This window comes from Aeromonas sp. FDAARGOS 1418 (assembly GCF_019048585.1).
Classification (GTDB): domain Bacteria; phylum Pseudomonadota; class Gammaproteobacteria; order Enterobacterales; family Aeromonadaceae; genus Aeromonas; species Aeromonas caviae.
On record NZ_CP077387.1, the window covers coordinates 1189141 to 1243716 of the forward strand.

Consider the following 54576-nt stretch of genomic DNA (forward strand, 5'->3'; position numbering starts at 1 on the left):
CGCAGGTGCTCCCTATCCAGCCGCCAGGCCGGCAACTGTGAGCCCCATCGGCGGCCGGTTACCCTTTGTTACCCGAGGTGTGGGCAAGGTTACCGCCGCCGAGAGACAGATCCCGTTTTGTCGTCGGTAAATGCGCTAGAGCAGGGCCACCAGCACGGTGACCAGGGCGCCCAGCAGCAGCAGGGCGATGCCGCGAGCGGCCGGGCCGTGCAGCTTGTTCCACATCAGCAGGCTGGTGAGGGCCAGCAGCAGCATGGCCAGCGCCGCCAGATCCCCCACCAGCTGCCACGGCAGGCCGGTGCCCATGCCACGGTGCAGCCGGTTGAGGCTGGCGGCGAAGTTGGCTTGCTGCAGTTCGGTGCGCACCAGCAATGTGCCTTCCACATAGCTGGCGGCCACGCTTTCGCTCAGGGTGACGCCGCGCATCTCCCAGCGGGCCGGCAGAGTGAGCGGGCCGTCGGGGGTGGGCAGGGTCTGGGGCGGGGTGAGCTGGACGCGCCCCTCCTCGAACCCTGCTGCATAGCGTTGTTGCAGCAGGCTTTTCAGCTCATCCGGGCTGGTCAGCGGCGCGCTCAGTACTATCTCTTCGCTGGATTTATCGGTATGGGGGCCGGGCAGCGGCAGCACGGCCCTGTGTTGCAGCCAGAGGCCGGTGAGGCCGTAGAGCAGCATCAGGGTGAGGGTGGCAAAGCCGGCCCAGGCGTGGATGCGGCGCACCCACTTGTTGTTGTGCAGGGGGAGTTTTCTGCGTCTCATTGCTCGGTGCTTCATAAAAATCTGGCCAGCAGGAGCTGGCCAGAGGGATCGGGAAAAGGGAGGGATCAGAAGCGGTAGGCGGCGCTCAGATGCAGCTGACGGGGTGTGCCCGGCATGATCTGGGAGGCGCTGGTGGCGCTGACGAAGTAGTCGTGATCGGTCAGGTTCTCCACGCTCAGCTGGGTTTCCCACTGCTGCCAGCGGTAGCCGGCACGGGCGTCGAAGCGGGCGTAACCGGGCAGGGTGGTGGTGTTGGCGTTGTCGGCGAAGCGATCGCCCACCGCGGTCACCCCGGTCTCGCCGAACCAGCCCTGCTTGCCGCTCTGATAGCCGGCGAACAGCTCGCCGTTCTGGCGAGAGACGTTCATCGGCCGCTTGCCCTGCAGATCGGCGTCCGCCTTGACCTGCTCGGCATCCTGGATGGCGATGCCGCCGCGCAGGTAGAGCTCGTCGGTCAGCTGGGCACGGGCACTCAGCTCGATCCCCTCGGTGCGCTGCAGGCCGGTGAGGATCACCTTGGTGGGATCCAGCGGATCCTTGTTGCGCTTGTTGTACATCTCCAGCCGGTAGAGGGAGAGGGTGGTGGCGAGGCGGCCATCCAGCCAGTCGCTCTTCACGCCGCCCTCGTACAGCCGGGTGTGCTGGGGATCCAGGTTGTTGTTCTTGTCGCCCGGGGTGATGCCAATAAGCTCGCCACCCACCGGGGTGAAGGTCTTGCTGTAGGAGGCGTAGAAGGCGTGCTCCTCGATCGGGTTCCACACCAGGCCCAGGCGCGGGCTCAGGCTGGTGACCGAGACGGTCTCCTCCTTGTTGAGGTCGTTGCGGCGGCTGGTGACGGTGAAGTCGTCGCGGCGCAGACCCGCCAGCAGGTGCCAGTCGCCCAGGCTGAGCTGATCCTGCACATAGAGGCCATAGCCGCGCACCTTGTGGTTGGCGTCGCTGGAGAGCTTCATGGCGCCGTCGTAGGTGGGCAGGGAGTCCGGATCATAGAGGTTGCCGGCCGGGATCGCGGTGGCGTTCTGGTAGAGCTTGGGGGTGCGCTCCTGCCAGTTCTGCTCGAAGCCCACCAGCAGACGGTGCTCGACGGGGCCGGTCTGCAGCTGGCCTTCGACCTCGGTGTTGCTGGTGAGGCTGCTGGCCTTGAGATCCTGCTGCCAGCGGGCGCGGGTCACCTTGTCACCCTTGACGCTGGTGACATAGGTGTTGTCGAACTGGCTGTCGAGGCTGGTGTAGCCCAGCTGCTGGCGCAGTTGCCACTGATCGTTGATGTCCCAGCTGAGGCGCGAACGGGTGGACTGGGCCACATCGTCGATGAAGTCGCGGCGGGTATCGCTGTAGACATATTCCTTCGGCACGTCGGCCGGCCGGCCGTTGACGCCGGGGATGCCGCGATCCGGGGTACGGTCGTGCTCGTTGCGCTCGTACTGCAGCAGCCAGTTCAGCTTGTCGTTGATCTCCCAGTTGACGGAGGGGGCCAGCAGGGTGCGTTTGCTGGTCACGCCGTTGCGAAAGCTCTCCTTGTCTTCCTGAGCCAGGTTGAGGCGCACCTGCACCTGCTCACCCGCTTCGCCGTTGAGATCGGCAGCCAGTCGGCGGCTGTCGAAGCTGCCGACCTGGGCGCTGACGCTGGACTCCAGCCCTTTCTGCGGCTTCTTGCTGACCCGGTTGACGATGCCGCCTGTGCTGCCACGGCCGTAGAGCACCGCCGCCGGCCCCTTGAGCACTTCGACCCGCTCGGTGTTGCCAAGGTCGCGGGTGTACTGCATGTCGTCGCGAAAACCGTCCAGATAGAAGTCGTTGCTGGCGCTGAAGCCGCGGATGTTGACCCCGTCGAAGCGGGTGTCACCGCTGGCGTTGACGCCGGGGATGCCGGTCAGGGCCTCGCTCAGGGTGGGCTGGCCGAAGGCGGTCAGCTCGCTCGCCTTGACGCTGTCGATGGCCTGCGGCACCAACTTGGCCGGGGTGTTAGTACGGGTCGCAGTGGCGACCTCTTCATGTTGGCTGCGTTTGCCGACCACGGTCAGGGTTTCGTCTTCGGCACGGGGGCTGGTGCAAACCGCCAGCAAGGCGACGCCCAGCAAGGCGCGCGGGGGGTTGGAATGGTTCATCTGGGTGTGACTCTTTGTCGACCAATTGGCCTGAACTTGTTGATTTATTTGTAATTATTGATTTCTCTCATCGCGAGAGGTTGCTAATGATATTGATTTTCATTTGCCTTGCAAGGAGAAGATGCAAGAAAAAGAGATCATTGGCGGCAGGCACTGAGGGGGCTGGAACCTCGGGGAAAAGGCCGGGGGAACCTTGGTTCGGTTCGGAGGGGACGCTACCATGGTGGCCTCGCGCCTTGGCGCACCATCCGGCACACACAGGGAGAGAAACATGGTTGAGATCATCAGGGCGGATCTGCACAACCCTCGCCACGGCGAGGCGCTGATCGCGATGCTGGACGAATACGCCAGGGATGAGATGGGGGGCGGCAGTGCACTGGCGGACGAGGTGAAGGCGAATCTGGCCGAAGCCCTGGCCGCGCGACCCGGTGCCCATGTGCTGCTGGCCTGGGTCGATGGGGAGCCCGCTGGCGTTGCCACCTGCTTCGAGGGTTTTTCGACCTTCGCCTGTCAGCCGCTGCTCAATATCCACGACGTGGCGGTGCACCCTGCCCATCGCGGCCAGGGCATCGGCAAGCAGCTGTTGGCGGAGGCGGAGCGGCTCGCCCGGGAGCTCGGTTGCTGCAAGCTGACCCTAGAGGTGCTGGAGGGGAACAAGGTGGCCCAGGCTGCCTATCGTGCCAGCGGCTTTGCGGGTTATGAGCTGGATCCCGAGGTGGGCCGGGCCATGTTCTGGCAGAAGAAGCTGAGGTGAGAGAGTCGGCAACATGATCTGCCGGGCTTGCCTCTGAGACTCCTGTCCCCTAGAGTGGCACCAGATTTTTCAATGTGTTGATGGAACCGGCCCGGCCGGGTGAGTGACATGACCCATTATGCTTCGGATCAGCGAGTGACCCGAATGAACTCCGTACAGATGCGCACGATGAAGCATTGTCCGGAGCCGGTGGAGGCCCAGACCTCCCATCCATTCATCGTGCAGTGACGACCGGATCTCGCTACCTCGCGGGAGCCGTGACCTTGCCGCACGACTGAACCAAGGCCATAGACGTTGCCTCGTCTATGGCCTTTTTTGTTGCCCCGCAGCCAAGCTGCGGGTGCGAGACAGAGCAGAGGCCCGCCCGGGTCTCTGCTTTTTTTATGGTCTGTCATGACCGACGGGTATGCTTGGCAAGGGCCGGGTCGTCGGCCAGAGAGGCTGACCATCTTCAAGAGGAAACAGTGCAATGTCACAAAATATCTATGACGAACCAGGGTTTTTTGAGGGCTATGCCCAACTGCCACGCTCCCTTCACGGGCTGGCGGGGGCGCCGGAGTGGCCGGCGCTGTACGCCATGCTGCCGGAGCTTGCCGGCAAGCGGGTGCTGGATCTGGGCTGCGGTTATGGCTGGTTCTGCCGGGCAGCCAGAGATCTCGGGGCTGCCGATGTGGTCGGTATCGATCTCTCCGCGAAGATGCTGGCCCGTGCCGCCGAGCTGACCCGGGATGAGGCCATCCGCTATCGGCAGGGGGATCTGGACGGTCTTGCGCTGTCCGATGAGCCTTTCGGTCTCATCTACAGTTCCCTGGCGCTGCACTACCTGCCCGAGGTGGCGCCGCTGTTTGCGTAGATCCACCGTGCGCTGGTGGCTGGCGGCAGCCTGGTGTTCTCGGTGGAGCACCCCATCTTCACCTGCCCGCAGCTGCAGGGCTGGCTGGTGGATGCAGAGGGACGCCGCTCCTGGCCCGTCAACGGCTACCAGGCCGAGGGCAAGCGGGTCAGCAACTGGCTGGCGGAGGGGGTAGTCAAGTATCACCGCACCCTGGGCACCTACCTCAATGCCCTTGTCGCCGCCGGGTTCCAGATCCGCCGCGTGGAGGAGTGGGGGCCGACGGCGGCGCAGATTGCGGCCAACCCGGCCCTGGCGGAGGAGGCGGAGCGCCCCATGCTGTTGCTGGTGTCGGCGTACAAACCCCTGGCCTGACGCAATAAAAAACGGCGCGCAGAGTGCTCTGCGCGCCGTGTTGTCAGGTGGTTGCCGACTTAGAAGTCGTAGCGGGCCGCCAGCTGGAAGTCATCCTTGGTGTTGAGCTTGCCGCTGTCATGGCTGTCGAGGTTGTTGATGCGGTACTCGCCGATGACGCGCAGGTTCTTGTTGAACTTGTACTGGGCGCCCAGGGTGTAGTAGTCGATGGAGTCGTAGTCAGACTTGCCAGCCTGTTCCACCTTCTGCTTGTTCCACAGGGCCATCAGGCCGAAGCCGCTCTCGAAGTTGTAACCCAGCGCCCCTTCCCAGCCGGTGTGATCCTTGCCGGTGGCCAGGAAGTCGCTGCCGTCGGCATAGCTCAGGGCGGCGTAGAGGGCCTTGTTGTCGTACTTGGCGGAGAGCAGCCACAGCTTGGCATCCTCTTCACCGCTCTTGTCGCGGATGCCCACGTTGTAGGCGGTCCCCAGGGAGAGGTTGAACGGGAAGGTGTAGGCCACGGCGGCACCGTAGGCGGCATCGCTGTCCTTGCTGGAGGTCTCTTCGGTGTCACCGCCATCGAACTTGTAGCTGGTATCTACCTGGAAACCGTTGAACAGGCCGGAGTACTTCAGCACGGAGCCGGCGCGGTTGGTGGCGAAGGTGTCGGTCTTTGCGCCCAGTGCCTCGTTGCCGTAACCATCGGAGAGGGAGACATCAGTCCAGTCCGCCAGGAAGCCAGGAGCCCCCTTCTGGCGACCGAAGGTGACGGTTCCCCAGTTGGCGCCGACACCGGCGAACGCCAGACGGGTACGCAGGTTGTCGGAGTTCTCGCTGACGGTCTTCTCGCTGTCGTTGATGTACATCTGCAGTTCGTACTGGGCCAGCGCCTTGAGACCCGGGTTGATCTCGCTCTCTACCTTGGCGCCCAGACGGACAAACTGGTTGGCCCCCTGCTTGTCGCTGTATTCGTTCTGGATGTCACCGTTGGCGTCCAGCTCTTTCTTCTCGCCGAAGAACTGGCCGGCGTAGATGCGGCCGTAGAGGTCGAGCAGGGTGCTCTCGTTTTTGTACACTTCAACGGCTTGAGCCTGGAAGGCGGCGGTAAGAGCCAATGCTACTACTGTCAGCTTTTTCATCATGATCCCTTGTGTTGCAAGCTTTTGTTTTAAAAGACGGGGCCATGCTAGAAGTGACAGATGACAGTCGGGTGACCGTGCAATGAACAAACCGTGTCGGTTCCATGTCAGCGGGATGAAAACCGGGATTTATGTGGCTGGTCGCCACTTTTACGCGCAAAGGTTTGCCCTTGTGGTAGAATGCCGCCCGTTTTCGAGCTCCTAAGGTTGGATATGCGATGAGACGTGAACTGGCAATCGAATTTTCCCGAGTGACGGAAGCGGCTGCACTGGCTGGCTACAAGTGGCTCGGACGTGGTGACAAGAATATCGCCGATGGCGCGGCCGTGGCGGCCATGCGTCACATCCTCAATCAGATCCAGATCGATGGCGAGATTGTGATCGGCGAAGGGGAGATCGACGAAGCCCCCATGCTTTACATCGGCGAGAAGGTGGGCACGGGTCAGGGCGACGCCGTGGACATCGCGGTCGACCCCATCGAGGGGACCCGTATGACTGCCATGGGTCAGGCCAATGCCCTGGCCGTGCTGGCGGTGGGCGACAAGGGATCCTTCCTCAAGGCCCCCGACATGTACATGGAAAAGCTGATCGTGGGCCCCAAGGCGAGAGGCGCCATCGATCTTGATCAGGCCCTGGAGCTGAACCTCAAGGCCGTGGCCAAGGCGCTCGGCAAGCCCCTCTCCCGTCTGACCGTCATCACCCTGGCCAAGCCGCGTCATGACAAGGCGATCAAGGAGATGCAGGGTCTGGGAGTGCGGGTGTTCGCCATTCCCGACGGCGACGTGGCCGCTTCCATCCTCACCTGTCTGCCGGACAGCGAAGTGGACATGCTCTACGGCATCGGTGGCGCACCGGAAGGGGTGATCTCCGCCGCGGTGATCCGCGCCCTGGACGGCGACATGCAGGCTCGCCTGATCCCCCGCCACCAGGTCAAGGGTGACAGCCCCGAGGTTCGCGCCCTGGGTGAACAGGAGATCGCGCGCTGCGAGGAGCTGGGCATCGACGTGAGCAAGGTGCTCAAGCTCGAAGATTTGGCCAAGAATGACAACGTCATCTTCTCGGCCACCGGCATCACCAAGGGTGATCTGCTGGAAGGGATCACCAGCGACGGCGTCATGGCGACCACCGAGACCCTGCTGATCCGCGGCAAATCGCGCACCATCCGTCGCATCAAGTCGATCCACTTCCTGGATCGCAAGGACAGCGTGGTACGCGACATCATACTGTAAGCAGGAGGATGGCGGTGGCGGCAAGTCACGAACTCTCATGCCGTCGTATCAAGTCGATCCACTTCCTGGATCGCAAGGACAGCATGGTATGCGACATCATCCTGTAAGCAGGAGGATGGGGGTGGCGGCAAGTCGCGAACTTTCATGCCGTCGTATCAAGTCGATCCACTTCCTGGATCGCAAAGACAGTGTGGTACGCGACATCATCCTGTGATGTGCTGACTCCCGCAGCAAAAAGCCCGGCACTGCCGGGCTTTTTGCGCTCTGCAGGTCGCCAGGGTGCCCAGGCAGGGATAAGGCTTAGGAGAAACCGGACTCCTTGCTAAACTGCGGTGCCCCACAGAGGAAAAATCACATGGAATGTCGTCAGGGATGCGGTGCCTGCTGCATCGCCCCCAGCATCAGCAGTGCCATTCCCGGCATGCCGGATGGCAAGCCCGCCGGTGTGCCCTGTGTGCAGCTCGATGCGCACCTGGGGTGCAAGATCTTCGGCCAGCCGGAGCGCCCGGCGGTGTGCGGCGGCTTTCGCCCCATGGCGGACGTGTGCGGCTCCCATCGCCAGGAGGCCATCTGGCTTATCGGCGAGCTGGAGCGGCTGACCGCCTGAGCCCTTGACCCTCTCCCTCGGGGAAAGGGTGTCTGCTTGTCCTCCTCATCCCCGCCCCTTCTCCCGCAAAAGGAGAAGGGGGTGCCGCCATTCGGAGTCATGAAAAAGGCCCCCTCGCTTTGCGAGGGGGCCTTTTTATCGTCGGCTCATGGTGAAGCCAGCTTATTCCTTGATGCGCTCGATGCGACCACCCAGGCCTTGCAGCTTGTGCTCGATGTCTTCGTAGCCACGGTCGATGTGATAGATGCGATCGACGATGGTGGCCCCTTCGGCCACGAAGCCGGCCAGCACCAGGCTGGCGGAGGCGCGCAGATCGGTCGCCATCACCTGGGCACCCTTGAGCTGCTGGGTGTCGCGGCAGATGGCCACATTGCCCTGCAGTTCGATGTCGGCACCCATCCGAACCAGCTCGGGCACGTGCATGAAGCGGTTCTCGAAGATGGTCTCGGTGACCATGCCGGTGCCCTGGGCGACCGCGTTCAGCACGGTGAACTGTGCCTGCATGTCGGTCGGGAACGCCGGGTAGGGGGCGGTCTTGATGGTGACAGGTTTCAGGGTGCGACCTGTCATGTCGAGGGTGATCCAGTCGTCACCCTTTTCAATCAGGGCGCCAGCCTCTTCCAATTTGACCAGTACGGCTTCCAGCAGGCTGGGGTCGGTGTTGCGGCAGGTGATCTTGCCACCGGTCACGGCGGCGCCCACCAGGAAGGTGCCGGTCTCGATGCGATCGGGCTGCACGCTGTAGCTGCCACCGTGCAGACGTTCTACGCCGTCGATGGTCAGGGTATCGGTGCCGGCGCCCTGGATCTTGGCGCCCAGCGCGTTGAGGAAGTTGGCCAGATCGACCACCTCGGGCTCACGGGCGGCGTTTTCGATCACGGTGCGACCGTCAGCCAGGGTGGCGGCCATCATCAGGTTCTCGGTACCGGTCACGGAAACCATGTCCATCAGGATGTGGGCACCTTTCAGGCGGCCGTCGACGCGGGCTTTGATGTAGCCCTCTTCGATGACGATCTTCGCGCCCATCAGCTCCAGGCCGTGGACATGCAGGTTGACCGGGCGGGCACCGATGGCACAGCCGCCGGGCAGGGAGACGTCTGCTGCACCGAAGCGGGCTGCCAGCGGGCCCAGGGCCAGGATGGAGGCTCGCATGGTCTTCACCAGCTCGTAGGGGGCGACATGATTGTTTACCGCACCGGTCAGCACGGTCACATTGCCGTTGACCTTGGTGGTGGCGCCCAGCATCTCCAGCAGCTTGAGGGTGGTACCCACGTCTTTCAGGCGCGGTACGTTGGAGAGTTGAACCTCTTCGTCACACAGCAGGGTGGCAAACAGGATGGGCAGGGCGGCATTCTTGGCGCCGGAGATGGTCACTTCACCGGAGAGGGTGCAGGGGCCGGTGATCTTGAATTTGTCCATGGTTTACTTCTTTACCAAATCAGGAGGGCAGCTGGAATTTACGCTCGCGTTTCCACTCGGCGTCGGTATAGGCCTTGATGGAGAGAGCGTGGATCTCATTGGTGGCGATCTTGTCCATCAGCGGGGCATAGATGGCCTGTTGTTTCTTGACCCGGCTCATGCCGTCAAACATGTCGCCGACGGCGATCACCTGGTAGTGACTGCCGTCCCCTTTGACATGGACTTCGGACAATGGCAAAGCCTCGAGGAGTATCGCTTCAATTTCAGAGACTTGCATTATGAGTCCTCAGTTGTGAGCGGGGTTGAATGAAAGAGGCTGGCCACCCCGTAGAGGTTGGCCAGCGTATGGAAATCGTTGGAGGCACCCACCAGTGTCGGAGTGGCACCCCGTGCCAGTGCCGCCTTGGCCCACTTGACCAGCAGGGCAAGGCCGGCGGAATCCAGGGTAGTGACGGCACCGAGTTCGAGCCGATCGTCCTGCCACCAGTCGGCGCGGCGTTGCCACAGATCGTTGACCTGCGGGGCCTGCAAGTCACCGCTCAGGATCATGACTTGATCACCAGCGGCTTGGCGTTGTGTTCACGCAGCTGGGCGATCACCGCATCGATGCCGTTCTGGCGAATAAGGCCGCCCAGCTCGTTCTGCTTGGCAGAGAGCAGGCTGATCCCTTCGGCAACCATGTCGAAGGCTTTCCACTCGCCGGTCTTGTTGTTCTTGCGCAGCTTGAACTCGAGGAAGATGTCCGGCTTGCCGGCCTCTTTCACGCTGACGTTGACGGCGGTGATGTTGCTCTCGGCGGCTTTGCCGGGCTGGACCTTGACGGTCTGCTTGTCAAAGTGGGCCAGTGCGTCCGCGTAGGAGCTCACCATGTACTCGGTGAAGACGTCCACAAAGGCGTCACGCTGGGCAGGGGTCGTCTGTTTGATCTGGTTGCCGAGCACCTTGTAGGCGGCGAAGCGGTTGTCCACGTAGGGCAGCAGCTCCTCGCGGATGATGACGCGCAGGTGATCGGGGTTGCTCTTCACCTGGGCCTGATCGGCTTTCAGGCGGGCAAAGGTCTGCTGGGCGGCCTGATCCACGAGGGCATAGGGGTCCGAAGTATTGACATCCGCACGGGCGACGAGGGAGAACAGCATGCTGGTCATCAGACCCAGCATCAGGGCGATCTTCTTGAACATGGTTACTCCTTGGTTGCGGGTGTGTTGGCCGGAGAGGACTGGCTGTAGAGGAACTTGCCAATCAGATCTTCCAGCACGATGGCGGACTTGGTGTCTTCGATCATGTCGCCATCCTTGAGCATGCTGGTGCCCATCTCCTCATCGCTGAACCCCGGTGCCAGACCGATGTACTGCTCACCGAGCAGGCCAGAAGTCAGGATGGAGAGGGTGCTGGTCTCGGAGAACTCGCCGGCACTCTTCTGCATCTGCAGGGAAACGATGGGGACCTGGCTCTTGGGATCCAGGGTGATGTCGCTGACACGACCGACGACGACGCCGCCGACCTTGACCGGCGAGCGTACTTTCAGGCCGCCGATATTATCGAAATGGGCGCGCAGGGTATAGGTTTCTCCTTCCGGTTTGAAACTCAATCCCGCCACTTGCAGTGCCAATGCCAGAATGGCCGCGATGCCAGCCAGCATGAAGGCGCCAACCAGAAATTCTACTTTGCTGAACTTCATCTTTCCCTTATCCAAACATGACTGCGGTGAGTATAAAATCCAGACCGAGCACGGCCAGGGATGAGTGAACCACGGTACGGGTCGTCGCCTGACTGATCCCGGCCGAGGTCGGTTTGGCATCATAGCCGTTGAAGAGCGCTATCCAGGTCACCACCAGGGCGAAGATCAGGCTCTTGATGGCGCCCTGCATGATGTCGTCCTGCCAGTCGACGGAGGCCTGCATGGCGGACCAGAAACTGCCTTCGTCCACCCCCAGCCAGTCGACACCAACCAGCTTGCCGCCAAAGATGCCGATCAGGCTGAACATGAAGGCCAGCAGCGGCATGCTGATGACCCCGGCCCAGAAGCGGGGCGCCACGACCCGACGCAGCGGATCGACCGCCATCATCTCCAGGCTGGAGAGCTGCTCGGTGGCCTTCATCAGGCCGATCTCGGCGGTGAGGGCGGAGCCCGCACGACCGGCGAACAGCAGGGCTGTGACCACAGGGCCCAGCTCACGGAGCAGGGAGAGGGAAACCAGAGGCCCCAGGCTCTGCTCTGCGCCGAAATCCTTCAATACGTTGTAACCCTGCAGGGAGAGCACCATGCCGATGAAGAGGCCGGACACCAGTATGATGGCGACGGATTGCACTCCCACCACATACAGTTGCTGCACCAGCAGCGGGAAGTGCTTGCGTGGCTGGGGCCGTCCTGCCAGTGCATGAAACAGCATGATGGTTGCCCGGCCGACGGCGTTGATGAAACGCACACCGCTGCGGCCCAGCTTGCTTATCTGACTTGTCAACATCACAGATCCTGTAGCAGGTCACCTGCCGGAAAATGAAACGGAACAGGACCGTCGGGCAATCCCTTGAGGAACTGCTCGACTTCGGGATTGTGCTCCTCGCGCAGCTGCTCCGGTGTGCCGTGTGCCACTACCTTGCGGTTGGCGATGATGTAGGCGTAGTCGGCGATGCTCAGCACCTCCTTCACGTCGTGGGTGACGATGACGGAGGTGATGCCGAGGGCATCGTTGAGCTCCTTGATGAGCTTCACCAGCACCGCCATGGTGATGGGGTCCTGCCCTACGAAGGGCTCGTCATACATGATAAGATCCGGATCCAGCGCGATGGATCTCGCCAGGGCCGCGCGACGCGCCATGCCACCGGAGAGCTCGGACGGCATCAGCTTGGCCGCCCCGCGCAGACCGACAGCCTGCAGTTTCATCATGACGATGGTGCGGATCAGCTCTTCCGGCAGGCCGGAGTGCTCCCGCAGCGGGAAGGCCACGTTGTCGAAGACGGTCATGCCGGTGAACAATGCGCCACTCTGGAACAGCATGCTCATCCGTTTCCGCACTTCATACAGGCGTGAACGGGAGAGCGTGGGAACGTCTTCCCCGTCAAACAGAATGTGACCGGACTCAGGCTTGAGCTGGCCCCCGATCAGGCGAAGCAAGGTGGTCTTGCCGATCCCGCTCGGACCCATGACGGCGGTGACCTTGCCACGGGGAATGGTCAGGTTGATCCTGTCGTACAGCAGCCGATCCCCGTGACTGAAGGTCAGGTCGGAGATGGTGATCAGGTCATCGTTCAAACAATTGTCCATCCGGTATAAATGAAGAGCGAATTTTATGGGCTAGTCTAGGTCTAAGCAACAGCGAGGAACAACTATTGAGCGGGTTTCCCCCCCAAGTACGCGACAGTTTTATGTAACAACCTGCGTCAATGACCGCCCATTCCGCATCCGATTCGCTTATCTCGGCAGACTTTTTTATAATCCCGCAGCAAATTTCGGCCCGGAGCTGTGCCTTTATGTCTGTAAAGCCTGAAAAAGTGTCTGAATTGTTCGATTTCCGTCGCAGCGCCCGAGCGGTGCTGGACATAGAAAAACAAGCCATTGATGGACTCTACCAGTACCTTGACGAGGCGTTCGAGCGCGCCTGCGAGATGGTGCTGCGCTGTGGCGGCAAGATAGTGGTGACCGGCATGGGCAAGTCGGGTCATATCGGCAACAAGATTGCCGCAACCCTGGCCAGCACGGGAACGCCCGCCTTCTTCCTGCACCCGGGCGAGGCGAGCCACGGGGATCTCGGCATGATCTCAGCCGGGGATCTCATCATCGCCATTTCCAACTCCGGCGAGAGCGACGAGATCCTGGCCCTGCTGCCGGTGCTCAAGCGCCGCGGTATTCCACTCATCTGCATGACAGGCAATCCGGCTTCCACCATGGCGAAAGAGGCCAACGTGCACCTGTGCATCAAGGTGGAGAAAGAGGCCTGCCCCCTCGGTCTGGCCCCGACATCCAGCACTACAGCCACCCTGGTGATGGGGGACGCGCTGGCCGTGGCCCTGCTGGAGGCCCGTGGCTTCACCGCCGATGACTTTGCGCTGTCGCATCCGGGCGGGTCCCTCGGCAAGCGGTTGCTGTTGCGAGTGGGCGATCTGATGCACAGCGGCGAGCTGTTGCCCAAGGTGGGGATAGATGCCACCATCAGCCAGGCGCTGCTGGAAGTGAGCCGCAAGGGGCTCGGCATGACGGCGGTGGTGGACGATCAAGGGCTGCTTGCCGGTCTGTTCACCGATGGTGACCTGCGCCGCATTCTGGACCTGCAGGTGGACATCCATCACACCCCCATCAGCCGCGTCATGACGGTGAACTGTGTTACCGTAGGGCCTGAGATGATGGCGGCCGAGGCCGTCAAGCTGATGGAAACCAGGAAAATCAACGGGTTGTTGGTTGTGGATGGAGAGAGACACCCGCTGGGTGCCTTCAACATGCATGACCTGCTGAAAGCCGGAGTAATTTGATGCAAGACGTACCGACCCTCTATGGTCCGGTGACGCGCAGCCAGTACGAGAAGGCGGCGCAGATCCGCCTGCTGGTGTGCGATGTGGATGGGGTGCTCTCCAACGGCTTCATCTATATGGGCAATAACGGCGAAGAGCTGAAGACCTTCTGCACCCGTGACGGTGCCGGCATGCGTGCCCTGCTCAATGCGGGCATCGAGATTGCCATCATCACGGGGCGAAACTCCCGCATCGTCAGCGATCGCATGAAGAGTCTGGGAGTTCAGCACCTGGTGCAGGGTGCAGACAAAAAGCTGCCCCACTTCGAGGCCTTGCTGACCAAGCTCGGGCTGGATGCATCGCAAGCCGCCTATATGGGAGATGACACCATCGATCTGCCGGTGATGCAGGCTTGCGGCCTGGGTATCGCCGTTGCCGACGCCCATCCGCTTGTGCTGGCGAAGGCGGATCTGGTGACGCGGCTTGGCGGTGGCGTCGGGGCCGTGCGCGAGGTGTGCGACCTGATCTTGCAGGCCCAGGGATTGGCTGACTATCAACCCGAGGCGTCGCGATGAACAAACAGACTGTGCTGTTCGGCCTGCTGTTTCTGGCTGCGCTGGCGGCCTGGCAGCTGGGGGAGATCGAGCTGGTCCCCGAGCCGACCACCAAGACGGAAAATTTTCAACCGGACTTCACCGCCAGAGAGTTGGTGACGACCCGCTTCAACGAGCAGGGCAAGCGCACCGAGCGGCTGGAATCCGAATATGCGGAGTACTACCAGGTGCTCGAGCAGGCCACTTTCACCAAGCCGGTGGTCTACATGTTCGATGACAAGGGCGCGGCCGAATGGAAGCTGACGGCCGAAACCGGGGTGCTCAACACCGATGACAATGTGATCCTCCGTGACAAGGTGCATCTGGACGGTCTGCTTCCCGCCTCCTTCATCTCCACACTGGATACCTCCTATCTGGAGCTGGATCTGGTGACGCAGGGGATGAGAAGCAACCAGCACATCAGCATTGTGGGCCAGGAGTTCCAGACCGAGGGCGTTGGCCTCAAGGGTCACCTGGAACGTAAATATTTCGAGTTACTGGATAAAGGCCATGCCACTTATTTCAATGAAAAACGTTAATCTGGCCCTCACGGCCCTGTTGCTGTGCGGTTCTCTGAATGCCAAAGAGTCCGACTTTGCCGAGAAGGTCTATGTGGATGCGGTCAAGCAGGTGGCCGAGATGCAGGACAACCGCATCACCTTCAGCGAGGATGTCATCATCACCCAGGGCACCATCAAGATTAAGGCCGACAAGGTGGTGGTGATCCGCTCCGGCGACAAGGGCGCCGAGGTGATGACCGCGTATGGCAACCCAGCCACCTTCTTCCAGGTGCTGGACAACGGCAAACCGGTCAATGCCCATGGCAACAGCATCCGCTACGAGCTTAAGAACCGACTGGTAACCATCACCGGCAATGGCCAGCTCAAGCAGGAAGACAGCCAGGTGACCGGCGATCTCATTCGCTACGACATCGTCAAGCAGAAGATGATTGCCGAGAGCAAGGGGCCCACCCAGCGCGTCAAGACGGTGTTCCTGCCGGATCAGGTGGAGAACTTTGACAAACCCGCCGATCAGAAGAAGTAGGAAACAACAGCCATGGCAGTGTTAAAAGCAACGGGTCTGCAAAAGAGCTACAAGCGCCGCATGGTGGTCAGCGATGTGAGCCTGGAGGTGGGAACGGGCCAGATCGTGGGCCTGCTCGGCCCGAACGGCGCGGGCAAGACGACCTCCTTCTACATGATCGTGGGCCTGGTGCAGCGGGATGCCGGCCTCATCACCATCGACGAGCAGGACATCAGCCTGCAGCCCATGCATATCCGTGCCCGCAATGGCATCGGCTATCTGCCTCAGGAGGCCTCCATCTTCCGGCGCCTGTCGGTGTTCGACAACTTGATGGGGGTCATGCAGACCCGCAAGGGGTTGAGCCGCGAAGAGCGTGAGGATAAGGTCGAACAGTTGCTGGAAGAGTTCAATATCACCCATATCCGTGACAGCCTGGGCCAGAGCCTCTCGGGTGGGGAGCGGCGCCGGGTGGAAATCGCCCGGGCGCTGGCGGCAGAGCCGAGATTCATTCTGCTCGATGAGCCTTTCGCAGGTGTTGATCCTATTTCAGTCATCGATATCAAAAAGATCATCCAGCATCTGAAAGAACGCGGGTTGGGTGTGCTGATAACGGACCACAACGTCAGAGAGACGCTGGATGTGTGCGAGAAGGCCTACATCGTCAGCCACGGCAAGATGATTGCCGAGGGCGCGCCGGCTGATATCCTCGCCGATGAGCAGGTCAAGCGCGTCTATTTGGGCGATCAATTCAGTCTATAGTAAGGGGGCACCCCTCATTTTTGTTAGGTGACTGCCTCGCTGAACATAAGGATATCCCGACGTAGATGAAGCCGACATTACAGTTGCGTCTCGGTCAGTCCCTGACCATGACGCCACAATTACAACAAGCGATTCGTCTGCTCCAGCTCTCCACCCTGGAACTCCAGCAGGAAATTCAGCAAGCGCTCGACAACAACCCCTTGCTGGAGCAAGAGGAGAACGAGGCGCAGGAAACCAGTCAGACAGAGACACAGGACGCCAGTCAACTCGACTCCAGCGATGCCATGGCCCAGGAGAGCATGCCGGATGAACTGCCGGTGGACACCACCTGGGACGAGGTCTACTCGGCCGGTACGGCCCAGAGCGCAGGCCCCATCCATGACGGGGAAGACAGCGTCTATCAGGGGGAGACCACCGAGAACCTGCAGGACTACCTGCTGTGGCAGATGCGGCTCACCCCGTTCAGTGATGTGGATGCTGCCATCGCGCTTGCCATCATCGATGCCATCGACGAATCCGGGTATCTGACTGCCACCCTCGAGGATATTCAGGCTGCAGTCAGCAGCGAGGAGGTAGAAGTCGAACTGGATGAGATCGAAGCCGTGCTCAAGCGGGTGCAGCATTTCGATCCGGTCGGCATCGCCGCCCGTTCGGTGCAAGAGTGTCTGCTGATCCAGCTCGGCCAGTATTCGCCGGACCTGCCCTGGCTCGACGAAGCCAGAGAGGTGATCCGCGAACACATGGACCTGCTCGGCAATCGCGACTACCGCACCCTGGCTCGCAAGACCCGCCTCAAGGAGAGCGATCTCAAGGAGGTGCTGGATCTCATCCAGCAACTGGAGCCCAGACCCGGCAACGGCATCATCCAGAGTGAATCCCAGTACGTGATCCCGGATGTGTCCGTGGTCAAGAAGGGCAGCAAGTGGGTGGTTGAACTCAATCCGGATTCTGCTCCGCGCATCCGTGTCAACGAGGCCTATGCGGCCATGGCGCGCAATGCTCGCAGCAGCACGGATACCCAGTTCATCCGTTCTCATTTGCAGGAGGCCAAGTGGTTCATCAAGAGCCTGGAGAGTCGTAACGACACCCTGCTCAAGGTGGCCAGCTGCATCGTCGAGCAGCAGCAGGGCTTTTTCGAGTACGGCGAAGAGGCCATGAAACCCATGGTACTCAACGACATCGCGGAAGCGGTGGAGATGCATGAGTCGACCATTTCACGGGTCACGACCCAGAAGTACATGCATACGCCCCGCGGCATTTTTGAACTGAAGTTTTTTTTCTCCAGTCACGTCAATACGGAGGGAGGAGGAGAGTGCTCATCGACCGCTATTCGCGCCCTGATCAAGAAGCTGGTGACGGCGGAAAACCCCGCCAAGCCGCTTAGTGATAGCAAGATCGCGGATTTGCTGGCCGAACAGGGTATTATGGTGGCGAGACGCACGATCGCAAAGTACCGTGAATCCTTGTTGATCCCGCCATCCAATCAGCGCAAACGCCTGGTTTAGGCAAACAAAAGGAAGACGTTATGCAAATTAACCTGACCGGACACCATGTCGAGATTACCGAAGCTCTGCGTGATTATGTGAACAACAAATTTGCCAAACTCGAGCGTCACTTTGACCATATCAACAACGTACACGTGGTGTTGAGCGTCGAAAAACTGAACCAGATCGCCGAAGCCAAGCTGCATGTCAGCGGGGGAGAGGTGTTCGCCAATTCGCAGCATGCCGACATGTATGCGGCGATTGATACCCTGCTGGATAAACTGGATCGGCAGATCATCAAGCACAAAGATAAGTTAAATCAAAAATAACTATGCAACTTGAACACATACTGAGTCGGGACTGCACCAAGAGTGCGGTCCCTTGTACCAGCAAGAAACGCGCGCTCGAGATCATCAGTGAACTGGCCGCAGAGCGCCTCGGCGCTTCCCGCCAGGTCCTGTTTGAAAGTCTGCTGGCGCGAGAAAAGATGGGTAGTACCGGGATCGGAGCCGGTATCGCCATCCCCCACGGCCGGATTGACGACGCCTTCGCGCCGACCGCCGTGTTGATGACCTTCTCCGAGCCCATCCCTTTCGATTCTATCGACAATCAACCGGTTGACCTGCTCTTTGCATTGCTGGTGCCGGAAAGCGAGTGCAAGCAGCACCTCAAGACTCTTTCCCTGATGGCATCCAAACTGGGTGACAAGGCCGTCTGCCGCCAGCTGCGCCAGGCGACCAGCGACGAAGAACTCTATCAGATCATGACGTCGGCCTGAGGCCGGGTCTGACACAGCCACGTTGGCGTGAGGGGACAAGATGCAGTTAATAGTAGTAAGCGGTCGTTCGGGCTCCGGCAAGACGGTGGCCCTGAGGGTGCTCGAGGATCTCGGGTACTACTGCGTGGACAACCTGCCGGTCAACCTGCTGCCCCAGTTGATCGTGTCGGTGGAGAGCCAGTATGACAAGCTGGCTGTCAGCATCGACGTGCGCAACCTTCCTGCCCAGGCAGACAGGCTGGAGAACCTGCTGAGCCAGGTGCGCAACGAGGGGCGAGTCAAGTTCTCGAGCTTCTTCTTCGATGCGGACAACGCGACCCTGCTCAAACGCTACGGTGAGAGCCGCCGTCTGCACCCTCTGTCCCGCAACAAGCTTTCGCTGGACGAGGCGATCCGGGAAGAGACCCACCTGCTGGCACCGCTCTCCTCGACCGCCGACCTGCGCATCGACACCACCAACCTCAGCATTCACGATCTCAGCGAGCTCATCAAAACCCGGGTGCTCGGCAAGAAAGAGAACGAGCTGGTGCTGGTGTTCGAGTCATTCGGCTTCAAGTACGGCATTCCCAAGGATGCGGACTTCGTGTTCGACGCCCGTTTCCTGCCCAACCCGCACTGGATCCCGGAGCTCAAGCCCTTCACCGGCAAGGATGAGCCCGTGGCCAACTACCTCTCCAGCCAGCCGGATGTCATGCTGTTCATCCAGCAGATCGAGAATATGCTGGGGACCTGGTTGCCCCACCTGGAGCGCAACAATCGCAGCTATGTGACCGTCGGGATCGGCTGTACCGGCGGACAACACCGCTCGGTGTTCATCGCCGAGCGGCTGGCCAGCGCATTCCGGTTGCTTGGCAAGAACGTGCAGATCCGCCATCGCACGTTGGACAAGCGTTCAAACCCCGCCTGACAGATCCACAGGATGCTCAGATGACCGTTTCCGCCTCGGTAGAAGTCAAAAACAAGTTAGGCATTCACGCCCGACCGGCCATGATGCTGTTCGAGCTGGTGCAGGGGTTCGATGCCCACGTGTTGCTGCGCAACGAAGAGGGGGTCGAGGCCGACGCGGACAGCGTGATCGGCCTGCTGATGTTGGACTCCGCCCAGGGCAAACAGGTGGAGGTGCAGGTGGAGGGCCCCGAAGAGGTGGAGGCCCTGGCCGCCGTGGTGGCGCTGTTCACCTCGGGCTTCAATGAGGAGTAATACGCCTCGGCGTGCTCAAGGTGCGCTGCGAGCCAGCGCCTTGAAAGCGGCAAAATCCCGACAAGCCAGCAGACTTCTGCTGGCTTTTTCGTTCATCAGTGCCAGAAACAGATCATAAAGTCCCATGGCTTCCTCATAATCCGCCTTGGCGATGGCCAGCACGAAGATGAGGGTAGCGCTCTCGCCGTTGCCCCAGTCGATCCCCTGGGGGGCCAGCACGGTATAGACCAGGGTGCGGCGCGCCAGCAGGCCGAGGGAGTGGGGCAGAGCGATGCCGTCCCCCAGCAGGGTGGAGACGATCCGCTCCCGCTCCTGCAAGGATCCCCGGAATCCGCTCTCCACCAGATCCTCCGCCTCAAGCTGGCTGCAGATGCGATCAAACAGCACCCCCTGGCTGATGGGTTCATCAAGCACCATGAAGTGGTCGGCATCGAAATACTTGTCGAGCAGATAGGGACGGGTGCGATCGACGAGCACCAGCTTGCCGAGCTGCTCCAGCTGGTACTGAGTCGGGAAGGGGGAGACCTGTACCACGGGAGCATTCTTCTCGCTCACCTTGAGGGTGCTGATGACGAAATCCTGCTCGACTCGCACCAGTCCTTCATAGTCCCGCACCGACTCCAGCGTGGTCAGCTGCAGTTGGGGGTATTCCCGCCGGATGCGTGCTTCCAGCACCCGGAAGGTGGCGTTGCCCGCATCGCACAGCAGCAGCGCCTGGGGGCGCCGGGCGTAACCGATGTCGTAGTGGCGCTCCAGGCCGACTCCGATGTGGATCACCAGGTAGCCGATCTCGTGGTGGGTCAATCGGTAGGGGGTGTGCCTGATCCACTCAGAGATGGCCGCCAGGGTGATGTCGTAGGCGAGGGGGTAATACTGCTTGATGTGGTCCGCCAGGGGATTGTGGCTACCAATCTGGTATTTGACCCGCAGCAGCATGGCGCCGATGTGGGTCTGCAGGTCGGCTCGCAATTGCGGGTCGCCGCGCAGGTCATAGGGGTAGTGCTGGTGGATGTAACCCAGCAGGTGCGCCGTCAGCTGCTCGCTCTCGGCCGCCATGGCCGGGCTGAGCAGGGGCGTCTCTGCAGTGAGGCGAGCCTGGATCTGGATGGCGAGACAGGCGATCTCTTCCTGCCTCGGTGAAGTCAGGGTCGGCAGCTCGGCATAGATGTCGCGGGCCACCACTGCCAGGGGCGGGGTGATGTCGTCGCAGGCAAACTGGCGCAACTCGTGGCCAGACGCCTGGCGAAGCAGTGCGACGGCACAGTAGACGGTGACTTGCTGCAGGCTCTCGTCGGCCAGGCGCAGCTGATGGCGACCGAGTTGCTCGTGAATGTGGTTGCCCACTACCTCCAGCGTCTTGCTGGGGCAGAGGGTGGGCAACAGGCTCTGGAGCGGATGCTGGTGCAGCAGCTCCTGGCAGAGCAGTTGGGTGAGGCAGGCGCGGATCGCCAGCTCGCTTCCCGCAATGCGCATCCCCACTCTGGGTTTGCTGTCGATGGTGAGCCCGAAGTGGGCGAGCCGCTCCCGCACCTCCGTCATGTCCCCTTGCAAAGCCGCCCGGCTCAGATACCAGGTATCCGCCAGCTCGTCGAGCTTGATCCCCTGTTCCGCCGTCAGCAGCAAGACCTGGAGGTGCAGCACCCGCTCGCGGCTGGTGCGAGGCAGAGGGCTCTCCTGCCCCTGGGCGGCCAGCAGCGCATCGAACAGTCCCTGATTGTAAATCTTGAGCTGGTAACCGCTGCCCCGCTGATGGATCAGGTGGGCGCCCCGGGTGGCGATGAGCTCGTTCAGGGTCGCCACGTCGGTGCGCACCGTGCGGGTGGAAACATTGAGACGGCGGGCCAGCTCCTCCTGTGGCAGGGGCTCCGCGTGAAGCAGGGCGAGCAGTTGCTGGAGTCTGGGGTGGGGCAGCTTGGTCATGAGGGGGTGGGGACTCCTGTCGTGCATGGTGGGTCGATGTTAACAAGGGGGTCATTAACAAGCCAGGCACCGCCCAGTGATCGGACCGGTGCCTGTGGGGTTGTTATGCCAGCAGTGCCTTCACCATGGCGAGGAGGGTACGCACATCCTCCGGCCGGGTCTGGCCGCTCTCGCTGTCGATGATGGAGCTGTAGACATGGGGGATCACCTTCTCGACTCCTGCCTCCAGCGCGATCCGCACTATCTCCTCGAAGTTCTCAAGATCGATACCGCCGGTGGGCTCCAGCCAGAAACCGTGGCGGGCACAGGCCTCGGCCACAGCCTGATACTCGGCGCGGCAGGCGAGTCCCCCCATGGGGAAGAACTTGACCGAGCTGCCCCCCATGTCCTTGAGCAGGGCAATGGCGGTATCGATGGGGACGATGCCATCGGGCTGCTGACTACTGAGGGGGCCAGTGGAGATCTTCACCATGCCGGGGGTGCCGGTGGGGGAGACAAGGCCATTGACCAGGGTGTCAGCTTGACCGAGCAGCGCCCGGCTGGCCCCGACCCCGGTGAACACCTGATTGACGTGCTGGGGCTGCAACTGGCGGGCCAGCTCGGCCACCATGGCGGACTGGCGCGGATCACCGGCTCCCAGCCCGATGGAGAGGGCGTTGTCGATAAGCTTGGCGTAGGCCTCCATGTCGGCGACGGCAGAGGGAATGTCCGGGTAGTTCTTGGAGAGCACACCGACCAGGACGTGGCCCTCGGCAGCCTCATAAATGTCGACGGCATTCTCTTTGGAACCTGCCAGCACGTTGAGGCAGACCCGATCGCTGTAGTAATTGGGGGTAAGAGACATCAGTTGTTCTCCTGAACGAGGTGGGCAATGGCGGAGTGGATCTGGTCGAGCTGGGGCAGGGTGACGCTGCGCACGTCTATCTCGATGTGCCCCTCGTTGGCCTTGTAGCCGCGGCAGTAGATGGCGGGGGTACCCTGTTGCAGACGGGAGACCACTTCCACCGTGGTCATGCCGATCTGCTGGTGGTCGAAGGCGATGTCGGTGCGGGCGATGTCGCGCCCCGCGCTGTCCCACACCACCTTGGCGGTGACGCCGGGCAGCTGGTTGAGGCGCTCGATGAAGGGGGTCATCTTGGCGACCATGGCGGTGCCGCTCTCCTTCTCTTTGGCCAGGTAGCGCTCGATGGCGTGGGTCAGGCCGAGGATCCCCTCCTTGCCCACCTTCATGGCACGGCCTATGCCGCCAGCCTGCTGCTTGACCCACTCCACATACTGACGTCTGCCGAGTACCAGGCCGCTGGTGGGCCCTTCGATGGCCTTGGCGCCGCTGTAGATGACCAGATCCGCACCCTGGTTGTAGTAGAGACGCAGATCCTCTTCGGCCGCTGCATCGACGATGAGCGGGATCCCGTGGGCCTTGGCCACCTCGGCCGCCTCGGTCACCGACAGAATGCTCTTCTGTACGCAGTGGTGGGACTTGATGTAGAGGATGGCGGCGGTATTGGCATGGATGGCGGCGGCCAGCTGGGCGGGTGAGCACTCGTTGGCGTAGCCTGCCTCCACCACCCTGCCGCCCCCCAGGTTGACCATGGTGCCGACGGGGGCACCAAAGTTCACGTTGTGGCCCTTGGGCAGCACGATGTCGCTCGGCACGTCGTGGGCATGAGCATGCAACTGCTCGAGGCGATAGGGGTCGCCGCGCACGATCACGGCGGCCACCGACTGGGCGATGCCGGCGCTGGCGCAGGAGACCACAACCGCATCTTCAACGCCCAGCAGATCGGCCAGGTAGGCGCCGGTCTTGTTGACCAGATCCTTCACCTCGAAGTAGTGGCCGAGGCCGAAGTTGACCGCATCGACCACCTCCTGCTCGGGGGTGGAGACGCCGAGGATGGTCATGCGCCCGGAGGCGTTGATCACCGGTTTGAGCCGGTATTTCTCATACACAGAAGGCATGGTGTGATTTCCCGTAGTGAGTCAGAACCAGTTCGCCGCCCACCAGGGCGGCGAGAGGGAGCAGTTGCCGGTCACCGTTGCGGGTGCCGGCCTCGGTATCGGTAAAGAGAGCGGGGCCGCAGCTCACCTCGAACAGGGTGATGTCTGCATCGGCGCCCACCTCGAGCCGCCCCTTGCCGGGCAGGCGCAGGGCATCGGCGGCCTGGTGAGTGACGCAGGCGAGCACCTGCTCCAGGGTCATGCCGATGGCGAAGAACTTCGACATCACGTGGGCAAGGCTGTAGACGGGCCCCTTGATGCGGTTCTTGCAGTAGATGTCTGAACTGATGGTGTGGGGCAGGATGCCCTGGGCAATGGCCAGCTCCGCCACCTCGAAGCTGAAGCTGGCACCGCCATGGCCGATGTCGAGCAAGAGTCCCCGCCGCATCGCCTCGCGCACCGCCTGGCGCAGCTCACCCGCCGGGGTCAGGATGCGGTTGGGCTTGCCGTTGAAGCAGTGGGTCAGCAGATCGCCCTCCCCCAGCAGGGCGACGATCTCGTCCAGATCCGGCGGCGTGTTGCCCACGTGCACCATCAGTGGCAGGTTGCCATTGGCCTGCTGGATCTGCTTGGCCATGCGCAGGGGGTGCAGACCGCTTTCACCCACCACGCTGCCGCTCATACGCGCCTTGATGCCGACGATGAAGCCGGGATGGCGCCGGATGGCCGCCTGGGCGAGGGCGGGATCGATGTCTGCCGGATCCGCCAGTTCGTTCTGGCGCAGCAGGCCGATGCGGGAGATGTTGAGCAGGGCGTGCACCCGGGTCTTGCAGCCGGCGGCGAGACGCTGGAAGTCGTCCACGTCGTCGGCCCCGGTACTGCCGGCGTCGATGACGGTGGTGACGCCGGACGCCACCCCCACCTTGTCCGGCTCATCGTGATAGAGGGGGGAGGCGGGGTAGCAGTGGGTGTGGCCGTCAATCCAGCCGGCGCTCACATGGACCTGCCCGCCCAGAGTGAGGGTTTGCTTCGCCTCCGAGCTTTCTGGCAGCGAACCCAGCGCCGCTATCTTGCCATGCTTGATGGCGACGTCGACAAGCTGCCCGTTTCCCAGGCGTCCCGCCCTGATGATCATGTCGTACATGCTGATATCCCTCTTGTAACCTGCTTGCGCTCTTACTGCGAGACCGCTTCCAAGGCTCATGTGCTGCTCTTCACCTTGCTGACGACCTCTCGCGACAGATCGCAAACAGGTTCTTGAATGCCGTCCAAGAGACGGCCTTGGATTAAGCCAGGGCGATGGGGAAGACGGTCCCGAACAGCATGGCCCCCAGAATGGCGCCGCCCGTGATGGGCTTCTCCCAGATGTAGAACAGCAGCGCACCCAGCAGGGAGCCTATCCCGATGGGAATGGAGGCGCCCATGGCGGAGAGGATGATGAGGGGACCGAGGAAGCGGCCCGAGCTGTTGCCAGCCCCCATCATGACGTCTGCGCCGTAGGTGGAGTTGCTCTGGTTGATGGTGAACTTGCGCGCCAGGATGATCACGTAGCCGATGGCCATCCCAATCCCCATGCCGGTGATCAGGGAAGCGGTGAAATTTTCCACCGGATAGACGATGCCGGCCCCCAGCAGCAGGGCGGGCACCCCGAGGCCGACTCCGGTCTGGATGGCGCCGCCGATGTCGAGGATCCCCACCAGGGAGCCCTCGATGATGCGGGCGAACAGGAAGCTGGCACCGAAGGCGGCGACTGCACCATAGGCTCCCGTGTCCATGCCGGCTTTCAGCATGGCGACGAAGGCCACCTCGTTGAAGGCGCCGACCCCGTAGAGGTAGAACATGTGGGTACCGGCGAAGACGCCGGAAGAGAGCAGACCGACAAAGATGGGGAAGGACCAGTCGGCATACCAGAAGTTGTTTCTCAGTTTCTCATCCATGGTGTGCTTCCTTATTTGCCGCTCATGAGGTTGTGGACGTTTTCCAGCCACAGGGGAACGCCCAGGTGGAAGGATTCAATGAGTTTCATGTCAAAGCCGCGGAAGAAGCCGCTCAGCACGAACAGCAGGACGATGGCACTCATCATCACCTTGGTGACGTGGTTCCAGCCGCTCTCTTCCACCCCCTTGCCGATCAGGATGCCAAGCACCAGGCCCGGTACCGCGTTGCCCATGATGAGCTGGGCCAGACCGCCGAAGATGGTGGCCCAGAAGCCGGACTTCTTGCCTGCCTCGATGGCGGCCAGCCAGAAGATCACCGGCATGACGGTATTGACCAGCAGGTTGGCGGCGGGCACCAGTACCTTGACCGCGGTGACCTGCAGGGCGGCTGGCACGGCGGCGGCCGTGCTGTTGAGGAAGGCGACGACGATGGCACCAATGATGCCGCAGGCGATGGCCATCTTCTTCGGGTCATGCAGGGTGGTGGCGAGATCCCGGTTCTTGATCATGAGGGCTGCCGCGCCCCAGTTTGGCAGGATGCGGTGATCCACGTCCTGGGTGAAGGCGCCGGCCGCGACCGTGGAGGCCCAGGCGTTGAAGAAGAAGCCAAGACCGAACGAGAAGTGGGAGGCGGGGTCCCCTTCGCAGGAGTTGAGCTCGCCCAGGGTACGGAACGCGCCCATCCCCTGCACGGTCGGGGCGTGGAACATCCGCGCCGCGCCAGCCCCCACCCCGACGCCTACCAGGCCGCCGATGATGAGTGACTTCATCAAAATGATTAGAAACATCCAACTTGTCCTTTTGGTTGTGGGGTCAGGCCCGGGTGAAATCCACCTTGTCGACATCCAGGCTGGTGACCTTGACGGTGATCGCCAGCCGGACCCGGAACTCGTGGCGCTGGCGTGGCAGGAAGAAGAACAGGAACTTCTCCACCCGTACCGACTCCTCGGCCTCGAGCACCTCGACCTCGAGGGGTTCGATGCGCAGCATCACCTTGGGGCTCTCCTTGAGCAGGCTGGGTTGCACCTGGCTGAGGGCGGCGGCGAACGCCTGCTGGCGAGTCGCCCCCTTGCCGTTGACCGTGATCCGGGTGGTGAAGTGCTCTTTCATCAGGTGCGCCCGTGTTTCTTGGCGAAGGCTTCGATCAGCTTCTGGCCCAGCTCTTCCTTGTCCATGAAGCCGAAGCCCAGTACCACGCACCCCTCGTTGATGGCGGTGACACCCTCTTCGATGGATCGCATGCCGTAGCGGCACTTGTAGCCGTACTTGGTCTGGGCCGTGATGGCGCCCGCGCCACCGCTGCCGCAGAAGGAGATGCCAAGGTCGGCCTGCTCCTTGTTCATCACATCACCGAGCTTCATGTCGGCGGCCATGCCGGGGATGACGGTCACGGTGGCGCCGGCGGCTTCTGCGCCTGCCCCCACTTTCTGACCCTTGCCGAGACGATCTCCAATCACGAGTTTGATGGCAGTCATTTAGCGTTCTCCTTTTACTGAGCTGAGTTCGTTTTCTTTGGCCACTTCAAAATGGACGGACAAGAGGTGCGCCTCCTCGTAGGCGAGGCGGTCGAGCCAGGCGACGGCCTGTTCGGCCAGGCGCAGGGAAAGGGGGGAGATCTCCTCGAACAGGCTGAGGTCGACCTCCGGCAGGGATTCCCCGCTGTAGGAGCGCCACACCATGGCCTTGACGTGGGAGGCCAGCATCTGCTGCTGCACGTCGTTGGGGCGTATGCCCTGATCCGCCAGCAGGTTGTGAATGCGGGCCAGGGTCAGGTCGGTCTTGCGCAGCAGTGCCGGGCTGTCCGGGGTCAGGGGGGCGTCATGGGTGTCGGTGTTCAAGGTCTGCTCTCCAGGCTGGCAGAAAGGATGGGATCACCATAAAGCGGAGGAGAGTGCGGGAGGAGGCAGGTTTTTTCCGATTCGAAGTGGAAATCCGGAGGGAAAGGCATCAAAAGAAGCCCTTTTGGCGATCAAGAAGAGGAAAGGAGCGGACTGGCGGCAAGGGAGTGTGATCGGTGGCGCGTTTTGACGGCACCTTCGCCCGATCGTTTATTGGCGCAATATGTGAGCTGTCTCACGCACAAGCGGGGCCGGAGGAAAGCGGGCACGAAAAAGGGCCCTGTCGGGCCCTGCGAGGATCCGCCTCTCAGGTGGCGGGTGCCGCACTGCTGGTCGGCAGGGTCTGATTCTGGTAGCGCAGGTCCTCTTCGATGATGACATCGACGTCCAGCGGCTTGCCGTTGCGGATTACCGAGATGGTGAGCTTGGTGCCGGGGCGGCTCTCGACGATCTTGTCCATGACGGGACGCACGCCGGTGATGGCCTCTCCGTTGATCTTGAGCAGCACATCCCCACGTTTGAGACCGGCCTTGGTGGCTGGGCCATTGGGATCCAGGCTCTCCACCACCAACCCCTGCAAGTCCCCCAGGTTCAGCATGCGCGCGACGATGGGATTGATCTCGACGCTGGAGATGCCTAGGTAGCCGCGGATGACCCGGCCGTTGGCGATCAGCTCGTCCATGATGCGCTTGGCCAGCTTGTAGGGGATGGCAAAACTGATGCCATAGCTCTCCTGATTGCCGTTGAGGTGGTAGGCGGCGGTATTGATACCCACCAGATCGCCACGGCCATTGACCAGGGCGCCTCCGGAGTTGCCCTCGTTGATGGCGGCATCGGTTTGCAGCAGATCCTGTCTGCCATTGCTGTCCGGCCCCATGCTGGAGAGGCCGATACGCCCGGTGGCGCTGATGATGCCCTGGGTGATGGTCTGGCCGACGTTGTAGGGGTTACCGATGGCGAGCACCACGTCTCCCACGTCCGGCAGACGATCCGGGTCCTGAGGGATCACCGGCAGGTTGTCCGATTCGATGTAGAGCACCGCCAGATCGGTCAGTTTGTCGGTGCCGACCAGCTCTGCACTGAATACCCGACCATCTTGCAGGGCGACGATGATCTGGTCCGCATCGGCGATGACGTGATAGTTGGTGAGCACGTGACCGCGCTGGTTCATGATGACGCCGGACCCCAGCCCCTGGGGTCTGAGTTCGGCTTTTTCACCGCGATTACCGGCGAAGCTGCGGGTGTAGATGTTGACGACGGCAGGGCCGGCGCGATGGGCTGCGTAGGAGAAGCTCAGCTCGCGGGCATTGGTGATGAGGCCCGGCAGGGGGGCGCCGCCACGAAAATTGGGGAACACCAGCAACAAAAGCGCAGCCATGGCGAGGCCAAAGCCGACGGACTTGCCCAAGTAGCTGATCAGAGGTGGGATTTTCATGTCTTTCTCGTCCGTACAGGCTGCGGGCAGAGAATAACATTATCGATGGATAAAAATCACCCGCGGCGGTTGCCGCGGGTGTGAGGGGCTTAACGGATCACCAAATAGAGCGAGGAGTCACCGCGCTGGATGTTCAGCGCCAGGACTTCCGGCTTGTTTTTCAACACCTTGGTCAGTTCACCCATGGAGTTGATGCGCTGGCGGTTGACCCCGATGATGATGTCGCCCTTTTGCAGGCCGGAGGCGGCTGCCGGTGAGCGGGGATCGATGTCGGAGACGGCCACGCCGGTCACGGGGTCCGTGGTTGTGCTCAGCTTGGCCCCTTCCAGTGCCGGATGCAGGGCGCTGGCCAGGATCTCGCTGTCATCCGCTTTCTTCAGGGTGACCTTGACGGTCTGCTCCTTGCCGTCACGGATGAGGCCGAGCGAGACCTGCTTGTCGGCCCCCATGGTGGCGATCTTGGCACGCAGCTCGCCGAAGGAGCGGATGGGCTTGCCATCGATGCTGATGATGATGTCGCCTGCCTTGATGCCTGCCTTGGCGGCGGCGGAGTCAGGCATGACCTGGTTGACGAAGGCGCCGTCCTTCTTGTTGTAGCCGAAGGTCTTGGCGATTTCGCTGGTGAGCTCGGTGCCGGTAATCCCCAGCTGGCCACGGCGCACTTCGCCGTATTTCACGATCTGCTCGGAGAGATCGCGCACCATGTTGGACGGGATGGCAAAGCCGATGCCGATGTTGCCGCCGTTGGGGCCCAGGATGGCGGTGTTGATGCCGATCAGCTCCCCGCGCAGGTTGAGCAGGGCGCCGCCCGAGTTGCCGGAGTTGATGGCCGCATCGGTCTGGATGAAGTTCTCCAGATTTTCGATGTTGAGGCCGCTGCGACCCAGGGCGCTGACAATGCCGGAGGTGACGGTCTGGCCCAGGCCGAACGGGTTGCCGATGGCCAGCGCGTAGTCACCGACTCTCAGCTCGTCGGAGTCGGCGAACTTGATCTGCACCAGATCCTCGGCCTTGATTTGCAGCAGGGCGATATCCGACTGTTTGTCTTCCCCTATTTTCTTGGCCGCATACTCACGGCCATCCTTCAGGTTGACCTTGATCTCGTCCGCCTCGTGGACCACGTGGGCGTTGGTGATCACGTAGCCTTTCTTGGCATCGATGATGACGCCGGAACCAAGCGCCTGGAAGGGCTGCTCGCTCACCTGCTCGTCAGGCATGTTGGGGCCGAAGAAGAAGCGGAATTGTTCCGGCAGGCGCTGGCGGGTGATCTTCTTGCCAGAGACGGAGATGTTGACCACGGCAGGGGTCACCTGCTCGAGGACGGGGGCCAGGCTCGGCATCTCCTGGTTGTTCGCCATCAGGGGCAGTGCGGCCTGCGCCGGTGCTGAGGACATGGCGATACCGACACTGAGGGCTAAGACACTGAATACAGAAAGAGATTTACGCATATGAGAAACAGCTCCCAGAAAAAGTTGCAGTGCAATCGTCAAGGTCTGACCACGATAAAGCGTAATTAGTTCAACCGACGATCAGCCCGGCTGCTTGAGCAGGCCGGACGCACCGGCGTAATCGCGGGGAGGAAGGCCCGGCTCCTCGCTGTTGGCGGCATCGCCTGTTTCTTCCACTTCGGGTTCGCGGAACAGTGGTTCCTGTACCTTGGCCAGGAACTTGCTCTGTTCCGCCATGTGGCGATAAAGGGTCTGGTACTGTTCGGCCAGTTGCTCCATCAGGGCGGCGCTGTCGGCGAAGTGGGTGGTGATCTGCCCCTGGTAGCTTTCCAGCTCCTTGTGGGCTTTTTTCAGCTCCTGTTCCAGGCGTCCGGCATCCCGGCTACGGACAGAGAAGCGGCCGATCAGCACGCCGATGATCAGGGCGGCGATCGCCAGCAGGATCCCGTTAAACAGAGTCATAGAAGCTCCTTGTTACAGCTAACACGATGAATTTGAAGCGGTCGGATGGACCGCAACGCCTCGTTGGCACTATACCGTGCCCCCTGAGAGCGTGATACTATTTTGTCCCTCATTCAGGGACTTGGAGGCGGTTTACAGGATGACCCCGCAGCAAAAATATCAGCAGGATTTGCAGCGCCCCGGCTTTGTGGCCGATCCGGCCCAGGCCATGGCAGTCGCCCGCCTGGAGCGACTCTATCAGGATCTGTGCGCAAGCCCGACTCCGACCAGATCCCGTGGCCTGCTAGGTTGGCTGCAAAAGCCGAAAACCCGTGACCCCGTCCAGGGGTTATATATGTGGGGCGGTGTGGGCAGAGGCAAGACCTGGCTGATGGATACTTTTTTTGAGAGCCTGCCGGGGGGGCGCAAACTGCGCATCCACTTCCACCGTTTCATGCACCGGGTGCACGACGAGCTCAAAGGGCTGACCGGTCAGTCCGATCCGCTCAAGCTAATCGCCCGCAAGCTGGCCGACGAGACCGACGTCATCTGCTTCGACGAGTTTTTCGTCTCGGATATCACGGATGCCATGCTGCTCGGCACTCTGTTCCAGGAACTCTTTGGCCATGGCGTGGTGCTGGTGGCCACATCCAACATCCCCCCTCAGGGTCTCTACCGCAACGGGTTGCAGCGTGCTCGCTTCCTGCCGGCCATCGCGCTTATCGAGCGTCACTGCGAGGTGATCAATGTCGATGGCGGTGTCGATTACCGGCTGCGAACCCTTGAACAGGCAGAGATCTATCACTTCCCGCTGGATGAACAGGCCAGGAGCAACCTGGATCGTTATTTCAGCCAGTTGACCGGGATTGGGCCGGTGACTGCCGCCGCACTGGAAATCAACCATCGCCAACTGAGTGCACTGGGCGTGGGGGAAGGGGTGCTTTATATGGAATTTGAACAGCTGTGCTGTACTCCACGCTCCCAGGGCGACTACATCGAACTGGCCCGTGAGTTCCACACTGTCCTGCTGGCCAATGTGCAACCCATGGGCAGCGGCACGGATGACGCGGCCCGCCGCTTCATCGCCATGGTGGACGAGTTTTATGAACGGCACGTCAAGCTCATCATATCGGCGGCGGTCCCCATGACCGGGCTCTATGGCGAAGGCTTGCTGAATTTCGAATTCAAGCGTTGCCTTTCACGGCTTCAGGAGATGCAATCGCACGAATACCTTGCCAGAGTGCACCTTCCTTAGTCACAATACCGCGCCTGCCAGTCGGATGGGCATCTGCGGCAGGTAGGGCCGGGCGACATTTGCTAGCTTCATGGCAGTGAAATTAGCAGGTGATATTTAAGGCAACTTCACTTATAATCGCCCGGCCCACGTTACAGCTGTCGATAAGACAGCAACACTTTAAGCTTTACTTGTATTCGAAGGGGTACAGGTAGGCCATCGTTTGTTGTTTGTGGGAGAGCCCCCATAAGCAATTGGGTCTGTAACAGGTAATTGGGTTTAACTTAATGAAAACTTTCGTTGCCAAGCCAGAAACCGTAAAACGTGACTGGTACATTGTGGACGCAGAAGGTAAAACTCTGGGTCGTATCGCAACCGAGATCGCTGCTCGTCTGCGTGGTAAGCACAAAGCCGAGTACACTCCGCACGTTGACACCGGTGACTACATCATCGTTGTAAACGCTGAGAAGGTACACGTAACCGGTAAGAAATTTACCGACAAAATGTACCACGCTCACTCCGGTTTCCCGGGTGGTATCAAGTCCATCAGCTTCGACAAGCTGATTCAGCGTAAGCCGGAAATGGTAATCGAAGCTGCCGTCAAGGGCATGCTGCCGAAGGGTCCGCTGGGCCGTGCCATGTTCCGTAAGCTGAAAGTTTACGCAGGCGCAGAGCACGCTCATGCTGCTCAGCAACCTCAAGTACTGGATATCTAACGGGAACTGGCAACATGGCAGAAAATCAATACTACGGTACCGGCCGTCGCAAAAGCTCCACTGCTCGCGTATTCATCAAAGCGGGTAGCGGTAAAATCGTAATCAACCAGCGCTCCCTGGAGCAATACTTCGGCCGTCCGACTGCCCGCATGGTAGTTCGTCAGCCGCTGGAACTGGTCGAGATGACCGAGAAACTGGATCTGTACATCACCGTTAACGGTGGTGGCATCTCCGGTCAAGCTGGTGCGATCCGCCACGGTATCACTCGTGCTCTGATGCAGTACGACGAGACCCTGCGTTCCGAACTGCGTAAAGCTGGCTTTGTTACTCGTGATGCCCGTAAGGTTGAGCGTAAGAAAGTCGGTCTGCACAAAGCGCGTAAGCGTCCGCAGTACTCCAAGCGTTAATTCGCTTTTGGTACGCACTCTCAGGAGTGTCAAAAAAGCCTGGCAATTTGCCAGGCTTTTTTTATTGGTAATGTTACATGTGACAATGCTAAGCATACGTCACAAAAGACAAAAAATTGTGTATTTATTGTTTTTGCCCATCGACTCCCTTTCTTGTCAAATTGTTATCTTTTCTTTAAAATTTCCATGGTCTTTCTGTGTCAATTGCCACTCCGCTTCCATCGCAGTTGTCAGAGGGAGAGGAGAAGTAAACAGGGACACTATAAGAATGAGCGGAGTCCACATGGGAGAGTTTTTGGATGAGCAATGCGCCAGTTGATACCGGTCGCCGCAGATTTCTTACCTGGTCAACGGTTGCCGTTGGCGGTGTAGGAGCTGCTTTTACCGCAGTGCCGTTTATTAAGTCATGGAATCCGAGTGCCAAAGCCAAGGCGGCAGGCGCCCCGGTTGAAGTGGATATCAGCAAGCTGGAGCCGGGTCAGCTAATCCGCGTCGAGTGGCGTGGTAAACCGGTCTGGGTGGTGAAGCGCACCAAGCAGACGCTGGATGCTCTGGCTGCACACGATGACAAGCTGCGGGATCCTGCGTCAGACGAGCCACAGCAACCGGACTATGCCCACAATGGCTACAGATCCATCAAACCGGAAATCTTCGTGGCCGTTGGCATCTGCACTCATCTGGGATGCTCCCCCTCCTATCTGCCCGACAGCTTCGGCGAGCAGGTTCAAGGGGTAACTTCCGGCTTCTTCTGCCCCTGCCATGGCTCCAAATTCGACATGGCTGGTCGAGTGTTCCAGGGCGTCCCCGCACCGCTGAACCTGGTCATTCCGCCATACCAATTTCTTAGCGACACCACCATTCTGGTCGGTGCCGATGGCAAGGAGGCCTGACCATGTTTGCCAAACTCATGGGCTGGATCGATGATCGTTTCCCGCTCACGGCCATGTACAACGACCATATGGCCAAGTATCCGGCGCCCAAGAACCTGAACTTCTGGTACTTCTTCGGCTCTCTTGCCATGTTGGTGCTGGTCAACCAGATCATCACCGGCATCTGGCTGACCATGAACTACAACCCCTCGGCGGAAGGTGCCTTCGCTTCCGTGGAATACATCATGCGGGATGTGGATTACGGCTGGCTGCTGCGTTACATGCACTCAACCGGGGCATCCGCCTTCTTCATCGTGGTCTACCTGCACATGTTCCGCGGTATGATCTACGGCTCTTACCAGAAGCCACGGGAACTGCTGTGGATCTTCGGCATGCTGATCTTCCTGGTGCTGATGGCCGAGGCCTTCATGGGTTACCTGCTGCCCTGGGGGCAGATGTCGTTCTGGGGGGCCCAGGTCATCATCTCGCTGTTCGGTGCCATCCCCGTTATCGGTGACGATCTGACCCTGTGGATCCGGGGGGACTATGTCATCTCGGGTGCGACCCTGAACCGCTTCTTTGCGCTGCACGTCATCGCTCTGCCGCTGGTGCTGGTGATGCTGGTGGCCATGCATATCCTGGCGCTGCACGAGGTGGGCTCCAACAACCCCGATGGCATCGACATCAAGAAGCACAAGGACGAGAACGGCTGGCCACTGGATGCGGTCGCATTCCACCCCTACTTCACCGTGAAGGACATGATCGGGGTAGCCGGTTTCTTGTTCTTCTTCTGTGCCATCATCTTCTTCAAGCCGGACATGTGGGGCTATTTCCTCGAGAAACCGAACTTTGAGGTGGCCAATGGCCTGAAGACACCGGCGCATATCGCTCCGGTCTGGTACTTCACCCCCTTCTACGCCATCCTGCGTGCGGTGCCTGACAAGCTGCTGGGGGTCATCATGATGGGCCTCTCCATCGTGGTGCTGTTCCTGTTGCCCTGGCTGGATCGCTGCAAGGTGCGCTCGGTGCGTTACCGCAGCACCCTGCACAAGCTGAACATCGCCCAGTTCGTGGTCTGCTTCATTATCCTGGGGGTGCTGGGCGTGCTGCCATCAACCCCGACCCTGACGCTGATTGCACAGCTCTGTACTCTGGGTTATTTCGGATTCTTCGTCCTGTTGTTCTTCTACAGCAAGAATGAGAACACCAAGCCGCTGCCGGAGAGGGTGACATTCAAATGAAAAGAATAATTTTTGCAGTGCTGGCCCTGCTGCCAGGTCTGGTGTTGGCCTCTGGCGGTGGCTTCCCCCTCGACAAGGCGGAGTACGATCTGAGTGACAAGGCATCCCTGCAACGGGGGGCCGCCACCTTCATGAACTACTGTGCCGGCTGTCACTCCACCCAGTATCAGCGTTATAACCGGGTGGCGGCCGACATCGGTATTCCGGACGATCTGATGAAGGAGAACCTGGTCTTCACCGGCGCCAAGATCGGCGATCTGATGAAGAGTGCCATGTCCGAGAAGGATGCTGCGCGCTGGTTCGGCGCGCCGCCCCCCGACCTGACCCTGGTTGCCCGGGTGCGTGGTGCAGACTGGATCTACACCTATCTGCGTTCCTTCTACGTGGACGAGACCCGTCCATTCGGGGTGAACAACGCCGTCTTCCCGTCCGTGGGTATGCCCCATGTGCTGGAGCCGTTGCAGGGGACGCCCCGCGCCGAGTTCAAGACGCACACCCTGGATGGCGTTGAGATGCAGCAAGTCGTCAGCATCAAATCTGACGGCAACGGTGAAATGAACAACGAAGAATATGATCAGACGGTACTGGATCTGGTAAACTTCTTGGTCTACTCGGCTGAGCCGGTGCAGCAGGAGCGCGAACGCATGGGCTTCTGGGTACTCGGATTCATCGCTATCTTCTTCATCTTCACTGTGCTGTTGAAGAAGGAATTCTGGCGCGACGTTCACTAAGCGACCAGATCGGAGTAATATGACGCACGGCAATGAAGACAGACATGCTTCATTGCCGTTTCTGCTTTTTAATGACGGGAGGGTTCAATGGCTGTAGCTGCCAATAAGCGTTCGGTAATGACGCTGTTTTCCGGTGCCAACGATATGTTCAGCCATCAGGTGCGTATTGTCCTGGCGGAGAAGGGTGTTAGCGTGGATATCTGCCAGGTTGATCCTGCCAACCTGCCGGATGAGCTGGCCGAGCTGAACCCGTACAACACTGTACCGACTCTGGTGGATCGCGAGCTGGCGTTGTACACCTCGCGCATCATCATGGAGTATCTGGATGAGCGTTTCCCGCATCCGCCCCTGATGCCGGTTTATCCGGTCGCGCGCGGCAACAGCCGTCTGATGATGCACCGCATCGAGCTGGACTGGTACTCTCTGGCCGACAAGATCATGGCGGGCACCGATACCGAAGCCGCCCGTGCCGAATTGCGTGACAACCTGCTGGCCATCGCCCCCATCTTCGGCGAGATGCCCTATTTCATGAGCGAAGAGTTCGGTCTGGTCGACTGCTACATGGCGCCGTTGCTGTGGCGTCTGCCGAGCCTGGGCATCGATTTCACCGGCCGTGGCGCCAAAGAGCTGAAGGCTTACATGGTTCGCCTGTTCGAGCGTGAATCCTTCCAGGCTTCCCTGACCGAGGCCGAGCGCGAGATCCGTGCCGGCGTATGAGCATGGAACCGACAATGACACCCAGTCGCCCGTATCTGCTGCGGGCGTTTTTTGACTGGTTGCTGGATAACGATCTGACTCCCCATCTTGTGGTCAATGCCAACATTCCCCATGTGATGGTACCGATGCAGTTCGTGCAGGATGGCCAGATTGTTCTGAACATCGCCCCCCGGGCCGTGGGCCAGTTCCACATGGACAATGACGCTGTCAGCTTCAGCGCCCGTTTCGGTGGCGTATCGCAGCAGGTCTATATCCCCATGGCGGCCGTACTGGCCATCCATGCCAGGGAGAATGGAGTGGGGACCCTGTTCCCGCCGGAGCCCGGGTATGACCTCTGGCTGGAACAGGCACAGACACCCACGTCGGTTGACCCCGAGCCGGAACCACCGCGCCCGAGCGGTCGCCCGACTCTGAAAGTCATCAAATAAAAAACGCAGCCTGAAGGCTGCGTTTTTTCATCCTGCCAGATGGTCAATTCTGGGCAAACTCGAAGGCTTTGATCACCTGCTTAACGCCACTGACGTGGCGGGCGATTTCCACGGCCTGATCCCCTTCCTGGCGGGTGACCAACCCAATGAGGAACACCTCGCCATTCTCGGTGACAACCTTCACCTTGGCGCTATCGAAGTTCTTGGTGCCCAGCATGTCGGCCCGCACCTTGGAGGTGATCCAGGTGTCATTGCTGCGCACGCCGATACTGACTGGTTTGCCAAGGCGCAGCTCGTTGTAGACATGGCGAACCCCTTCAATCCGGCTCACGATTCTGCCCGCTTCCTGTTTGTAAGTGTCAGAGGGTGTCTGACCCACCAGCAGCACACGGCCGTTGTTGCTGTAGACACTGATCTTGCTGGCGGCGCTCAGGGGCTTGTTGTCGGCCAACAGGTTGGCGGCTTTCAGCTCTATGGTCTGATCGTCCCACTGGGCACCCAGGGTGCGGCGATCGCCGCTCGCTTTGGCGGTGCCAGCCGCGCCACCGACCACCACGGCAGCACAGCCTTGCAGCAGCAGGACGCCGGTCAGCAGGGCAAGAGCGAGAATAGGCTTCTTCATGGTTTCAGTCTTCCTGTTGCGGGAAAAGTGTCTGGTCGATGAGATCACAGAGACAGTGCAGGGTCAACAGGTTCACTTCCAGAATACGAGGACGGCGAGCGGAAGGAACGCGGATCTCCACGTCATTGGGGCCCAGCAGACCGGCGATCTCTCCCCCGTCTCCGCCACCGAGAACAATGATGGTCATGTCGCGTGAGAGGGCGGCCTCCGCAGCCTTGATGAGGCTGCGGCTGTTGCCTGTCGTGGTGATGACCACCAGGATGTCGCCTGGTTGTCCCAGAGCACGTATCTGTTTGGCATAGACCTCTTCGAAACCGTGATCCGTGGCGATGGCGCTGATGGTCGCCATGTCGGGCGTCAGGGCGAGACCGGGCAGGGAGGGGCGAGGAGTTTCATAGCAGTTCACCAGTTCGGAAATGAACAGCTGTGCCAATGCCGAGGAAGGACCATTGCCACATGCCATCACCTTGTGGCCATTGAGCAGGCAGATGGTCAGCATCTGGGCTGCCGTATGGATGGCATCCGGCAGTGCTTCGGCGGCAGCTATCTTGGTCTGGATGCTTTCGGTGTAATTCTCTTTGATGGGATCAGTCATGGGGTCCTCTTAAAACGCGTTCTGGATCCAGTCCGGCTGGTCGCCCTCGAACGCGATCACATCGAATCGACAGGCCTGGTTGGCCTCATTGATGGCATGTTGCTTGAAATAGTGGCGCGCGGCCAGCACGATCTTGTGCTGTTTGCGCCGGGTGACCGAGCTGGCTGCACCGCCATGGGTGGCGTTGGCGCGATATCTCACTTCAACGAACACCAGGGTCTCTCCCTGGCGCATGATGAGATCGATCTCGCCGCCACGGCAGCGGTAGTTGCGGGTCACGGGTTGCAGGCCGCGGGCCTGCAACCAGCGTTCCGCTATTTGCTCAAAGTGTTGTCCCTTGCTCGTCGCTGCCGACGGCAACAGGTTCAACCACTGCTGGTGAAGTTGTGTCAGTAGCCTCTTCATGAGTCGCATCCTCCAGCTGGGGGGCGGCGCTGTCGCTGACCAGCTTGCCATTCTGGTAGGTGGCCCAGTCCAGCATGCGCACTATGTTGCCCTGGGGATCCACGCTCAGCTGGCCACTCATGCCGGGTTGCTGCATGGCATTGACCTTGCGCATTTGCGGCAGGTTGCCTGCCAGGCTGACGGCATCGTAACCGAGGGCGAACAGGCGCAGCAGGTCGCCCTGGGTCTGGGGCCAGAGCAGGGCAATCTGTTCACGCTGCGTCTCGAAGCCACCCAGCAGCAGCGGCATGTCGGAGATATGCATACCGTTGAGCTCGGATGCCACCTCGGTCGTCCCGCCGTCGTATCCCCGCGAGCTGCTGTAGATGGGCAGGCTGCCCATGGGATTGACCGAGATGTCCACATAGGGCTTGATCATCCGGGTCTCCAGGCTGTTGGCCACCACATAGACGGCGTCGATGCTGCGCGGCGCGGCATCGGACAGCTGGACAATCTCCCCGGCTCGTGCGGTGGAACGGCCGCTCAGAGCGTTCTTGACCATGCCCTGCACTTCGTTACGCGCCCCGAAGGTGGCAACCACGGGCTTCTCCTGGCTGACGCCGGCCCAGGCCTGTTCAAACGCCTTGATACTGCTGTAGCCAATCCGGCCTTGTGCCGCGATCAGCAGCGGCTTGCGGTAGCCCTGACCATAGAGGTATTGGGCCGCCTGGCTTGCATCGGCAGCGGCGGAGAGCGAGAAATAGAAGGTGTTGTCGTTGACGATCGGCTTGTCCAGCTCGTTGAGCGCCAGCACCGGCACGGTCGGACTCGACTTGAGCAGCTCCTCCACCTGATCCTTGAGCAGGGGGCCGATGATCATGTTGGCCCCTTCCTGAATCGCCTGCTTGTAGAGGTCCCCCATCGCCTTGCCCTGGGTATCATAGAAGTTCAGGGTGAACTGGCTCTGATTTTCCTTGTAGGACATCAGCATGCCGTTGCGGATGGCGGCGCCCTGGGCTTCCAGGTTGCCGGAGAGCGGCAGGAAGACGGCGATCTGCTGAAGCGAACCGTTGTCCGTAGTAGCGAGATCCCCAAGGCCGGCCGGCATGTCGCTCTGGGCAGGGTGGTTAGGGAAGCTCTGCTTCCAGCCGGCAAGCTGGCGGGCCAGCTGGCTCGGCTGTGCCCCGAACTCATTCACCAGCGCCGCAAGACGCAGCCAGCCGGTGGTGACATCGGGAGCTGGCTCCTCTTCGAGCGCCTGCAGGGTGGAGGGGGTCATGCTTTTCAGCAGTGACCAGATCTGCTGGTGATTGGTGGCCAGCTCATTCTTGGCCAGATAAGGTTCCAGCAGGATCAGCGACTTGGCCGCACCAAACTTGTTGTTGATGTCGAGCTGCAGCACCACGCGCTGGCGGTACCAGTCCTTCTGGGTATCGGCATCCAGCACCACATCCGGCTTACCTTCCAGCAGGATCAGCGCCTGGTTGGCGTTGCCCTGGGCGAGCAGCAGGTGTGCCTGCAGCAGTTGCAACTGCGCCTGCTGCTCCGGGCTCTTCGCCTGCTTCTGCAACTGCTGATACAGGGCGGCAGCCGGTTTCGCCTGGCCGAGCGCCAGATAGCTGCGCGCCGCCATCATCTGCCACACGAAGGCCTCTGCCGGTTTGGCGGGATCCACCTGCTCCAGATACCACTGGGCATTCTTGGTCAGATCCGAGAAGGCTGACGGCATGCCGGGTTGTCCGGAAGATTGATTGGGCTCCGACGCACAGGCGGCGAGCAGGACTGCCGCGAGTAGGATGCCGAAGAGTCGTGATACACTTAGCTGCTTTATAACCCGGTTCAAGTTCATTCCCCGACCAGTGTTGAAATTCTCCATAGTGTAAACGGGCCAATATGGCGACACAATTGTCGGGACACTCGGAGCTCCCATGAGTGACATCCCAACCCTGTATATAGTCCCCACTCCGATCGGCAATCTGGCCGACATCACCCAGCGAGCACTGGACGTGCTGCGCAGCGTCGATCTGGTGGCCGCCGAGGATACCCGGCATACCGGGATCCTGCTCAGCCACTACCAGATCTCGGTACCGACCTTTGCCCTGCACGATCACAACGAGCAGCAAAAGGCGGATGTGCTGATCGCCCGCATCAAGGAGGGCAAGAGCGTGGCCCTGGTCTCCGATGCGGGGACGCCGCTCATCAGCGACCCCGGTTATCACCTGGTCACCCGTTGTCGCGAAGCCGGGGTCAAGGTGGTGCCGCTGCCCGGTCCCTGCGCTGCCATCACGGCGCTGTCCGCCGCCGGGCTGCCCACCGACCGCTTCGCCTTCGAGGGTTTCCTGCCGGCCAAGGCCAAGGGGCGGGATGATCGCCTGCAAGCCGTCATCGAAGACACCCGCTCTCTGGTGTTCTACGAATCGCCGCGCCGGGTGCAGGAGACGGTGGAAGCGATCGCTCGCATCCTTGGTGAGCGCCAGGTGGTGGTGTGCCGCGAGCTGACCAAGACCTTCGAGTCCATCCACGGTCTGCCCGCCTCCGAGATGCTGGCCTGGCTCGGAGAGGACGATAACCGTTGCCGCGGGGAGATCGTGCTGGTGGTCGCCGGTGCCAGCAAGGTGGATGACGAGTTGCCTGCGGAGGCGATCCGCACCCTGGGCCTGCTGGTCAGCGAGCTGCCCCTCAAGAAGGCTGCAGCCCTCACCGCCGAGATCCACGGGGTGAAGAAGAATGCCCTCTACAAATACGGTCTCGAGCACTATTAATTGCCGTAAACCGGAATTGACGGTTTACCCCGTCCGTCTCGCGAGGCTATAATCCGCGCCTCGGAGTTGGCTGGGCAATCGCTGCTTCGTCGTTGTGTCCCTCGGGACAGACGGGCGGAGGGGAGGAAAGTCCGGGCTTCACAGGGCAGGGTGCCAGGTAACGCCTGGGGGGCGCGAGCCTACGACCAGTGCAACAGAGAGCAGACCGCCGATGGCCCGCAAGGGATCAGGTAAGGGTGAAAGGGTGCGGTAAGAGCGCACCGCGCGACTGGCAACAGTTCGTGGCACGGTAAACTCCACCCGAAGCAAGACCAAATAGGCCCCTATTGGCGCGGCCCGCGTTGGGGGCGGGTAGGTTGCTTGAGCCAGCGAGCGATTGCTGGCCTAGAGGAATGATTGCTACCCGGGGCAACCCGGTACAGAACCCGGCTTACAGGCCGACTCCGACCTCTTTCCTGAAGAGCCTTGCGATTTATCGCAAGGCTCTTTTTATTAACCATAAAGTACTGCCTCGGTTGACTCGTGATATTTACTGTTGGGCTAGCTATGTTTAACAAATGTATTTTATATCAATCTGTTATGTGGAATTTTTCCATGTTCTGAATATCGTGATGGCGCTGGAGAAGCGCGGCCTGCATGGCTGATGTTTATTCGTGCAATTTGTCAGTTTTTTAATTGCTGAAAATTAATCGAGTTGCGGGTAACACAAATAACTTGTGGAAAATCAATTCATTTAATCGGTAGTCCCATCACGCTGCGTCAATATGTTCCCCATGCCCGAGATCCTTGCTTGAAAAGCCCCCTGCTCGTCCTTAAACTTCATGGTGGAGAAAAGTGGATCAAAGTGGTTTTATTGGGCATCTAGCCCCCATAACTCACCTTTCGGGGACTGCAATTTGTTGCGTGGCGCTCACGCCATCAGCCTGGACAGCAAGGGGCGGTTGGCGATTCCGACCAAATTTCGTGATTGGCTGCGCGACGAATGCGACGGCCAGCTGGTCTGCACCATCGACATCGCCCATCCCTGTCTGCTGCTTTATCCCCTGAATGAATGGGAAGAGGTGGAGCGCAAGCTGAAGACCCTTTCCAGCACCAACCCGGCGGAACGCCGCCTGCAGCGTCTGCTGCTCGGCCACGCGGCCGAATGCGAACTGGATGGCAATGGCCGTCTGCTGCTTAGCCAGCCGCTGCGCAGCCATGCCGGGCTGGACAAGAAAGTCATGCTGGTGGGCCAGCTCAACAAATTCGAGCTGTGGGATGAAGCCCGCTGGCAACAACAGATCAACGACGACATCCTGGGCCTGCCCGAGGACGACTGGGCAAGTTCACCACGACTACAGGATTTTTCTTTATAAATGACCCAAGCCGCTGAACACATCACAGTGCTGTTGCACGAAGCCGTCGAAGGGCTGGCCATCAAGCCGGACGGTATCTACGTCGACGGTACCTTTGGCCGGGGTGGTCACTCTCGTCTCATTCTCCAGCATCTGGGCCCCAATGGCCGTCTGATCGCCATCGACCGGGATCCCCAGGCCATTGCCGAGGCGGCCAAGATCCAGGATCCCCGTTTCGAGATCGTGCACGGTCCCTTCTCCGGCATCACCCGCTATCTGACCGAGCGCGGCCTGCTGGGCAAGGTCGATGGCTTCCTGCTGGATCTCGGTGTCTCCTCCCCCCAGCTTGACGATGCCGAACGTGGCTTCAGCTTCATGAAGGACGGCCCGCTCGACATGAGGATGGATCCCACCTCCGGTCAGAGCGCCGCCGAGTGGCTGGCCCGTGCCGATGTGGACGACATCGCCTGGGTGCTGAAAACCTTCGGTGAGGAGCGCTTCGCCAAGAAGATTGCTCGCGCCATCGTGCACGATCGGGTGACAGAGCCCTATGTGCGCACCCGCCAGCTGGCGGAGATGATTGCCCGGGTCAACCCGAGCAAGGAGAAGGGCAAGCACGCGGCGACCCGCAGCTTCCAGGCCATCCGCATCTATATCAACAGCGAGCTGGACGAAATTGAAACCGCCCTCAACGGCGCGCTGGACGTGCTGGCTCCTCACGGTCGTCTCTCCGTCATCAGCTTCCACTCTCTGGAAGATCGGCTGGTGAAGCATTTTATTCGCAAGCATGAGAAAGGTCCGGAAGTACCCCACGGGATCCCTCTGACCGAAGCCCAGCTGGCCGGTGGTCGCAAGCTGAAGTCGATCGGCAAGGCACTCAAGCCTTCCGACCACGAGGTCAATGAAAACACCCGGTCCCGCAGCTCGGTGCTGCGGGTCGCAGAGCGTCTTGCGGAGTAAGCGATGAGCGACGTGCGCGTTCACCTCGCCAGGGAGATCGTTGCGGATCTCTGGCGCCACAAGTTGCAGGTCCTGTTGACCGTCGCAGTGCTGGTCACCGCCTTTGCGGTGATCCTGGTGACCAACATGACCCGGGGTCTGACGGCCAAGCAGAACGATCTGATGGCGGAGGAGGACAGGCTCAACATCGAGTGGCGCCACCTCTTGCTGGAACAGGGCACACTGGCTGAGCACTCCCGGGTGGCGAGTCTGGCCATGGACAAGTTGCAGATGGCTCGCCCCCTGGTGACCACTGAAAAGGTAATTACACAACCATGACACGCAAGGCCGCCACCAAGGCTCCGGCAAAGGACAAAGCCAAGGCGAAAGCACCCTCACTCTACCCGTGGCGCTTTCGTACCCTGGTTTTCTTCATCGGCATCGCGTTTGCGGGGCTGATCCTGCGGCTGGCCTGGATCCAGGTGATCGATCCGGACAGACTGCGCCAGGAGGGGGACATGCGCTCCCTGCGCACCACCTCCACCCAGGCGGTGCGCGGCATGATCACGGACCGCAATGGCGAGCAGCTGGCGGTATCCGTGCCGGTCGAAGCGGTCTGGGCCGATCCCAAGACGGTGCACGAGTCCGGTGCCATCCACAACGAGCGTGCCTGGCTGGCACTCTCTGCCGTGCTCAAGCTCGACATCAACACCCTCAAGCATCGCATCGCCAACCCGAGCAAGCGCTTCGTCTATCTGCAGCGTCAGGTGACGCCTGCGGTGGCCGAGTACATCAAGGGGTTGAAGCTGGGAGGCATCTATCTGCGCCCCGAGGCGCGCCGTTTCTACCCGACCGGCGAGATAAGCTCCCATCTGGTGGGGGTGACCAACATCGATGGCAGCGGCATCGAGGGGATTGAGCGCAGCTACAACGAGTGGCTGACCGCGACCCCTGGCGAGATGCGGGTGCGCAAGGACAGGCAGGGCCGCGTCATCGAGCGCTTGGGCCTGGTGAAAGAGGGCAAGCACGCCAACGATCTGCAACTGAGCATCGATCAGCGGGTGCAGGCGCTGGCCTATCGCGCCCTCAAACGGGCTACCGACGAGAACAAGGCCACCTCCGGCTCCATGGTGATGCTGGATGTGAAGACCGGCGAGGTGCTCGCCATGGTCAACACCCCCTCCTACAACCCGAACAACCGCGGCCAGTACCAGAGTTTCCGGGTGCGAAACCGGGTGGTGACCGATACCTATGAGCCGGGCTCCACGGTCAAGCCATTGATTTTGCTTAGTGCCTTGCAAGCCGGTGTCACCAGCTGGAAGGACTTCATCCCGGGCGGCCCCCTCTTCATCGGGGCCAAGCAGATCCGTGACGTGAGTATCCACAAGGCGACCAACCTGTACGACATCCTGCGCTACTCCTCCAACATCGGTATGTCGCGCATCGCGCTGCGGATGCCGGCCCAGGAGATGATCAACACCCTGAGCATGGTGGGCTTCGGCATGGACACCGGCAGCGGCCTGATGGGGGAGAGCAGCGGCATGCTGCCCCAGCGTCGCCGCTGGTCCGACATCGAGCGAGCCACCCTGTCGTTCGGTTATGGTCTGCGAGTGACCCCGCTGCAGCTGGCCTCCGCCTACGCCACCCTGGCCAACAAGGGCAAGCGGGTACCGCTCTCCATCATCAAGGTGACCAAGCCGCCCAAGGGTGAGCAGGTCATCGATCACAACAACGCCGCCGCCATGTTGCAGGCGCTGGAGTACGTGGTCAGCAATGCCATTCCCAAGGCCCAGATCCCCGGTTATCGGGTCGGTGGCAAGAGTGGTACCGCCAAGGTGGCCGTGGCTGGGGGCTATGGCAAGGACTACATGGCCTGGTTTGCCGGTTTCGCGCCGGCCAGCAATCCCCGTTTCGTCATGGTGGTGGTGATCAACGAGCCCAAGGGGGATGCCTACTACGGCGGTGCCGTGGCGACCCCGCCCTTTGCGGAGGCCATGGGAGGCGTGTTGCAGCTCTTCAACATCCGTCCCGATGCGATCCCGCCCGAGGTACCCGCCAAGCTTGCCCGCACGGAGGCCAACAATGGCGCACCGCGTACTTGACGGGCATCCGGTTTTTTCCATCGGCCCCGCTGCTGCCGGGGCGTTTTCCATGGCGTGTACGAGCGCCCGCATTCCCGCATTTTCGGAGGCTTCCCATGCCGCCCCGCACACTTGATCAACTGATGAGCCGCTTCGGCATCGACGCCCCGGCGCTTTCCCTCACCGATCTCCAGCTCGACAGCCGGCGGGTCGGTCCCGGCTCGCTCTTCGTGGCGATTCGTGGCCATCAGATGGATGGCAGGCGCTTCATCGAACAGGCGGTGGCTCAGGGAGCGACCGCCGTGCTGTTTGAGGAGGACGGAGAATTCGTCCCTCCGGCGACCCAGATCCCCTGCATCGGCATGAGGGATCTTCCCGCTCGTCTCTCCGAGCTGGCCGGTCATTTCTACGGTCACCCTGCGCAAAAGTTGCAACTGGTGGGCATCACGGGCACCAACGGCAAAAGCACCACGGCCCTGCTGGTAGCCAACTGGCGCACCTTGCTGGGGGGCAAGGCCGGGGTCATGGGCACCATAGGCAACGGTCTGTTTGGCGAGCTCATCGAAGCAGAGAACACCACGGGCAGCGCGGTCCAGGTGCAGGCCAATCTGGCCGCCTTGCAGCAGAAGGGGGCCGATCTGGTGGCGATGGAGGTCTCCAGCCACGGTCTGGTGCAGCATCGCGTAGCGGCCCTGCCGTTTGCCTCGGCAGTCTTCACCAACCTGAGCCGGGATCATCTGGACTATCACGGCACCATGGAGGCCTATGCCGCCGCCAAGGAGGAGCTGCTGAAGCTGGTGGATGAGCCTTGCGCCGTTATCAACGCCGATGACCATTTGGGACGGCAATGGCTGGCGACCTATCCCGGTGCGGTGGCCTTCGGGGTTCATGGTCCGATTGAAAACCATGCCGGACGACAACTGACGGCGCAGGATCCCCACTTCCACCAACAAGGTTTTGATACGCGCATTAACTCCAGCTGGGGGAATGGTGTATTATCCGCCCCCTTGCTCGGCCGCTTCAACGTCAGCAACGTGCTGGGCGCCATGGGCGCCATGCTGGTGCTCGGCTACGACTTCGATGACCTGCTGGCGACGGCCCCCAGACTGCAACCGGTGACCGGTCGCATGGAGTGCTTCGGCGGTGGCGATGCGCCGCTCGCCGTGGTCGATTACGCCCACACCCCGGATGCGCTGGAGAAGGCATTGCAGGCCCTGCGGGTGCACTGTCACGGCCGGCTCTGGTGCTTGGTGGGATGCGGCGGCGACAGGGATCGCGGCAAGCGTCCCATGATGGCTGCCATGGCGGAGCAGCATGCTGACTGCGTGATCCTGACCGACGACAATCCCCGTACCGAGGAGCCGGCCCGGATCATGGCCGACATGGTGGCGGGTCTTCGCGATCCCGGCGCCGTGCAGATCGAACACGACAGGACCAAGGCAATCCAGCTGGCACTGAGTCAAGCGAGCAAAGAGGACATCATCCTGGTGGCTGGCAAAGGCCACGAGGATTATCAGATCATTGGAACCGACAAGCGGCACTACAGCGATCGGGAAACCGTCGCAGCCGCCTTGCACACATTAATGGAGTCATTCAAATGATGACCCTCAGGCTTGCCGACCTGGCGCAGGTGCTCGATGCCCGTCTGATCGGGGACGACCATGAGATCACGGCGGTCAGCACCGACACCCGTACCCTGGGCGCGGGGGCGCTGTTCGTGGCCCTGCGCGGCGAGCGTTTCGACGCCCACGATTTCTGCGACCAGGCGGTTGCCGCCGGCGCCAGTGCCTTGCTGGTGGAGCGCGAATTGCCGCTGGCCATTCCACAACTGGTGGTGGGCGACACCCTCAAGGGGCTTGGGCGTCTGGGCAGGCTGGTGCGCGAGCGCATTAATCCGAAAGTGCTCGCCATCACCGGCAGCTGTGGCAAAACCACGGTGAAGGAGATGGCGACGGCCATCCTGCGTTGTGAAGGGGAGGTGCTGGCCACCGCCGGCAACTTCAACAACGAGGTGGGGGTGCCGCTGACCCTGCTGCGCCTCGAGCCGCAACACCAGTTCGCGGTGATGGAGCTGGGAGCCAACCACCCGGGCGAGATCGCCTGGACCACGTCGCTCGCCAGACCCGACGCCGCCATCATCAACAACGTCGCTTCCGCGCACCTGGAAGGCTTTGGCTCCCTGGAAGGGGTGTTCCATGCCAAGAGCGAAATCTTCGAAGGGCTAGGCGAGAGCGGCACCGCCATCGTCAATGCAGACAACGAGTTCTGGCCGAAGTGGCGTGAAAAGGGCATCCAGTGCGCCTTCTCCCTCGAGGCTCAGCGTCAGCCGTTCCACGCCCGCGACATCGTGCTCAACGAGCAGGGTTGTGCCGGGTTCGTGATGGTGACGCCCCAGGGAGAGGTGAACCTGACCCTGGCCATTCCGGGCCGCCACAACGTGGCCAACGCCCTGGCTGCTGCCGCCGGGACCCTGGCCCTGGGCGCATCGCTTGCGTCCGTCAAGGCGGGGCTGGAGCAGATGGCGCCGGTCAAGGGCCGTTTCTGCGTGCAACGCTGGGGTGGCCTCACCCTGGTGGATGACACCTACAACGCCAGCGTGGAGTCCGTGCTGGCGGGTATCGATGCCCTGACCGCCATGAACGGCTACAAGGTGCTGGTATTCGGTGACATGAAAGAGTTGGGTGAGGAGTCCGCCGCGCAGCATGCCCGGGTCGGACACCACGCCCGTGAGCAGGGCCTCGATGCCGTGCTGACCGTAGGGGAACAGAGTCGCCACACCGCAGATGCCGCGGCTGGCCGACATTTCGATAACAAGGCGTCGTTGTTTGAAGTGCTTGCGCAAATGATAAAGACACATCAGGAAATTTCGATTCTGGTCAAGGGCGCCCGTGGCTCCCGCATGGAAGATATCGTCGAGATGGTCAAGGGCCATCAGGAGTCAGCCACATGCTAGTCTGGCTGGCGGAACTGCTCACCCCGCACTTCACCTTCTTCAACGTCTTCTCCTACCTGACGTTTCGCGCCATCCTGTCGATCATCACCGGTCTGGTGGTGGCGCTCTGGATGGGGCCGCGCCTCATCCGTCGCCTGCAGATCATGAAGTTCGGCCAGGTGATCCGCAACGACGGTCCCGAATCCCACCTCAGCAAGAAGGGCACCCCGACCATGGGCGGCCTGATGATCATTGCCGCCATCTTCACTTCTGTGCTGCTCTGGTGCCGCCTCGACAACCCCTATGTCTGGCTGGTGCTGTTCGTGCTGGGGGCCTATGGCGCCATCGGTTTTGCCGATGACTATCTCAAGGTGGTGCGCAAGAACACCGACGGCCTCATCGCCCGCTGGAAGTACTTCTGGCAGTCCGCGGTCGCGCTGGGTGTGGCGGTGTTCCTCTACGCCACGGCCACCCACGATGGTCAGACCCAGCTGGTGGTGCCCTTCCTCAAGGATGTGATGCCCCAGCTCGGCCTGATGTTCATCCTGCTGACCTACTTCGTCATCGTCGGTACCTCCAATGCGGTCAACCTGACCGATGGCCTGGATGGCCTCGCCATCATGCCCACCGTGATGGTGGCGGGAGGCTTCGCCCTGATCGCCTGGGCGACCGGCAACGTCAACTTCGCGAACTACCTGCACATTCCCTACGTGCCCTACACCTCCGAACTGGTGATCGTCTGTACCGCCATCGTGGGCGCGGGCCTGGGCTTCCTCTGGTTCAACACCTACCCGGCCCAGGTCTTCATGGGGGACGTGGGTTCCCTTGCCCTGGGCGGCGCGCTCGGTACCATCGCGGTGCTGGTGCGCCAGGAGTTCCTGCTGGTGATCATGGGGGGCGTCTTCGTGATGGAGACCGTCTCGGTGATCCTGCAGGTCGGATCCTACAAACTGCGCGGCGTGCGGATCTTCCGCATGGCCCCCATCCATCACCACTATGAGAAGAAGGGCTGGCCGGAGCCGCGCGTCATCGTGCGCTTCTGGATCATCACCCTCATGCTGGTGCTGCTTGGCCTCGCCACCCTGAAGGTGAGGTAAGCCATGGTCATCATCATCGGACTCGGCAAAACCGGACTCTCCTGCGTCGATTACTTCCTCGACCGCGGCGTCACGCCGCTGGTGATGGACACCCGTGCCAATCCGCCGGGCAAGGACGAGCTTCCCCCCGAGGTTGAGCTCATCCACGGGTTGGACGCTGAGCGGCTCAAGCAGGCGCACATGATAGTGGCGAGCCCGGGCATCGCCCTGGCGACTCCGGAGTTGAAGGCCGCCGCCGAGTTCGGGGTGCGCATCGTCGGTGACATCGAACTGTTCGTGCGTGAAACCCAGACGCCCGTCATCGCCATCACCGGCTCCAACGGCAAGAGCACGGTCACCACTCTGGTGGGTGAGATGATCGCCGAGGCGGGACTCAAGGTCGGTGTGGGGGGCAATATCGGCACCCCGGCGCTGTCACTCCTCAAGCAGCCCATGGATCTCTGCGTGCTGGAGCTCTCCAGCTTCCAGCTCGAGACCACCTACAGCCTGCGGGCCGCCGCCTCCGTGGTCTTGAACCTCAGTGAAGATCATATGGATCGCTATGCCGGCATGGCGGATTACCGCGCCGCCAAGATGGAGATCCATCAGCACTCCCAGCACATCCTGATCAATCGCGACGATCCCCAGACCCTGCCCGATGTGGGTCAGGTTTGGCAGAGTTTCGGCCTCGACTGCAACGGCTACGGTCGCTGCGAGCTGGAGGGCCGTCACTGGCTGACTTTGCACGGCGAGCCGCTCCTGGCGGTGGACGAGATGAAGATAGTGGGTGCCCACAACCAGGCCAATGCCCTAGCGGCCATGGCCCTGTGCGATGCGGTGGGCATTCCCCGCGAGGCACAACTTGCCGTGCTGCGCCGCTTTGAAGGCCTGCCTCACCGTGCCCGCTTCGTGCGGGAGGTAAATGGGGTGCGCTGGATCAACGACTCCAAGGCCACCAACGTGGGGGCGACCCTGGCCGCCGTGGCCGGGGTGCGTGAAGCGGTCAAAGGCCGCCTGCTGCTGCTGGCCGGTGGCCAGGGCAAGGGGCAGGACTTCGGCCCGGTGCAGGCGCTGCTCGGCAGCCAGATCGATCACATGTACTGCTTTGGTCAGGATGCCGAGGTGCTGCTGGCCCTGGGCGAACAGACCGAGCGGGTTGCCGATCTCGATGCCGCGGTCGCCAAGGCGGCGACCGATGCCAGGCCCGGTGACTGGGTGCTGCTGGCACCGGCCTGCGCGAGCCTGGACCAGTTCAAATCCTTCGAAGCGCGCGGCGATCGCTTCACCGAACTGGTGCTGGCACTATGAACGCCCTTCGCGCCGTCGCAGGATTCTTGCAGCGCTGGTTGCTACCGGCGCGCCCCGCCGGTCTCTACGATCGGCAGCTGGTGGTGCTGGCACTCGCCCTGATGGGCGTCGGGCTGGTAATAGTGGCGTCCGCTTCCATTCCTGAGGGGATCGCCATCAACAACGATCCCTTCATGTTCGTGAAGCGCCACGGCATGTTCCTCGTGATGGCGCTGGGTATCTCCTGGTTCGTGTTGCAGGTGCCCATGGCACGCTGGCAGCACTACAACGGCCCCATGTTGCTGCTGGCCATCGTGCTGCTGGTGATGGTGTTGCTGGTGGGGCGCAGCGTCAACGGCTCGGTACGCTGGCTGCCGCTGGGCCCCTTCAACCTGCAGCCGGCCGAGTTCGGCAAGCTGGCGCTGTTCGTCTATCTGGCAGGCTATCTGGTGCGCCGCCAGAGCGAGGTGCGCGAGCGCTTCATCGGTTTCATGAAACCCATGGCGGTGCTGTTCGTGGTGGCCATCCTGCTGCTGGCCCAGCCGGATCTCGGGTCAGTGGTGGTGATGTTCGTCACCTCCCTCGGGATGCTGTTCCTGGCCGGTGCCCGGCTGGTGCAGTTCATCGGTCTCATCCTGGTGGGGGTGAGCGCAGTGGTGACCCTGATCATCGCGGAGCCCTACCGGATGCGGCGGGTGACCTCCTTCCTCGACCCCTGGGCCGATCCCTTTGGCAGCGGCTATCAGCTGACCCAGTCCCTGATGGCTTTTGGTCGGGGGAGCTGGTTTGGCGAGGGGCTTGGCAACTCCATCCAGAAGATGGAGTACCTGCCGGAGGCCCACACCGACTTCGTGTTCGCCATTCTGGGCGAAGAGCTGGGCTACGTGGGGGTGCTTGGCGCACTCTTCCTGATTTTTGCGCTGGCGGTGAAGGCGCTCAAGCTGGGTCACCAGGCGCTGGTGGCCGAGCGGCTCTATGAAGGTTATCTGGCCATCGGCATCGGCATCTGGTTCAGCTTCCAGACTTTCGTCAACGTCGGTGCCGCCAGCGGCATGATGCCTACCAAGGGGCTGACCCTGCCGCTGGTCAGTTATGGCGGCTCCAGTCTCATCATCATGATGGTGGCGGTGAGCATGTTGATTCGTATCGATTTTGAGTTGCGCCAGGCGAGTGCCCAGGCGCGTGTGCGGGAGGTTGCGTGAGCAAGACGTTACTGGTGATGGCGGGTGGTACCGGGGGCCATGTGTTCCCCGGCCTGGCCGTCGCCGATCGCCTCAAGGCCCAGGGCTGGACCATCCACTGGCTCGGCACTGCCGACCGGATGGAGGCGGAGCTGGTGCCTGCCCATGGTTATCCCATCTCCTTCATCGATATCCAGGGGGTGCGTGGCAATGGCATCAAGCGGCTGCTGGCGGCCCCCTATCGCATCGTCAAATCCGTGCTGCAGGCCCGCCAGGTGCTCAAGACCATCCAGCCCGATGTGGTGCTGGGCATGGGGGGCTTCGCCTCCGGCCCGGGTGGCGTGGCCGCCTGGCTGTCCGGCATTCCGCTGCTGCTGCACGAGCAGAATGCCGCCGCCGGCCTGACCAACAAGCTGCTGGCCCGTATCGCCAGGCGGGTACTGATGGCCTTCCCCGGTGCCTTCGCCCCCAATGCCCGCACCGCCGTGGTGGGCAACCCGGTGCGCCCCGAGGTGGTGGCGCTGCCGGATCCCCAACTGCGCAGCAGCAGCGATCCTCTGCGCCTGCTTGTGGTCGGTGGCAGCCTGGGGGCCCGGGTCCTCAACGAGCAGGTGCCTCCTGCGGTTGCAGCTGCCGGTGTGCCCATCGAGGTGCGTCACCAGTGCGGCAAGGGCAATGGGGAGGCCGTGGCTGCCTCCTATGCCGGGCTGGGGGTCGAGGCCGAGGTGAGTGAATTTATCAAGGACATGGCGGATGCCTATGCCTGGGCGGACCTGGTAGTGTGCCGCGCCGGCGCATTGACCGTCTCCGAAGTGGCCGCTGCCGGTGTGGCCGCCATCTTCGTGCCCCTGCCCCATGCGGTGGACGATCACCAGACCCGCAACGCCCTGACCCTGGTCGACGGCGGTGCGGCCGAGTTCCTGCCCCAGTCCGAGCTGACGCCGGCCGCGCTGGCGTCGCGCCTCTCCTGGCTCGCCGGGCGCAGGGAAACCCTGTTGAACATGGCCCAGGCCGCGCGCCGGGTCGCCATCATCGATGCCGCCGAACGGGTTGCCGATGAGTGCAAGCGGCTCGCCACCGGCTGAGCCAAACGAGATGGAAGGCCAAGATGTGCCGCCAAGGCCCCGCTTCTGTCTTCGAACTGATGAATGTCGCCGAATGAAAATGGCCTGTGGCCGCGAATTGAGAAAGAACTATGACCAAGGTTGAACTGGCAAAACTGCGTACCGTTATCCCCGAAATGCGCCGCGTGCGTCGCATCCACTTCATCGGCATCGGTGGCGCCGGTATGGGCGGTATTGCGGAAGTGCTTGCCAATGAAGGGTATCAGGTGACCGGCTCGGATCTGGCCCGCAACGGGGTGACCGAACGCCTGGCCTCTTTGGGCGCACACATTTTTGTCGGTCACAGTGCCGAGCATGTGGACGGTGCCAGCGTAGTGGTGGTTTCCACCGCCATCAAGCAGGACAACCCCGAGCTGCTGGCTGCCCGCGAGCTGCGTATTCCCGTGGTGCGCCGCGCCGAAATGCTGGCGGAACTGATGCGCTTCCGTCACGGTATCGCCATCGCCGGGACCCACGGCAAGACCACCACCACCAGTCTGGTGGCGAGCATCTATGCCGAGGCGGATCGCGACCCCACCTTCGTCATCGGCGGTCTGCTCAACAGCGCCGGCACCAATGCCCGCCTGGGCAGCAGCCGTTATCTGATTGCCGAGGCGGACGAGAGCGACGCCTCCTTCCTGCATCTGCAACCCATGGTTTCCATCGTGACCAATATCGAAGCGGATCACATGGACACCTATGGTGGCGATTTCTCCAGGTTGAAGGCCACCTTCATCGATTTCCTGCACAACCTGCCGTTCTACGGTCTGGCCGTGGTGTGCGTGGATGACCCCGTGATCCGCGGCATGCTGCCGGAGATCGCCCGTCCTACCCTCACCTACGGTCTGAGCGATGATGCCGATGTGCAGGTGCTGGACTTCGTGCAGACCAGCAATCGCAGCCGCTTCCGGGTGCGCCGTGCAGGGGCGGGTGAGCTGGAGGTGACCCTGAATCTGCCGGGCATCCACAACGCCCTCAACGCCGCCGCCGCCATCGCGGTGGCAACCGAAGACGGCATCGGCGACGAGGCCATCATCCAGGCACTTTCCAAGTTTGAAGGGGTGGGGCGCCGCTTCCAGCAATATGGCGAGTTTGAAACCGGCCGTGGCAAGGCCATGCTGGTGGACGATTACGGTCATCACCCGAGCGAAGTGAAGGTGACCATCAACGCCGCTCGTGCCGGCTGGCCCGAGAAGCGGCTGGTGATGGTGTTCCAGCCGCACCGCTACAGCCGGACCCGGGATCTCTACGAAGATTTCGCGGATGTGCTTTCCAAGGTGGACGTGCTGGTGATGCTGGAGGTCTATGCCGCCGGTGAGGAGCCCATTCCCGGTGCCGATGGCCGTGCCTTGTGCCGTTCCATCCGCTCCCGCGGCACCCTGGAGCCCATCTTTGTCGCAACGCCGGATGATGTGCCCGCGGTGCTGGCCGACCTGATTGGCGAGGGGGATCTGGTATTGACCCAGGGGGCGGGTAACGTCGGTGCGCTGGCCCGTCGT

The 54576-nt window shown here is 61.5% G+C and carries 61 protein-coding genes and 1 other RNA gene (1 of these 62 only partly in view); 36 read left to right on the forward strand and 26 right to left on the reverse strand.

Annotated elements, in window-relative coordinates; all coding sequences use genetic code 11:
• Window positions 1-135: 135 nt before the first annotated feature.
• Together I6L48_RS05715 and I6L48_RS05720 are read right to left on the reverse strand one after the other, a co-directional pair.
• A complete protein-coding gene (locus I6L48_RS05715) occupies window positions 136-756 on the reverse strand; it encodes a PepSY-associated TM helix domain-containing protein (RefSeq protein ID WP_162726138.1) in 621 nt (206 codons plus the stop codon).
• Window positions 757-821: 65 nt separating this feature from the next.
• Complete coding sequence (locus I6L48_RS05720) at window positions 822-2864, reverse strand: TonB-dependent siderophore receptor (RefSeq protein WP_216987861.1); 2043 nt, start codon at window positions 2862-2864, stop codon at window positions 822-824.
• 271 nt (window positions 2865-3135) lie between these two features.
• Between I6L48_RS05720 and I6L48_RS05725 the strand changes: the two genes are divergently transcribed.
• From I6L48_RS05725 to I6L48_RS05735, 3 genes are all read left to right on the forward strand, one after another.
• A complete protein-coding gene (locus I6L48_RS05725) occupies window positions 3136-3618 on the forward strand; it encodes a GNAT family N-acetyltransferase (RefSeq protein WP_113069525.1) in 483 nt (160 codons plus the stop codon).
• A 469-nt stretch (window positions 3619-4087) separates the two neighbouring features.
• Window positions 4088-4471, forward strand: a complete 384-nt coding sequence (locus tag I6L48_RS05730) for a bifunctional 2-polyprenyl-6-hydroxyphenol methylase/3-demethylubiquinol 3-O-methyltransferase UbiG (protein WP_216987862.1) — start codon at window positions 4088-4090, stop codon at window positions 4469-4471.
• A 15-nt stretch (window positions 4472-4486) separates the two neighbouring features.
• Window positions 4487-4825 carry a hypothetical protein gene (locus I6L48_RS05735; protein WP_216987863.1) on the forward strand — a complete coding sequence of 113 codons (339 nt, stop codon included), beginning with the start codon at window positions 4487-4489 and terminating at the stop codon, window positions 4823-4825.
• A 59-nt stretch (window positions 4826-4884) separates the two neighbouring features.
• Here the strand turns inward: I6L48_RS05735 and I6L48_RS05740 are convergent, their stop codons facing one another.
• Window positions 4885-5943 (reverse strand): porin, encoded by a 1059-nt coding sequence (locus tag I6L48_RS05740; protein WP_162726139.1) that lies wholly within the window; start codon window positions 5941-5943, stop codon window positions 4885-4887.
• Between the two features lie 218 nt (window positions 5944-6161).
• Here I6L48_RS05740 and glpX point away from each other — a divergent pair, with 218 nt between their 5' ends.
• Together glpX and I6L48_RS05750 are read left to right on the forward strand one after the other, a co-directional pair.
• A complete protein-coding gene (gene glpX / locus I6L48_RS05745) occupies window positions 6162-7172 on the forward strand; it encodes a class II fructose-bisphosphatase (protein ID WP_039040467.1) in 1011 nt (336 codons plus the stop codon).
• 355 nt (window positions 7173-7527) lie between these two features.
• On the forward strand, window positions 7528-7779 hold the full coding sequence (locus I6L48_RS05750) for a YkgJ family cysteine cluster protein (protein ID WP_010675884.1): 252 nt from the start codon (window positions 7528-7530) through the stop codon (window positions 7777-7779).
• A 162-nt stretch (window positions 7780-7941) separates the two neighbouring features.
• Here the strand turns inward: I6L48_RS05750 and murA are convergent, their stop codons facing one another.
• Genes murA through mlaF form a run of 7 tightly spaced genes read right to left on the reverse strand, consistent with a single transcriptional unit; the run spans window position 7942 to window position 12463 of the window.
• The gene (murA, locus tag I6L48_RS05755; RefSeq protein ID WP_039040468.1) at window positions 7942-9198 is read right to left on the reverse strand and encodes a UDP-N-acetylglucosamine 1-carboxyvinyltransferase; all 1257 of its coding nucleotides are present in this window, start codon (window positions 9196-9198) and stop codon (window positions 7942-7944) included.
• A 19-nt stretch (window positions 9199-9217) separates the two neighbouring features.
• Window positions 9218-9475 (reverse strand): BolA family iron metabolism protein IbaG, encoded by a 258-nt coding sequence (gene ibaG / locus I6L48_RS05760; protein ID WP_010675882.1) that lies wholly within the window; start codon window positions 9473-9475, stop codon window positions 9218-9220.
• Window positions 9475-9747: a lipid asymmetry maintenance protein MlaB gene (locus tag I6L48_RS05765; protein WP_010675881.1), complete on the reverse strand. Its 273-nt coding sequence runs from the start codon at window positions 9745-9747 to the stop codon at window positions 9475-9477. The genes ibaG and I6L48_RS05765 overlap by 1 nt, the downstream gene beginning before the upstream one ends.
• Window positions 9744-10376, reverse strand: a complete 633-nt coding sequence (mlaC, locus tag I6L48_RS05770; protein ID WP_039040470.1) for a phospholipid-binding protein MlaC — start codon at window positions 10374-10376, stop codon at window positions 9744-9746. The genes I6L48_RS05765 and mlaC overlap by 4 nt, the downstream gene beginning before the upstream one ends.
• Window positions 10377-10378: 2 nt before the next feature.
• The gene (gene mlaD, locus I6L48_RS05775) at window positions 10379-10876 is read right to left on the reverse strand and encodes an outer membrane lipid asymmetry maintenance protein MlaD (RefSeq protein WP_010675879.1); all 498 of its coding nucleotides are present in this window, start codon (window positions 10874-10876) and stop codon (window positions 10379-10381) included.
• 7 nt (window positions 10877-10883) lie between these two features.
• Window positions 10884-11663: a lipid asymmetry maintenance ABC transporter permease subunit MlaE gene (gene mlaE, locus I6L48_RS05780; protein WP_010675878.1), complete on the reverse strand. Its 780-nt coding sequence runs from the start codon at window positions 11661-11663 to the stop codon at window positions 10884-10886.
• Window positions 11663-12463, reverse strand: coding sequence for a phospholipid ABC transporter ATP-binding protein MlaF (gene mlaF, locus I6L48_RS05785; RefSeq protein WP_029314846.1), 801 nt, complete (start codon window positions 12461-12463; stop codon window positions 11663-11665). The genes mlaE and mlaF overlap by 1 nt, the downstream gene beginning before the upstream one ends.
• A gap of 206 nt (window positions 12464-12669) precedes the next feature.
• On the opposite strand from mlaF, the gene I6L48_RS05790 reads away from it, so the two are divergent.
• The 10 genes from I6L48_RS05790 to npr all read left to right on the forward strand — a co-directional run bounded on the left by I6L48_RS05790 (window position 12670) and on the right by npr (window position 19481).
• The gene (locus I6L48_RS05790) at window positions 12670-13665 is read left to right on the forward strand and encodes a KpsF/GutQ family sugar-phosphate isomerase (RefSeq protein ID WP_029314845.1); all 996 of its coding nucleotides are present in this window, start codon (window positions 12670-12672) and stop codon (window positions 13663-13665) included.
• A complete protein-coding gene (kdsC, locus tag I6L48_RS05795; protein ID WP_042864828.1) occupies window positions 13665-14219 on the forward strand; it encodes a 3-deoxy-manno-octulosonate-8-phosphatase KdsC in 555 nt (184 codons plus the stop codon). Before I6L48_RS05790 ends, kdsC begins: the two co-directional genes overlap by 1 nt.
• Complete coding sequence (gene lptC / locus I6L48_RS05800; protein WP_039040473.1) at window positions 14216-14776, forward strand: LPS export ABC transporter periplasmic protein LptC; 561 nt, start codon at window positions 14216-14218, stop codon at window positions 14774-14776. The genes kdsC and lptC overlap by 4 nt, the downstream gene beginning before the upstream one ends.
• Window positions 14763-15281, forward strand: a complete 519-nt coding sequence (gene lptA / locus I6L48_RS05805; protein WP_010675873.1) for a lipopolysaccharide transport periplasmic protein LptA — start codon at window positions 14763-14765, stop codon at window positions 15279-15281. The genes lptC and lptA overlap by 14 nt, the downstream gene beginning before the upstream one ends.
• A gap of 12 nt (window positions 15282-15293) precedes the next feature.
• Window positions 15294-16019 (forward strand): LPS export ABC transporter ATP-binding protein, encoded by a 726-nt coding sequence (gene lptB / locus I6L48_RS05810; RefSeq protein ID WP_010675872.1) that lies wholly within the window; start codon window positions 15294-15296, stop codon window positions 16017-16019.
• Between the two features lie 65 nt (window positions 16020-16084).
• Entirely contained in the window at window positions 16085-17524 is a 1440-nt protein-coding gene (locus I6L48_RS05815) for an RNA polymerase factor sigma-54 (RefSeq protein WP_039040474.1), read from the forward strand.
• Between the two features lie 20 nt (window positions 17525-17544).
• On the forward strand, window positions 17545-17832 hold the full coding sequence (gene hpf, locus I6L48_RS05820) for a ribosome hibernation promoting factor (RefSeq protein WP_005305957.1): 288 nt from the start codon (window positions 17545-17547) through the stop codon (window positions 17830-17832).
• Between the two features lie 2 nt (window positions 17833-17834).
• Window positions 17835-18281: a PTS IIA-like nitrogen regulatory protein PtsN gene (gene ptsN / locus I6L48_RS05825; RefSeq protein WP_010675870.1), complete on the forward strand. Its 447-nt coding sequence runs from the start codon at window positions 17835-17837 to the stop codon at window positions 18279-18281.
• A 40-nt stretch (window positions 18282-18321) separates the two neighbouring features.
• Window positions 18322-19188 carry an RNase adapter RapZ gene (gene rapZ, locus I6L48_RS05830; protein ID WP_010675869.1) on the forward strand — a complete coding sequence of 289 codons (867 nt, stop codon included), beginning with the start codon at window positions 18322-18324 and terminating at the stop codon, window positions 19186-19188.
• Window positions 19189-19208: 20 nt separating this feature from the next.
• Window positions 19209-19481 carry a PTS phosphocarrier protein NPr gene (gene npr / locus I6L48_RS05835; RefSeq protein WP_010675868.1) on the forward strand — a complete coding sequence of 91 codons (273 nt, stop codon included), beginning with the start codon at window positions 19209-19211 and terminating at the stop codon, window positions 19479-19481.
• Window positions 19482-19496: 15 nt separating this feature from the next.
• Here npr and I6L48_RS05840 read toward each other — a convergent pair whose 3' ends face one another.
• The 12 genes from I6L48_RS05840 to I6L48_RS05895 form a co-directional block, all read right to left on the reverse strand.
• On the reverse strand, window positions 19497-21401 hold the full coding sequence (locus tag I6L48_RS05840; protein WP_216987864.1) for a transcription antiterminator: 1905 nt from the start codon (window positions 21399-21401) through the stop codon (window positions 19497-19499).
• A gap of 103 nt (window positions 21402-21504) precedes the next feature.
• On the reverse strand, window positions 21505-22245 hold the full coding sequence (locus I6L48_RS05845; RefSeq protein ID WP_128271434.1) for a KDGP aldolase family protein: 741 nt from the start codon (window positions 22243-22245) through the stop codon (window positions 21505-21507).
• Complete coding sequence (locus tag I6L48_RS05850; RefSeq protein ID WP_216987865.1) at window positions 22245-23360, reverse strand: DgaE family pyridoxal phosphate-dependent ammonia lyase; 1116 nt, start codon at window positions 23358-23360, stop codon at window positions 22245-22247. The genes I6L48_RS05845 and I6L48_RS05850 overlap by 1 nt, the downstream gene beginning before the upstream one ends.
• Window positions 23344-24483 carry an amidohydrolase/deacetylase family metallohydrolase gene (locus tag I6L48_RS05855; RefSeq protein WP_216987866.1) on the reverse strand — a complete coding sequence of 380 codons (1140 nt, stop codon included), beginning with the start codon at window positions 24481-24483 and terminating at the stop codon, window positions 23344-23346. Before I6L48_RS05855 ends, I6L48_RS05850 begins: the two co-directional genes overlap by 17 nt.
• A 142-nt stretch (window positions 24484-24625) precedes the next feature.
• Window positions 24626-25276 carry a DUF4310 family protein gene (locus I6L48_RS05860; protein WP_039040480.1) on the reverse strand — a complete coding sequence of 217 codons (651 nt, stop codon included), beginning with the start codon at window positions 25274-25276 and terminating at the stop codon, window positions 24626-24628.
• 11 nt (window positions 25277-25287) lie between these two features.
• Window positions 25288-26064 (reverse strand): DUF4311 domain-containing protein, encoded by a 777-nt coding sequence (locus I6L48_RS05865; protein ID WP_010675862.1) that lies wholly within the window; start codon window positions 26062-26064, stop codon window positions 25288-25290.
• Window positions 26065-26089: 25 nt separating this feature from the next.
• On the reverse strand, window positions 26090-26386 hold the full coding sequence (locus I6L48_RS05870) for a DUF4312 family protein (protein WP_041211841.1): 297 nt from the start codon (window positions 26384-26386) through the stop codon (window positions 26090-26092).
• Window positions 26386-26751 (reverse strand): SFCGS family glycine-rich protein, encoded by a 366-nt coding sequence (locus I6L48_RS05875; RefSeq protein ID WP_049637185.1) that lies wholly within the window; start codon window positions 26749-26751, stop codon window positions 26386-26388. Before I6L48_RS05875 ends, I6L48_RS05870 begins: the two co-directional genes overlap by 1 nt.
• Window positions 26752-27114 carry a transcriptional regulator gene (locus I6L48_RS05880; protein ID WP_216987867.1) on the reverse strand — a complete coding sequence of 121 codons (363 nt, stop codon included), beginning with the start codon at window positions 27112-27114 and terminating at the stop codon, window positions 26752-26754.
• A gap of 307 nt (window positions 27115-27421) precedes the next feature.
• On the reverse strand, window positions 27422-28549 hold the full coding sequence (gene degS / locus I6L48_RS05885) for an outer membrane-stress sensor serine endopeptidase DegS (protein ID WP_010675858.1): 1128 nt from the start codon (window positions 28547-28549) through the stop codon (window positions 27422-27424).
• Between the two features lie 89 nt (window positions 28550-28638).
• A complete protein-coding gene (locus I6L48_RS05890) occupies window positions 28639-29997 on the reverse strand; it encodes a Do family serine endopeptidase (RefSeq protein WP_042015057.1) in 1359 nt (452 codons plus the stop codon).
• An 81-nt stretch (window positions 29998-30078) separates the two neighbouring features.
• Window positions 30079-30459, reverse strand: coding sequence for a YhcB family protein (locus I6L48_RS05895; RefSeq protein ID WP_010675856.1), 381 nt, complete (start codon window positions 30457-30459; stop codon window positions 30079-30081).
• 139 nt (window positions 30460-30598) lie between these two features.
• Between I6L48_RS05895 and zapE the strand changes: the two genes are divergently transcribed.
• The 8 genes from zapE (at window position 30599) to I6L48_RS05935 (ending at window position 36781) form a co-directional block, all read left to right on the forward strand.
• On the forward strand, window positions 30599-31693 hold the full coding sequence (gene zapE / locus I6L48_RS05900; protein WP_216987868.1) for a cell division protein ZapE: 1095 nt from the start codon (window positions 30599-30601) through the stop codon (window positions 31691-31693).
• 266 nt (window positions 31694-31959) lie between these two features.
• Window positions 31960-32388, forward strand: coding sequence for a 50S ribosomal protein L13 (rplM, locus tag I6L48_RS05905; protein ID WP_005336289.1), 429 nt, complete (start codon window positions 31960-31962; stop codon window positions 32386-32388).
• Between the two features lie 14 nt (window positions 32389-32402).
• Window positions 32403-32795: a 30S ribosomal protein S9 gene (gene rpsI / locus I6L48_RS05910; RefSeq protein ID WP_005336286.1), complete on the forward strand. Its 393-nt coding sequence runs from the start codon at window positions 32403-32405 to the stop codon at window positions 32793-32795.
• A gap of 299 nt (window positions 32796-33094) precedes the next feature.
• Window positions 33095-33685, forward strand: coding sequence for a ubiquinol-cytochrome c reductase iron-sulfur subunit (gene petA, locus I6L48_RS05915; protein ID WP_010675854.1), 591 nt, complete (start codon window positions 33095-33097; stop codon window positions 33683-33685).
• Between the two features lie 2 nt (window positions 33686-33687).
• A complete protein-coding gene (locus tag I6L48_RS05920; RefSeq protein ID WP_010675853.1) occupies window positions 33688-34905 on the forward strand; it encodes a cytochrome bc complex cytochrome b subunit in 1218 nt (405 codons plus the stop codon).
• A complete protein-coding gene (locus I6L48_RS05925; RefSeq protein WP_104454878.1) occupies window positions 34902-35636 on the forward strand; it encodes a cytochrome c1 in 735 nt (244 codons plus the stop codon). Before I6L48_RS05920 ends, I6L48_RS05925 begins: the two co-directional genes overlap by 4 nt.
• Window positions 35637-35723: 87 nt before the next feature.
• Window positions 35724-36353, forward strand: a complete 630-nt coding sequence (gene sspA / locus I6L48_RS05930) for a stringent starvation protein SspA (RefSeq protein ID WP_039040485.1) — start codon at window positions 35724-35726, stop codon at window positions 36351-36353.
• Window positions 36350-36781: a ClpXP protease specificity-enhancing factor gene (locus I6L48_RS05935; protein ID WP_029314842.1), complete on the forward strand. Its 432-nt coding sequence runs from the start codon at window positions 36350-36352 to the stop codon at window positions 36779-36781. The genes sspA and I6L48_RS05935 overlap by 4 nt, the downstream gene beginning before the upstream one ends.
• A 43-nt stretch (window positions 36782-36824) precedes the next feature.
• Here the strand turns inward: I6L48_RS05935 and dolP are convergent, their stop codons facing one another.
• The 4 genes from dolP to I6L48_RS05955 are packed head-to-tail and all read right to left on the reverse strand — an operon-like array spanning window position 36825 to window position 40111.
• Entirely contained in the window at window positions 36825-37403 is a 579-nt protein-coding gene (gene dolP, locus I6L48_RS05940; protein ID WP_113069544.1) for a division/outer membrane stress-associated lipid-binding lipoprotein, read from the reverse strand.
• A 4-nt stretch (window positions 37404-37407) separates the two neighbouring features.
• Entirely contained in the window at window positions 37408-37998 is a 591-nt protein-coding gene (locus tag I6L48_RS05945) for an SIS domain-containing protein (RefSeq protein ID WP_010675848.1), read from the reverse strand.
• 9 nt (window positions 37999-38007) lie between these two features.
• Window positions 38008-38403, reverse strand: coding sequence for a YraN family protein (locus tag I6L48_RS05950; RefSeq protein WP_080770042.1), 396 nt, complete (start codon window positions 38401-38403; stop codon window positions 38008-38010).
• Window positions 38321-40111, reverse strand: coding sequence for a penicillin-binding protein activator (locus I6L48_RS05955; protein ID WP_045522195.1), 1791 nt, complete (start codon window positions 40109-40111; stop codon window positions 38321-38323). The genes I6L48_RS05950 and I6L48_RS05955 overlap by 83 nt, the downstream gene beginning before the upstream one ends.
• Before the next feature lie 199 nt (window positions 40112-40310).
• On the opposite strand from I6L48_RS05955, the gene rsmI reads away from it, so the two are divergent.
• The 13 genes from rsmI to murC form a co-directional block, all read left to right on the forward strand.
• Window positions 40311-41144 carry a 16S rRNA (cytidine(1402)-2'-O)-methyltransferase gene (rsmI, locus tag I6L48_RS05960; protein ID WP_041211835.1) on the forward strand — a complete coding sequence of 278 codons (834 nt, stop codon included), beginning with the start codon at window positions 40311-40313 and terminating at the stop codon, window positions 41142-41144.
• Window positions 41145-41206: 62 nt separating this feature from the next.
• Window positions 41207-41593, forward strand: an RNA gene (rnpB, locus tag I6L48_RS05965) — RNase P RNA component class A.
• A 447-nt stretch (window positions 41594-42040) separates the two neighbouring features.
• Entirely contained in the window at window positions 42041-42499 is a 459-nt protein-coding gene (gene mraZ, locus I6L48_RS05970) for a division/cell wall cluster transcriptional repressor MraZ (RefSeq protein ID WP_039040489.1), read from the forward strand.
• The gene (gene rsmH / locus I6L48_RS05975; RefSeq protein WP_042015088.1) at window positions 42500-43438 is read left to right on the forward strand and encodes a 16S rRNA (cytosine(1402)-N(4))-methyltransferase RsmH; all 939 of its coding nucleotides are present in this window, start codon (window positions 42500-42502) and stop codon (window positions 43436-43438) included.
• Between the two features lie 3 nt (window positions 43439-43441).
• The gene (gene ftsL, locus I6L48_RS05980; RefSeq protein ID WP_010675842.1) at window positions 43442-43756 is read left to right on the forward strand and encodes a cell division protein FtsL; all 315 of its coding nucleotides are present in this window, start codon (window positions 43442-43444) and stop codon (window positions 43754-43756) included.
• Window positions 43753-45519, forward strand: coding sequence for a peptidoglycan glycosyltransferase FtsI (locus tag I6L48_RS05985; protein ID WP_010675841.1), 1767 nt, complete (start codon window positions 43753-43755; stop codon window positions 45517-45519). The genes ftsL and I6L48_RS05985 overlap by 4 nt, the downstream gene beginning before the upstream one ends.
• Before the next feature lie 95 nt (window positions 45520-45614).
• Window positions 45615-47099 carry a UDP-N-acetylmuramoyl-L-alanyl-D-glutamate--2,6-diaminopimelate ligase gene (gene murE, locus I6L48_RS05990; RefSeq protein WP_113069545.1) on the forward strand — a complete coding sequence of 495 codons (1485 nt, stop codon included), beginning with the start codon at window positions 45615-45617 and terminating at the stop codon, window positions 47097-47099.
• Complete coding sequence (gene murF / locus I6L48_RS05995; RefSeq protein WP_113069546.1) at window positions 47096-48451, forward strand: UDP-N-acetylmuramoyl-tripeptide--D-alanyl-D-alanine ligase; 1356 nt, start codon at window positions 47096-47098, stop codon at window positions 48449-48451. The genes murE and murF overlap by 4 nt, the downstream gene beginning before the upstream one ends.
• A complete protein-coding gene (mraY, locus tag I6L48_RS06000) occupies window positions 48445-49527 on the forward strand; it encodes a phospho-N-acetylmuramoyl-pentapeptide-transferase (RefSeq protein ID WP_010675838.1) in 1083 nt (360 codons plus the stop codon). The genes murF and mraY overlap by 7 nt, the downstream gene beginning before the upstream one ends.
• A 3-nt stretch (window positions 49528-49530) precedes the next feature.
• Window positions 49531-50814 carry a UDP-N-acetylmuramoyl-L-alanine--D-glutamate ligase gene (gene murD / locus I6L48_RS06005; protein WP_043154094.1) on the forward strand — a complete coding sequence of 428 codons (1284 nt, stop codon included), beginning with the start codon at window positions 49531-49533 and terminating at the stop codon, window positions 50812-50814.
• Entirely contained in the window at window positions 50811-51995 is a 1185-nt protein-coding gene (ftsW, locus tag I6L48_RS06010; RefSeq protein ID WP_043154095.1) for a cell division protein FtsW, read from the forward strand. The genes murD and ftsW overlap by 4 nt, the downstream gene beginning before the upstream one ends.
• Complete coding sequence (murG, locus tag I6L48_RS06015; RefSeq protein ID WP_113069547.1) at window positions 51992-53059, forward strand: undecaprenyldiphospho-muramoylpentapeptide beta-N-acetylglucosaminyltransferase; 1068 nt, start codon at window positions 51992-51994, stop codon at window positions 53057-53059. The genes ftsW and murG overlap by 4 nt, the downstream gene beginning before the upstream one ends.
• Window positions 53060-53169: 110 nt before the next feature.
• Window positions 53170-54576, forward strand: the 5' portion of a protein-coding gene (gene murC / locus I6L48_RS06020) for a UDP-N-acetylmuramate--L-alanine ligase (RefSeq protein ID WP_041211792.1). The gene runs 48 nt beyond the window's last position; the window shows 1407 of its 1455 coding nt (coding positions 1-1407); it begins with the start codon at window positions 53170-53172; its stop codon lies off the right edge, out of view.

Excerpts from the sequence above, each read along its gene's own strand:
- I6L48_RS05715 (WP_162726138.1), bottom strand. The coding sequence starts at position 756 with ATGAGACGCAGAAAACTCCCCCTGCACAACAACAAGTGGGTGCGCCGC.
- I6L48_RS05720 (WP_216987861.1), bottom strand. The coding sequence starts at position 2,864 with ATGAACCATTCCAACCCCCCGCGCGCCTTGCTGGGCGTCGCCTTGCTG.
- I6L48_RS05725 (WP_113069525.1), top strand. The coding sequence starts at position 3,136 with ATGGTTGAGATCATCAGGGCGGATCTGCACAACCCTCGCCACGGCGAG.
- I6L48_RS05730 (WP_216987862.1), top strand. The coding sequence starts at position 4,088 with ATGTCACAAAATATCTATGACGAACCAGGGTTTTTTGAGGGCTATGCC.
- I6L48_RS05740 (WP_162726139.1), bottom strand. The coding sequence starts at position 5,943 with ATGAAAAAGCTGACAGTAGTAGCATTGGCTCTTACCGCCGCCTTCCAG.
- glpX (WP_039040467.1), top strand. The coding sequence starts at position 6,162 with ATGAGACGTGAACTGGCAATCGAATTTTCCCGAGTGACGGAAGCGGCT.
- I6L48_RS05750 (WP_010675884.1), top strand. The coding sequence starts at position 7,528 with ATGGAATGTCGTCAGGGATGCGGTGCCTGCTGCATCGCCCCCAGCATC.
- murA (WP_039040468.1), bottom strand. The coding sequence starts at position 9,198 with ATGGACAAATTCAAGATCACCGGCCCCTGCACCCTCTCCGGTGAAGTG.
- ibaG (WP_010675882.1), bottom strand. The coding sequence starts at position 9,475 with ATGCAAGTCTCTGAAATTGAAGCGATACTCCTCGAGGCTTTGCCATTG.
- I6L48_RS05765 (WP_010675881.1), bottom strand. The coding sequence starts at position 9,747 with ATGATCCTGAGCGGTGACTTGCAGGCCCCGCAGGTCAACGATCTGTGG.
- mlaC (WP_039040470.1), bottom strand. The coding sequence starts at position 10,376 with ATGTTCAAGAAGATCGCCCTGATGCTGGGTCTGATGACCAGCATGCTG.
- mlaD (WP_010675879.1), bottom strand. The coding sequence starts at position 10,876 with ATGAAGTTCAGCAAAGTAGAATTTCTGGTTGGCGCCTTCATGCTGGCT.
- mlaE (WP_010675878.1), bottom strand. The coding sequence starts at position 11,663 with ATGTTGACAAGTCAGATAAGCAAGCTGGGCCGCAGCGGTGTGCGTTTC.
- mlaF (WP_029314846.1), bottom strand. The coding sequence starts at position 12,463 with ATGGACAATTGTTTGAACGATGACCTGATCACCATCTCCGACCTGACC.
- I6L48_RS05790 (WP_029314845.1), top strand. The coding sequence starts at position 12,670 with ATGTCTGTAAAGCCTGAAAAAGTGTCTGAATTGTTCGATTTCCGTCGC.
- kdsC (WP_042864828.1), top strand. The coding sequence starts at position 13,665 with ATGCAAGACGTACCGACCCTCTATGGTCCGGTGACGCGCAGCCAGTAC.
- lptC (WP_039040473.1), top strand. The coding sequence starts at position 14,216 with ATGAACAAACAGACTGTGCTGTTCGGCCTGCTGTTTCTGGCTGCGCTG.
- lptA (WP_010675873.1), top strand. The coding sequence starts at position 14,763 with ATGAAAAACGTTAATCTGGCCCTCACGGCCCTGTTGCTGTGCGGTTCT.
- lptB (WP_010675872.1), top strand. The coding sequence starts at position 15,294 with ATGGCAGTGTTAAAAGCAACGGGTCTGCAAAAGAGCTACAAGCGCCGC.
- I6L48_RS05815 (WP_039040474.1), top strand. The coding sequence starts at position 16,085 with ATGAAGCCGACATTACAGTTGCGTCTCGGTCAGTCCCTGACCATGACG.
- hpf (WP_005305957.1), top strand. The coding sequence starts at position 17,545 with ATGCAAATTAACCTGACCGGACACCATGTCGAGATTACCGAAGCTCTG.
- ptsN (WP_010675870.1), top strand. The coding sequence starts at position 17,835 with ATGCAACTTGAACACATACTGAGTCGGGACTGCACCAAGAGTGCGGTC.
- rapZ (WP_010675869.1), top strand. The coding sequence starts at position 18,322 with ATGCAGTTAATAGTAGTAAGCGGTCGTTCGGGCTCCGGCAAGACGGTG.
- npr (WP_010675868.1), top strand. The coding sequence starts at position 19,209 with ATGACCGTTTCCGCCTCGGTAGAAGTCAAAAACAAGTTAGGCATTCAC.
- I6L48_RS05840 (WP_216987864.1), bottom strand. The coding sequence starts at position 21,401 with ATGACCAAGCTGCCCCACCCCAGACTCCAGCAACTGCTCGCCCTGCTT.
- I6L48_RS05845 (WP_128271434.1), bottom strand. The coding sequence starts at position 22,245 with ATGTCTCTTACCCCCAATTACTACAGCGATCGGGTCTGCCTCAACGTG.
- I6L48_RS05850 (WP_216987865.1), bottom strand. The coding sequence starts at position 23,360 with ATGCCTTCTGTGTATGAGAAATACCGGCTCAAACCGGTGATCAACGCC.
- I6L48_RS05855 (WP_216987866.1), bottom strand. The coding sequence starts at position 24,483 with ATGTACGACATGATCATCAGGGCGGGACGCCTGGGAAACGGGCAGCTT.
- I6L48_RS05860 (WP_039040480.1), bottom strand. The coding sequence starts at position 25,276 with ATGGATGAGAAACTGAGAAACAACTTCTGGTATGCCGACTGGTCCTTC.
- I6L48_RS05865 (WP_010675862.1), bottom strand. The coding sequence starts at position 26,064 with ATGTTTCTAATCATTTTGATGAAGTCACTCATCATCGGCGGCCTGGTA.
- I6L48_RS05870 (WP_041211841.1), bottom strand. The coding sequence starts at position 26,386 with ATGAAAGAGCACTTCACCACCCGGATCACGGTCAACGGCAAGGGGGCG.
- I6L48_RS05875 (WP_049637185.1), bottom strand. The coding sequence starts at position 26,751 with ATGACTGCCATCAAACTCGTGATTGGAGATCGTCTCGGCAAGGGTCAG.
- degS (WP_010675858.1), bottom strand. The coding sequence starts at position 28,549 with ATGAAAATCCCACCTCTGATCAGCTACTTGGGCAAGTCCGTCGGCTTT.
- I6L48_RS05890 (WP_042015057.1), bottom strand. The coding sequence starts at position 29,997 with ATGCGTAAATCTCTTTCTGTATTCAGTGTCTTAGCCCTCAGTGTCGGT.
- I6L48_RS05895 (WP_010675856.1), bottom strand. The coding sequence starts at position 30,459 with ATGACTCTGTTTAACGGGATCCTGCTGGCGATCGCCGCCCTGATCATC.
- zapE (WP_216987868.1), top strand. The coding sequence starts at position 30,599 with ATGACCCCGCAGCAAAAATATCAGCAGGATTTGCAGCGCCCCGGCTTT.
- rplM (WP_005336289.1), top strand. The coding sequence starts at position 31,960 with ATGAAAACTTTCGTTGCCAAGCCAGAAACCGTAAAACGTGACTGGTAC.
- rpsI (WP_005336286.1), top strand. The coding sequence starts at position 32,403 with ATGGCAGAAAATCAATACTACGGTACCGGCCGTCGCAAAAGCTCCACT.
- petA (WP_010675854.1), top strand. The coding sequence starts at position 33,095 with ATGAGCAATGCGCCAGTTGATACCGGTCGCCGCAGATTTCTTACCTGG.
- I6L48_RS05920 (WP_010675853.1), top strand. The coding sequence starts at position 33,688 with ATGTTTGCCAAACTCATGGGCTGGATCGATGATCGTTTCCCGCTCACG.
- I6L48_RS05925 (WP_104454878.1), top strand. The coding sequence starts at position 34,902 with ATGAAAAGAATAATTTTTGCAGTGCTGGCCCTGCTGCCAGGTCTGGTG.
- sspA (WP_039040485.1), top strand. The coding sequence starts at position 35,724 with ATGGCTGTAGCTGCCAATAAGCGTTCGGTAATGACGCTGTTTTCCGGT.
- I6L48_RS05935 (WP_029314842.1), top strand. The coding sequence starts at position 36,350 with ATGAGCATGGAACCGACAATGACACCCAGTCGCCCGTATCTGCTGCGG.
- dolP (WP_113069544.1), bottom strand. The coding sequence starts at position 37,403 with ATGAAGAAGCCTATTCTCGCTCTTGCCCTGCTGACCGGCGTCCTGCTG.
- I6L48_RS05945 (WP_010675848.1), bottom strand. The coding sequence starts at position 37,998 with ATGACTGATCCCATCAAAGAGAATTACACCGAAAGCATCCAGACCAAG.
- I6L48_RS05950 (WP_080770042.1), bottom strand. The coding sequence starts at position 38,403 with ATGAAGAGGCTACTGACACAACTTCACCAGCAGTGGTTGAACCTGTTG.
- I6L48_RS05955 (WP_045522195.1), bottom strand. The coding sequence starts at position 40,111 with ATGCCGTCAGCCTTCTCGGATCTGACCAAGAATGCCCAGTGGTATCTG.
- rsmI (WP_041211835.1), top strand. The coding sequence starts at position 40,311 with ATGAGTGACATCCCAACCCTGTATATAGTCCCCACTCCGATCGGCAAT.
- rsmH (WP_042015088.1), top strand. The coding sequence starts at position 42,500 with ATGACCCAAGCCGCTGAACACATCACAGTGCTGTTGCACGAAGCCGTC.
- ftsL (WP_010675842.1), top strand. The coding sequence starts at position 43,442 with ATGAGCGACGTGCGCGTTCACCTCGCCAGGGAGATCGTTGCGGATCTC.
- I6L48_RS05985 (WP_010675841.1), top strand. The coding sequence starts at position 43,753 with ATGACACGCAAGGCCGCCACCAAGGCTCCGGCAAAGGACAAAGCCAAG.
- murE (WP_113069545.1), top strand. The coding sequence starts at position 45,615 with ATGCCGCCCCGCACACTTGATCAACTGATGAGCCGCTTCGGCATCGAC.
- murF (WP_113069546.1), top strand. The coding sequence starts at position 47,096 with ATGATGACCCTCAGGCTTGCCGACCTGGCGCAGGTGCTCGATGCCCGT.
- mraY (WP_010675838.1), top strand. The coding sequence starts at position 48,445 with ATGCTAGTCTGGCTGGCGGAACTGCTCACCCCGCACTTCACCTTCTTC.
- murD (WP_043154094.1), top strand. The coding sequence starts at position 49,531 with ATGGTCATCATCATCGGACTCGGCAAAACCGGACTCTCCTGCGTCGAT.
- ftsW (WP_043154095.1), top strand. The coding sequence starts at position 50,811 with ATGAACGCCCTTCGCGCCGTCGCAGGATTCTTGCAGCGCTGGTTGCTA.